This is a genomic window from Enterococcus sp. DIV1726a (assembly GCF_051710985.1).
GTDB lineage: Bacteria > Bacillota > Bacilli > Lactobacillales > Enterococcaceae > Enterococcus_B > Enterococcus_B hirae.
In genome coordinates this window covers 2137813-2195483 of sequence record NZ_JBIOLS010000001.1, presented here as the reverse complement: position 1 = coordinate 2195483, position 57671 = coordinate 2137813, and the positions used below count along the sequence as shown (strand labels likewise).

General features: G+C 37.1%; 55 protein-coding genes and 1 tRNA gene (2 of these 56 only partly in view). 41 read left to right on the top strand and 15 right to left on the bottom strand.

Annotation, left to right across the window (positions count from 1 at the left end; translation table 11 throughout):
• The 15 genes from hflX to IGJ27_RS09890 form a co-directional block, all read left to right on the top strand.
• Positions 1 to 896: the 3' portion of a GTPase HflX gene (gene hflX / locus IGJ27_RS09960; protein WP_178305754.1), read on the top strand. It extends 337 nt beyond the left edge of the window; only the last 896 of its 1233 coding nucleotides appear in the window; its start codon lies beyond the left edge, outside the window; its stop codon occupies positions 894 to 896.
• A 203-nt stretch (positions 897 to 1099) separates the two neighbouring features.
• The gene (locus IGJ27_RS09955; RefSeq protein ID WP_010718712.1) at positions 1100 to 1492 is read left to right on the top strand and encodes a MerR family transcriptional regulator; all 393 of its coding nucleotides are present in this window, start codon (positions 1100 to 1102) and stop codon (positions 1490 to 1492) included.
• A 30-nt stretch (positions 1493 to 1522) separates the two neighbouring features.
• Positions 1523 to 2863, top strand: coding sequence for a type I glutamate--ammonia ligase (gene glnA / locus IGJ27_RS09950; protein ID WP_010718711.1), 1341 nt, complete (start codon positions 1523 to 1525; stop codon positions 2861 to 2863).
• A gap of 811 nt (positions 2864 to 3674) precedes the next feature.
• Entirely contained in the window at positions 3675 to 5192 is a 1518-nt protein-coding gene (locus IGJ27_RS09945) for a hypothetical protein (protein WP_256733915.1), read from the top strand.
• Between the two features lie 327 nt (positions 5193 to 5519).
• The gene (locus IGJ27_RS09940) at positions 5520 to 7130 is read left to right on the top strand and encodes a CTP synthase (protein ID WP_010718709.1); all 1611 of its coding nucleotides are present in this window, start codon (positions 5520 to 5522) and stop codon (positions 7128 to 7130) included.
• A gap of 269 nt (positions 7131 to 7399) precedes the next feature.
• On the top strand, positions 7400 to 8269 hold the full coding sequence (locus tag IGJ27_RS09935) for a class II fructose-bisphosphate aldolase (RefSeq protein ID WP_010718708.1): 870 nt from the start codon (positions 7400 to 7402) through the stop codon (positions 8267 to 8269).
• A gap of 221 nt (positions 8270 to 8490) precedes the next feature.
• Positions 8491 to 9762, top strand: coding sequence for a UDP-N-acetylglucosamine 1-carboxyvinyltransferase (locus IGJ27_RS09930; protein WP_053765738.1), 1272 nt, complete (start codon positions 8491 to 8493; stop codon positions 9760 to 9762).
• Entirely contained in the window at positions 9759 to 11054 is a 1296-nt protein-coding gene (gene rho, locus IGJ27_RS09925) for a transcription termination factor Rho (RefSeq protein WP_010718706.1), read from the top strand. Before IGJ27_RS09930 ends, rho begins: the two co-directional genes overlap by 4 nt.
• A gap of 97 nt (positions 11055 to 11151) precedes the next feature.
• Positions 11152 to 11415, top strand: a complete 264-nt coding sequence (locus tag IGJ27_RS09920) for a type B 50S ribosomal protein L31 (protein ID WP_010718705.1) — start codon at positions 11152 to 11154, stop codon at positions 11413 to 11415.
• A 232-nt stretch (positions 11416 to 11647) separates the two neighbouring features.
• Complete coding sequence (locus tag IGJ27_RS09915) at positions 11648 to 13174, top strand: M60 family metallopeptidase (protein WP_256733916.1); 1527 nt, start codon at positions 11648 to 11650, stop codon at positions 13172 to 13174.
• Between the two features lie 250 nt (positions 13175 to 13424).
• Complete coding sequence (locus tag IGJ27_RS09910) at positions 13425 to 13889, top strand: PTS sugar transporter subunit IIA (RefSeq protein WP_053765737.1); 465 nt, start codon at positions 13425 to 13427, stop codon at positions 13887 to 13889.
• A gap of 71 nt (positions 13890 to 13960) precedes the next feature.
• Positions 13961 to 15388: a PTS fructose transporter subunit IIC gene (locus IGJ27_RS09905; RefSeq protein ID WP_178305755.1), complete on the top strand. Its 1428-nt coding sequence runs from the start codon at positions 13961 to 13963 to the stop codon at positions 15386 to 15388.
• Complete coding sequence (locus tag IGJ27_RS09900) at positions 15388 to 16251, top strand: ketose-bisphosphate aldolase (RefSeq protein WP_034698965.1); 864 nt, start codon at positions 15388 to 15390, stop codon at positions 16249 to 16251. The genes IGJ27_RS09905 and IGJ27_RS09900 overlap by 1 nt, the downstream gene beginning before the upstream one ends.
• A gap of 270 nt (positions 16252 to 16521) precedes the next feature.
• Complete coding sequence (locus IGJ27_RS09895) at positions 16522 to 17292, top strand: DeoR/GlpR family DNA-binding transcription regulator (RefSeq protein ID WP_010718700.1); 771 nt, start codon at positions 16522 to 16524, stop codon at positions 17290 to 17292.
• Between the two features lie 206 nt (positions 17293 to 17498).
• Positions 17499 to 20249 carry an endo-beta-N-acetylglucosaminidase gene (locus IGJ27_RS09890; RefSeq protein WP_178305756.1) on the top strand — a complete coding sequence of 917 codons (2751 nt, stop codon included), beginning with the start codon at positions 17499 to 17501 and terminating at the stop codon, positions 20247 to 20249.
• 177 nt (positions 20250 to 20426) lie between these two features.
• Here IGJ27_RS09890 and IGJ27_RS09885 read toward each other — a convergent pair whose 3' ends face one another.
• Both IGJ27_RS09885 and IGJ27_RS09880 read right to left on the bottom strand, forming a co-directional pair.
• Positions 20427 to 21614 carry an MFS transporter gene (locus tag IGJ27_RS09885; RefSeq protein WP_010738045.1) on the bottom strand — a complete coding sequence of 396 codons (1188 nt, stop codon included), beginning with the start codon at positions 21612 to 21614 and terminating at the stop codon, positions 20427 to 20429.
• A gap of 18 nt (positions 21615 to 21632) precedes the next feature.
• Entirely contained in the window at positions 21633 to 21911 is a 279-nt protein-coding gene (locus IGJ27_RS09880; protein ID WP_010718697.1) for a hypothetical protein, read from the bottom strand.
• Between the two features lie 194 nt (positions 21912 to 22105).
• Between IGJ27_RS09880 and IGJ27_RS09875 the strand changes: the two genes are divergently transcribed.
• Entirely contained in the window at positions 22106 to 22762 is a 657-nt protein-coding gene (locus IGJ27_RS09875; protein ID WP_010738044.1) for a Crp/Fnr family transcriptional regulator, read from the top strand.
• 116 nt (positions 22763 to 22878) lie between these two features.
• On the opposite strand, the gene IGJ27_RS09870 is transcribed toward IGJ27_RS09875, so the two are convergent.
• The 3 genes from IGJ27_RS09870 to IGJ27_RS09860 are packed head-to-tail and all read right to left on the bottom strand — an operon-like array spanning position 22879 to position 26154.
• Entirely contained in the window at positions 22879 to 23676 is a 798-nt protein-coding gene (locus IGJ27_RS09870) for a TPM domain-containing protein (protein WP_010738043.1), read from the bottom strand.
• Positions 23673 to 24884: a TFIIB-type zinc ribbon-containing protein gene (locus tag IGJ27_RS09865; RefSeq protein ID WP_178305757.1), complete on the bottom strand. Its 1212-nt coding sequence runs from the start codon at positions 24882 to 24884 to the stop codon at positions 23673 to 23675. The genes IGJ27_RS09870 and IGJ27_RS09865 overlap by 4 nt, the downstream gene beginning before the upstream one ends.
• Positions 24885 to 24906: 22 nt before the next feature.
• On the bottom strand, positions 24907 to 26154 hold the full coding sequence (locus IGJ27_RS09860; RefSeq protein ID WP_010718693.1) for an SPFH domain-containing protein: 1248 nt from the start codon (positions 26152 to 26154) through the stop codon (positions 24907 to 24909).
• A 297-nt stretch (positions 26155 to 26451) separates the two neighbouring features.
• On the opposite strand from IGJ27_RS09860, the gene dnaX reads away from it, so the two are divergent.
• From dnaX to IGJ27_RS09810, 10 genes are all read left to right on the top strand, one after another.
• Positions 26452 to 28200 carry a DNA polymerase III subunit gamma/tau gene (gene dnaX / locus IGJ27_RS09855; protein WP_034699015.1) on the top strand — a complete coding sequence of 583 codons (1749 nt, stop codon included), beginning with the start codon at positions 26452 to 26454 and terminating at the stop codon, positions 28198 to 28200.
• 24 nt (positions 28201 to 28224) lie between these two features.
• The gene (locus IGJ27_RS09850; RefSeq protein ID WP_010718691.1) at positions 28225 to 28536 is read left to right on the top strand and encodes a YbaB/EbfC family nucleoid-associated protein; all 312 of its coding nucleotides are present in this window, start codon (positions 28225 to 28227) and stop codon (positions 28534 to 28536) included.
• Positions 28537 to 28559: 23 nt separating this feature from the next.
• Entirely contained in the window at positions 28560 to 29156 is a 597-nt protein-coding gene (gene recR / locus IGJ27_RS09845) for a recombination mediator RecR (protein ID WP_010718690.1), read from the top strand.
• 63 nt (positions 29157 to 29219) lie between these two features.
• On the top strand, positions 29220 to 29864 hold the full coding sequence (gene tmk, locus IGJ27_RS09840; protein ID WP_010718689.1) for a dTMP kinase: 645 nt from the start codon (positions 29220 to 29222) through the stop codon (positions 29862 to 29864).
• 14 nt (positions 29865 to 29878) lie between these two features.
• A complete protein-coding gene (locus IGJ27_RS09835; RefSeq protein ID WP_010718688.1) occupies positions 29879 to 30208 on the top strand; it encodes a cyclic-di-AMP receptor in 330 nt (109 codons plus the stop codon).
• Between the two features lie 8 nt (positions 30209 to 30216).
• Positions 30217 to 31158 (top strand): DNA polymerase III subunit delta', encoded by a 942-nt coding sequence (holB, locus tag IGJ27_RS09830; protein WP_010718687.1) that lies wholly within the window; start codon positions 30217 to 30219, stop codon positions 31156 to 31158.
• A gap of 35 nt (positions 31159 to 31193) precedes the next feature.
• Complete coding sequence (locus tag IGJ27_RS09825; protein ID WP_010738041.1) at positions 31194 to 32018, top strand: PSP1 domain-containing protein; 825 nt, start codon at positions 31194 to 31196, stop codon at positions 32016 to 32018.
• A complete protein-coding gene (locus IGJ27_RS09820; protein WP_010718685.1) occupies positions 32011 to 32355 on the top strand; it encodes a DNA replication initiation control protein YabA in 345 nt (114 codons plus the stop codon). Before IGJ27_RS09825 ends, IGJ27_RS09820 begins: the two co-directional genes overlap by 8 nt.
• Before the next feature lie 659 nt (positions 32356 to 33014).
• Positions 33015 to 33881 carry a 16S rRNA (cytidine(1402)-2'-O)-methyltransferase gene (gene rsmI / locus IGJ27_RS09815; RefSeq protein WP_010718684.1) on the top strand — a complete coding sequence of 289 codons (867 nt, stop codon included), beginning with the start codon at positions 33015 to 33017 and terminating at the stop codon, positions 33879 to 33881.
• 144 nt (positions 33882 to 34025) lie between these two features.
• A complete protein-coding gene (locus IGJ27_RS09810) occupies positions 34026 to 34286 on the top strand; it encodes a hypothetical protein (RefSeq protein ID WP_002328071.1) in 261 nt (86 codons plus the stop codon).
• A 301-nt stretch (positions 34287 to 34587) separates the two neighbouring features.
• Here the strand turns inward: IGJ27_RS09810 and IGJ27_RS09805 are convergent, their stop codons facing one another.
• Positions 34588 to 34935 carry a thioredoxin family protein gene (locus IGJ27_RS09805; protein ID WP_002328072.1) on the bottom strand — a complete coding sequence of 116 codons (348 nt, stop codon included), beginning with the start codon at positions 34933 to 34935 and terminating at the stop codon, positions 34588 to 34590.
• 578 nt (positions 34936 to 35513) lie between these two features.
• Here IGJ27_RS09805 and IGJ27_RS09800 point away from each other — a divergent pair.
• Positions 35514 to 36452: a permease gene (locus IGJ27_RS09800; protein WP_178305758.1), complete on the top strand. Its 939-nt coding sequence runs from the start codon at positions 35514 to 35516 to the stop codon at positions 36450 to 36452.
• Positions 36453 to 36462: 10 nt separating this feature from the next.
• The gene (locus tag IGJ27_RS09795) at positions 36463 to 37326 is read left to right on the top strand and encodes a TIGR03943 family putative permease subunit (protein WP_010718682.1); all 864 of its coding nucleotides are present in this window, start codon (positions 36463 to 36465) and stop codon (positions 37324 to 37326) included.
• Positions 37327 to 37468: 142 nt separating this feature from the next.
• Here IGJ27_RS09795 and IGJ27_RS09790 read toward each other — a convergent pair whose 3' ends face one another.
• The gene (locus IGJ27_RS09790) at positions 37469 to 37960 is read right to left on the bottom strand and encodes a threonine/serine exporter family protein (RefSeq protein ID WP_178306401.1); all 492 of its coding nucleotides are present in this window, start codon (positions 37958 to 37960) and stop codon (positions 37469 to 37471) included.
• Between the two features lie 15 nt (positions 37961 to 37975).
• A complete protein-coding gene (locus IGJ27_RS09785) occupies positions 37976 to 38728 on the bottom strand; it encodes a threonine/serine exporter family protein (RefSeq protein ID WP_010718680.1) in 753 nt (250 codons plus the stop codon).
• Between the two features lie 119 nt (positions 38729 to 38847).
• On the opposite strand from IGJ27_RS09785, the gene IGJ27_RS09780 reads away from it, so the two are divergent.
• The 7 genes from IGJ27_RS09780 (at position 38848) to IGJ27_RS09750 (ending at position 43024) form a co-directional block, all read left to right on the top strand.
• A tRNA-Gly gene (locus IGJ27_RS09780) sits at positions 38848 to 38918 on the top strand.
• 285 nt (positions 38919 to 39203) lie between these two features.
• Complete coding sequence (locus IGJ27_RS09775; protein WP_178305759.1) at positions 39204 to 39920, top strand: DNA/RNA non-specific endonuclease; 717 nt, start codon at positions 39204 to 39206, stop codon at positions 39918 to 39920.
• A 268-nt stretch (positions 39921 to 40188) separates the two neighbouring features.
• Complete coding sequence (locus IGJ27_RS09770) at positions 40189 to 40455, top strand: IreB family regulatory phosphoprotein (RefSeq protein WP_010718678.1); 267 nt, start codon at positions 40189 to 40191, stop codon at positions 40453 to 40455.
• Positions 40452 to 40883, top strand: a complete 432-nt coding sequence (gene ruvX / locus IGJ27_RS09765; RefSeq protein WP_010718677.1) for a Holliday junction resolvase RuvX — start codon at positions 40452 to 40454, stop codon at positions 40881 to 40883. The genes IGJ27_RS09770 and ruvX overlap by 4 nt, the downstream gene beginning before the upstream one ends.
• Before the next feature lie 23 nt (positions 40884 to 40906).
• Positions 40907 to 41218 (top strand): DUF1292 domain-containing protein, encoded by a 312-nt coding sequence (locus IGJ27_RS09760; RefSeq protein WP_010718676.1) that lies wholly within the window; start codon positions 40907 to 40909, stop codon positions 41216 to 41218.
• Between the two features lie 412 nt (positions 41219 to 41630).
• On the top strand, positions 41631 to 42098 hold the full coding sequence (locus IGJ27_RS09755; protein ID WP_010738038.1) for an RNA polymerase sigma factor: 468 nt from the start codon (positions 41631 to 41633) through the stop codon (positions 42096 to 42098).
• Positions 42098 to 43024 carry an anti sigma factor C-terminal domain-containing protein gene (locus IGJ27_RS09750; protein ID WP_178305760.1) on the top strand — a complete coding sequence of 309 codons (927 nt, stop codon included), beginning with the start codon at positions 42098 to 42100 and terminating at the stop codon, positions 43022 to 43024. The genes IGJ27_RS09755 and IGJ27_RS09750 overlap by 1 nt, the downstream gene beginning before the upstream one ends.
• A gap of 390 nt (positions 43025 to 43414) precedes the next feature.
• On the opposite strand, the gene IGJ27_RS09745 is transcribed toward IGJ27_RS09750, so the two are convergent.
• The 6 genes from IGJ27_RS09745 to IGJ27_RS09720 form a co-directional block, all read right to left on the bottom strand.
• Positions 43415 to 43717 (bottom strand): hypothetical protein, encoded by a 303-nt coding sequence (locus tag IGJ27_RS09745; protein WP_010718673.1) that lies wholly within the window; start codon positions 43715 to 43717, stop codon positions 43415 to 43417.
• A gap of 122 nt (positions 43718 to 43839) precedes the next feature.
• Positions 43840 to 44859: a phosphotransferase family protein gene (locus tag IGJ27_RS09740; protein ID WP_178305761.1), complete on the bottom strand. Its 1020-nt coding sequence runs from the start codon at positions 44857 to 44859 to the stop codon at positions 43840 to 43842.
• Positions 44860 to 44934: 75 nt separating this feature from the next.
• Positions 44935 to 46740 carry an ABC transporter ATP-binding protein gene (locus IGJ27_RS09735; protein WP_178305762.1) on the bottom strand — a complete coding sequence of 602 codons (1806 nt, stop codon included), beginning with the start codon at positions 46738 to 46740 and terminating at the stop codon, positions 44935 to 44937.
• Complete coding sequence (locus IGJ27_RS09730; protein WP_178305763.1) at positions 46737 to 48464, bottom strand: ABC transporter ATP-binding protein; 1728 nt, start codon at positions 48462 to 48464, stop codon at positions 46737 to 46739. The genes IGJ27_RS09735 and IGJ27_RS09730 overlap by 4 nt, the downstream gene beginning before the upstream one ends.
• On the bottom strand, positions 48461 to 48913 hold the full coding sequence (locus tag IGJ27_RS09725) for a MarR family winged helix-turn-helix transcriptional regulator (protein ID WP_010718669.1): 453 nt from the start codon (positions 48911 to 48913) through the stop codon (positions 48461 to 48463). The genes IGJ27_RS09730 and IGJ27_RS09725 overlap by 4 nt, the downstream gene beginning before the upstream one ends.
• A 458-nt stretch (positions 48914 to 49371) precedes the next feature.
• Positions 49372 to 50205, bottom strand: a complete 834-nt coding sequence (locus tag IGJ27_RS09720; RefSeq protein WP_178305764.1) for a GNAT family N-acetyltransferase — start codon at positions 50203 to 50205, stop codon at positions 49372 to 49374.
• 284 nt (positions 50206 to 50489) lie between these two features.
• Between IGJ27_RS09720 and IGJ27_RS09715 the strand changes: the two genes are divergently transcribed.
• From IGJ27_RS09715 to IGJ27_RS09690, 6 genes are all read left to right on the top strand, one after another.
• Complete coding sequence (locus IGJ27_RS09715; protein WP_178305765.1) at positions 50490 to 52130, top strand: malolactic enzyme; 1641 nt, start codon at positions 50490 to 50492, stop codon at positions 52128 to 52130.
• A gap of 218 nt (positions 52131 to 52348) precedes the next feature.
• Positions 52349 to 53671 (top strand): 2-hydroxycarboxylate transporter family protein, encoded by a 1323-nt coding sequence (locus IGJ27_RS09710; RefSeq protein ID WP_010718665.1) that lies wholly within the window; start codon positions 52349 to 52351, stop codon positions 53669 to 53671.
• Between the two features lie 305 nt (positions 53672 to 53976).
• Complete coding sequence (locus tag IGJ27_RS09705; protein WP_010718664.1) at positions 53977 to 54372, top strand: DUF1310 family protein; 396 nt, start codon at positions 53977 to 53979, stop codon at positions 54370 to 54372.
• Positions 54373 to 54398: 26 nt separating this feature from the next.
• A complete protein-coding gene (locus tag IGJ27_RS09700; RefSeq protein ID WP_256733917.1) occupies positions 54399 to 55589 on the top strand; it encodes an Mbeg1-like protein in 1191 nt (396 codons plus the stop codon).
• Between the two features lie 16 nt (positions 55590 to 55605).
• Entirely contained in the window at positions 55606 to 55923 is a 318-nt protein-coding gene (locus IGJ27_RS09695) for a hypothetical protein (RefSeq protein WP_178305766.1), read from the top strand.
• Positions 55924 to 55946: 23 nt separating this feature from the next.
• The gene (locus tag IGJ27_RS09690; protein ID WP_063627435.1) at positions 55947 to 56195 is read left to right on the top strand and encodes a hypothetical protein; all 249 of its coding nucleotides are present in this window, start codon (positions 55947 to 55949) and stop codon (positions 56193 to 56195) included.
• A gap of 178 nt (positions 56196 to 56373) precedes the next feature.
• On the opposite strand, the gene IGJ27_RS09685 is transcribed toward IGJ27_RS09690, so the two are convergent.
• Positions 56374 to 57671, bottom strand: the 3' portion of a protein-coding gene (locus IGJ27_RS09685; protein ID WP_178305767.1) for a PLP-dependent aminotransferase family protein. The gene runs 97 nt beyond the window's last position; 1298 of the gene's 1395 nt are visible here — the last part of the coding sequence; its start codon lies off the right edge, out of view — the gene reads right to left on this strand; the stop codon is at positions 56374 to 56376.

Below are 57671 nucleotides of genomic sequence, written 5' to 3'. Positions count from 1 at the left end.
GAGCCCGTTCGAAAGAAGGAAAGCTGCAAGTAGAGCTAGCTCAATTAGAATACCTTTTACCACGCTTAGCTGGACAAGGAAAGTCATTGTCTCGATTAGGTGGTGGAATCGGAACGAGAGGACCTGGGGAAACCAAGTTGGAAACGGATCGACGTCATATCCGTAATAAAATATTAGGGGTAAAACGTGAGTTGAAGGCTGTAGAAGCGCATCGAGCGAGAAACCGCCAAAAAAGACAGTCTAGTGAAATCTTTCAAATTGGTTTGATTGGGTATACCAATGCGGGGAAGTCAACCATTCTTAATTTGCTTACGCAAGCGGATACGTATTCTAAAGATCAGTTATTTGCTACTTTGGATCCCTTAACAAAGAAATGGCGATTTGCAGAAGGATTTGAGATTACGGTTACTGATACGGTTGGATTTATTCAAGATCTTCCGACACAATTAATTGATGCGTTCCATTCAACATTGGAAGAAAGTCAATCCATGGATCTATTGTTACATGTAGTTGATGCAAGTTCGCCAGATCGTATTTTGCAGGAGCAGACTGTATTACAGTTGATGGCGGAACTAAAGATGGAAGAGATGCCTGTATTAACAGTCTATAACAAAGCGGATCAAATTGATCCAGCCTTATTTACTCCCTCACTCTTTCCAAATGTATTGATATCGGCGCAAAGTACCGATGGGAAAGAAAAGCTAGTACAAGCGATCAAACAGCAGTTGTTGGAATTGATGACGCCATACACACTCTTTGTGCCAAGCCAGAATGGACAAACATTAAGTGCTTTACGAAGACAAACCCTCGTTTTGAAAGAGCATTTTGTAGAAGAAAAAAATGGATATGAAGTAAAAGGATTTGCAAAGTCAACTTCTAAATGGCTGAATAGTTAAATGGTCGTTGTCTCTTTCTTATCAGAGTGACCTATGTATTTTCTCTTTTTTTAAAAGTTAGAAAACTTGAGCAATGAATCGTTGCTCAAGTTTTTTTGTAAAAAAAACCAACTCTCATGTTAGAAAACCTGACATAAGCGGTTGACAGTAGTTTTTTTGCTTGGTATACTTTACCCAACTTGTTAAACGAAAGGGGACGTCTGATGGGAGAAAAGGAATTGCGCCGTTCAATGTCTGTATTTCCAATTGGTACAGTAATGAAACTGACTGATTTATCCGCACGACAAATTCGTTATTATGAAGAACAAGATTTTGTTCATCCTGAAAGAAGCGAAGGAAATCGTCGAATGTATTCATTAAACGATATTGACTTGTTGTTAGAGATCAAAGATTATCTTTCTGATGGATTAAATATGGCTGGTATCAAACGAGTTTACGAAATGGCTCAAGCCAAAAAACAGGAAGAAAAGAGCAAAAAACCGCTAACTGATCATGACGTTCGACAAATTTTTCGTGATGAGATATTGGCGCAAGGTGGGCTAAGTAAAACTGGGCATTATCAGTCGCAAGGAATGCAACGACAATTCTTTGACTGAATAATATAAAGAAAAAGAAAGAGGGATACCATGGTAAAGAAACAAATAACTGGTGATGAAATTAAACGAATCATTGAAGAAGAGAACGTTCGATTTTTAAGATTAATGTTCACAGATATCTTAGGAACGATCAAAAATGTCGAAGTACCCGTTAGTCAAATCGATAAAGTACTTGAAAACAAAATGATGTTTGATGGTTCTTCGATCGAAGGTTTTGTTCGGATTGAAGAAAGCGATATGTATTTGTATCCTGATCTTTCAACATGGATGATCTTCCCTTGGGAAAGTGATCATGGCAAAGTAGCTCGTTTGATTTGTGATATCTATAACCCAGATGGCACACCTTTTGCAGGTGATCCACGCGGGAATTTGAAACGTGCATTAAAAGATATGCGCAACCTTGGATTTACCTCTTTCAACTTAGGTCCAGAACCAGAATTCTTCTTATTTAAGTTAGATGAAGATGGTGGAATCACGACCACGTTAAACGATAAAGGTGGATATTTTGATTTTGCACCAACAGATTTAGGTGAGAACTGTCGTCGTGATATTGTTTTAGAATTAGAAAGCCTTGGGTTTGAAGTAGAAGCTTCTCACCACGAAGTAGCTCCTGGGCAACATGAGATTGATTTTAAATATGCAGACGTTGTGGATGCTTGTGACAATATTCAAACATTCAAACTAGTCGTTAAAACAATTGCTCGTAAACATGGGTTACACGCAACGTTCATGCCTAAACCATTATTCGGGATCAATGGTTCGGGGATGCACTGTAATATGTCCTTGTTCAATGATGAAGGAAATGTCTTTTATGACAAAGATGGCGATTTAGAACTTAGCCAAACAGCGTATCATTTCCTAGGTGGGCTATTGAAACATGCTCGTGCCTATACAGCGGTTTGCAATCCTACCGTCAACTCATATAAACGTTTAGTTCCTGGCTATGAAGCACCAGTATATGTGGCATGGAGCGGTCGTAATCGTTCACCATTAGTCCGTGTTCCAGAATCACGTGGCTTATCCACACGTTTGGAATTGCGTTCAGTTGATCCATCTGCTAATCCATATCTAGCAATGGCTGTTTTATTACAAGCTGGATTGGATGGCGTTCGTAATGAAATCACGCCACCAGCAGCTGTAGATCGAAATATTTATGTGATGAACGAAGAAGAACGAGAAGAAGCACACATTCAAGATCTTCCTTCAACGATCCATAATGCAATCAAAGAATTAAGAAAAGACAAAGTGATGATAGATGCTTTGGGACAACATATCTTTTCAAACTTTGTCGAAGCAAAACGCTTAGAATGGGCGGCGTTTAGACAAACTGTTTCAGAATGGGAAAGAGAACAATACTTGGAATTGTATTGATTATCGCTACCCCATTAGAATATGAATAACTGGAGTTGGAGAGATCAATCTCACTTCATTCTAAAAACGAGTAAATGGGTTTTTAGCATCAGCTCTTTGAAATAAGCCTGAATTTTTCAAAACATGAAAAGCTGTTTCGAGATTTTCATCCTTAATACTCAGGGCAAACCGCTCTTTTCACAACCTTCTTATGCTTGATAAACAGGACAATAAGCCAAAATTTTACGAAAAATGAGTACGACTGAAAAGAAAGACAGTTTGTTTTAACTGATTTCTTAGTCGCTGAAGACTTATTTTAGGAAATTTTGGCTTATTTTGTTCGCGCATTGTTTGGTGAGTAACTTATGTGGTGGGACAACAAAAAACTCCTGAAGAATACACTTCAGGAGTACGAGAATGAGAAACGGATGATGTTAAGTTATTCTGAATCACAAATAACTGGTTGGATTGTGTAATGAAATCATTCTCTACGAGTAGTATACAGCTATTTCTGATTGAAATTTTTTTTAAAATTTTAATGGAAAGAAAATTATTTGCAAAATATGAATAACACACCTATTCTATAGTATAAAAAAAATTTTTTCATTTTTTTGTGTGTAGAATTTTTCTAAGAATATTCTTGTCTTACAGTGATTATTGCACTCCTGGTTGATACGCACAAGTAAAAAATGAGTTCATTGAAGATTGTATATGATGATAAATAATTGAATTTTTTTAATTTGAGCATACCTATTTCTTCTGGGGGGAAAATTAGGTATGCTCAAATTAAAGTTATTGCCTTATTATTATATTATAAAGGAGGCATAAATTTATGAATAAAGTTGAATTAGATCAAATAATCAAAGATATGAATGAAGGATTAGAGGAAGATGAAGAAGAAATATTTTTATTAAACCTACGTACTTATTCTAAAGATGAAATCAATTACGTAGTAGATCGTCTTAATCTGGATGATCATACTCGTGAACAGGTTAGAACATCACAAATTAATTCAATGAAAAAACATCAAGTGCGAAAAAAAAATTTATTAAGAGACGAAAAACTTAGAGCTGTTCATAAAAATTTAAACAAACAAAGTGAGGAAGTCAATTCATTCTCTGATCGCTCAAAGATGATAGATACAGTTGTTGCATCTATCAATCAATTGATTCATGATCCGGAAATTAATGTTATTCAACCAATAGACGATATTGATATAAGTGAGGCATTAGACGTCTTCTTTGAAAAAACCTATTTTACACCAGATGAAATAAATTCTACTATTGATAAGCTAGAACTAGCAAATAAAGAAAATCTTCGTGAAACAATTAGAAAAAGGGAGATTGAAGAAGAACCTCGACGTAAAATCAAGTTTTTAAAAGAAGAACGAATACAAAAAATTAACGAAATGGTGCAACAGTCGATGACATCAAGGACGTTCACAGAGGTTTCAGAGAGTCTTAAAAAAATGTATTCAGAGTTACCTTACAAAGTTAATGAGGCTGATTTAAGTGAGGATATAGAATTTGTAATAGAAAATTTTAAGATGAAACCTAATGATATTGGTTCTTTCGTGGACTTGTTTGACCTCAGTCCTGATACTCGTAATAAAATTAAAGAATCACAAAAGAAAAGAATTGAGGAGATGAAGGCAATAAGGGATACTGAACTTTCAATAAAAATAAAAAGGTTGAGAATGCGCCGTCCTTTTACCCTGATACAGGATATCACTTCAGTACTTCGTGAGCAAATGAATGACCCAGTTATTCCACTTGCACAACACGAGGTTGTATCTATATTAGAAGAGAATTTAGATATACCACATAGTACAACAATAGAAGGTACTTCAAGACGTGTTTTGCCTCTTAGGCAGAATGAATATAGGGAAATTATACATAATCTTGGTTTGAGCGTGGAAAACGTAAATGAACGTTGGCAGTTTAACCGCCATGCTGTAGAACTGCTGACTAACTATGCTGAATTCAATATGTTACAGTATCCACAAACAGATCTTGTGCATGGCAATCCACAGGAACTTTCAAACCTTGAATTATATAAAAGAGAATTTAGAGAGTTGGTTAATGAAAGTGTAGGCAAGGTGGGAACTAAAGCTGAAGATAAATTAGGTTTTCAAGCTGAATTTTCTAATTTGACCCCCGGACAACAGGAACAGGTAATAAAAAAAGTGGAGGATTTTAAGAAAAGAAGACAAGAAAACTGGAAACAATTAGATGTAGAAAAATTGTCACCGTTAAAAAATAGGACAGAAAAATTCAATGCTGCAAGAACGAGAAGTACAAACATATCTGAAAAAAAAGGACAAAAATCTTCTAGAGATCATCAAAGATAGTCTAGTGAATGAGTAAAGAAGTCGTATGGCTAATCGTTCTTACTAAAAGAATGAGTGTACTATTTTTCGTGCAGTTTTTTATTAGAGAGTGAACTACCTGTTTTCATTTATCAATGACGTTGGATTATTCTTATGACTAACGACATCTGCAACGTTAAATTAGAGGCTTGACTTTCTTCAAATTTGCTTGTAGTATACTCATTGGGCACCCTTTTAAAGGGTCAGAAGTTCACAGAAATTTTGCTCCCTATTCTAACTAGAATAGGGAGCTTTGTTCATTTTCTGGGACTTTTCCTGCAGATAAAAGAAGAAGGAGTTTTTGAACTTATGACAAAATACATTTTTGTAACGGGCGGCGTAGTTTCATCGATTGGTAAAGGAATCGTTGCAGCTTCTTTAGGTCGTTTGTTGAAAAATCGTGGCTTAAAAGTAACCATCCAAAAATTTGATCCCTACATCAACGTAGACCCGGGAACAATGAGTCCGTACCAACACGGAGAAGTTTTTGTAACAGACGACGGAGCAGAAACTGATTTGGATCTAGGCCATTATGAACGTTTTATCGATATCAATTTGAACAAATACTCCAATGTTACTACAGGGAAAATTTATTCAGAAGTACTTCGTAAAGAACGAAAAGGGGAATACTTAGGAGCAACTGTTCAAGTCATCCCTCATATCACAAATGAAATCAAAGAGAAAATCATGCGTGCAGCAAAAATGACTGATTCAGACGTGATCATCACTGAAGTTGGCGGAACAGTCGGCGATATCGAATCTTTACCATTTCTAGAAGCACTACGCCAAATGAAGGCGGATGTTGGTGCTGATAACGTGATGTATATCCACACAACATTGATTCCTTACCTAAAAGCTGCGGGAGAAATGAAAACTAAACCAACTCAACATAGTGTAAAAGAATTACGTGGTTTAGGAATCCAACCTAATATCTTGGTGGTTCGAACAGAGCAACCTGTTTCACAAAATGTGAAAAATAAATTAGCACAATTTTGTGACGTAGAACCCGAAGCGGTCATTGAATCACCAGATGTGGACACTCTTTACTCTATTCCGTTGCTTTTACAAAAACAAGGCATGGATCGCATCGTTTGTGAACATTTGAAACTAGAAACGCCAGAAGCTGATATGGAAGAATGGAAACAATTAGAAGAAAAAGTATTGAATCTGAAGAAAAAAGTCCGAATTGCTTTAGTAGGTAAATATGTAGAATTACCAGATGCTTATATCTCAGTTGTTGAAGCGTTGAAACATTCAGGCTTTGCTTTTGATGCGGATATCGAACTTGACTGGATCAAGGCCCAAGATCTAACCAAAGAAAATGTAGCAGAATATTTGAAAGATGCAGATGGTATCTTAGTACCTGGTGGCTTTGGCGATCGTGGGGTCGAAGGAAAAATTGAAGCGATCCGTTATGCTCGTGAAAATGATGTGCCTTTCTTAGGTATTTGTTTAGGCATGCAAATGGCGTGTGTTGAGTTTGCTCGTAATGTGGTTGGCTTGGAAGATGCTGCTTCAGCAGAAACTACACCAGAAACAACGAACAATATCATTGATTTGATGGCAGACCAAGAAAATATCGAAAACTTAGGTGGAACGTTACGTCTAGGTCTTTACCCATGTAAAATTAAAAAAGGAACGAAAACAGCGGAAGCTTATGACGGAGCCGATGTAGTACAAGAACGTCACCGTCATCGTTATGAATTCAACAATAAATACCGTCAATTATTTGAAGAAAAAGGATTAGTATTCTCAGGTGTTTCTCCTGATAATCGTTTAGTGGAAATCGTGGAATTAACAGAGAAAAAATTCTTTGTTGGTTGTCAATTCCATCCAGAATTGATCTCAAGACCAAATCGCCCACAAAAATTGATCAAAGGATTTGTCGGAGCTGCTTTGTCTGAACGTGAAGGAAAATAAGCGGGACAAATACGCTTTTAATGTTTCAGATGAATTTAGAGAAAACAGTTATAAATAAATTGTTATTGTTTGAACAATAAAAAACGATAAACTAGCCATTTTTGACTAAATCAGCCAACTGAAAACCTTATTTTTTGCAAAAAAGTTCTTGAAAATTTTCATTTTCATTGATTTTAGTAGAAAACTCTGAAAATGTTTGGTAAAATAGGTTCGTTGGTTAAGGATAGTCTTAACAAATTTAGTTTTACAAAACTTAGGAGGAATTTATTATGCCAGTAGTATCAGGAGCTGAATTTTTAAAAGCTGCTCGTAAAGGCGGTTACGCTGTCGGCGGATTCAATACAAATAACTTAGAATGGACTCAAGCAATCCTTGAAGCAGCTGAAGCAAAACAAGCACCAGTACTTATCCAAACTTCAATGGGTGCGGCTAAATACATGGGCGGCTACAAAGTTGCTAAAGATATTATTTGTGACTTAGTTGAATCAATGAACATCACTGTTCCTGTTGCCATCCACTTAGACCATGGTGACTATGATGCAGCTATGGAATGTATCGAAGTAGGCTATACTTCAGTTATGTTTGACGGTTCTCACTTACCATTTGAAGAAAACTTGAAATTAGCGAAAGAAGTTGTAGAAAAAGCTCACGCTAAAGGAATTTCTGTTGAATGTGAAGTTGGTTCAATCGGCGGAGAAGAAGATGGAATCATCGGTAACGGTGAATTAGCAGATATCGAAGAATGCAAACAAATGGTTGCTACAGGAATCGACTACCTAGCATGTGGTATCGGTAACATCCATGGTCAATATCCAGAAAACTGGAATGGTTTAGCATTTGATCATTTACAAGCAATCGCTGATGCTGTAGGTCCAGATATGCCTTTAGTATTACATGGTGGATCAGGTATTCCTCAAGAACAAATCCAAAAAGCAATTTCAATGGGTGTTTCTAAAGTAAACGTAAATACTGAATTCCAATTATCATTTGCTAAAGCTACTCGTGAATATATCGAAGCTGGCAAAGATAAAGAAGGAAAAGGTTTTGACCCTCGTAAATTGTTAGCACCAGGTAAAGCTGCAATCATTAAAGATGCAGAAGAACACATTGATTGGTTCGGTTCAGCTAACAAAGCTTAATTAATCGATTAAGAATGCCGTGAAACAGGTTCAACCTGTTTTGCGGTTTTTTTTTCGCAAATTGATAATCGTTCACTTTGATAAACATTTGTCCATCTTTTTTCAGAATAAACCTTTGATTTTTGAGGAAATAAAAAAGAATGGGAACTCGTTTCTTTATTTCATCTATGATAAAATACAAGCATGTGTAATAAAATTGAACAATAACAAGGTGGAAATCAATGAAAAAAATCATAATTGAAGGAAATCGTCCGTTAACTGGTGAAGTAACGATCAGTGGGGCTAAAAATAGTGCAGTGGCTTTGATTCCTGCAGCGATTTTAGCAGATTCTCCGGTTATTTTAGAAGGCGTACCTGATATTCAGGATGTTCATTCACTAATCGAAATTTTAGAAATCATGGGAGCAAAAATCCATTTTTCACAAAACATTTTAGAAATTGATCCCCGCGGTATCGTCTCTGTGCCCATGCCAAGTGGTAAGATCAATAGTCTACGGGCTTCCTATTATTTTATGGGGGCACTGCTTGGAAAATTTGGTGAGGCAGTGGTTGGTTTGCCAGGTGGTTGCTATCTAGGACCGCGACCAATTGATTTACATGTCAAGGGTTTCGAAGCATTAGGTGCTTCAGTCAACAATGAACATGGTGCGATGTATTTACGGACCGACCAAGAGGGATTACAGGGAAATCGGATTTTCATGGATGTCGTTTCAGTCGGTGCAACGATTAATGTGATGCTGGCGGCTATTAAAGCGAAAGGTCAGACAGTAATCGAAAATGCCGCTCGTGAACCAGAGATCATCGATGTTGCTACTTTGTTAAATAATATGGGTGCCAAAGTGCGAGGAGCAGGGACGGATGTGATCCGGATCGAAGGTGTAGACAAACTCCATGGTTGTCGCCATTTCATGATCCCTGATCGAATCGAAGCAGGGACTTATCTAGCGCTTGCTGCAGCAGCAGGAAATGGTGTTAAGATCAAAAATGTGATTTACGAACATTTAGAAAGTTTTATTGCTAAACTTCAAGAAATGGGCGTAAACATGACAATTAGAGAAGATGAGATTGAAGTGTTTCCGTCTAAAGAGTTAAAAGCGGTGAATGTGATGACTTATCCATATCCTGGGTTTGCAACAGACTTACAACAACCATTGACTCCCCTCTTATTAATGACCAAAGGAACAGCTGAAATCACAGATACGATCTATGCTAAACGTGTGAATCATGTGCCTGAATTAGCACGTATGGGTGCTGATATATCAGTGGAAGGGAATTTGATCATTACAAATGGACCAAATAAACTTCATGGAACAGAGGTAGTCGCTTCTGACCTTCGAGCAGGTGCTTGTTTAGTTATTGCAGGTCTCATGGCTGAAGGAACAACTACTATTTATAACGTAGAATATATTTTACGTGGTTATGATCATATTATTGAAAAATTGACGGCATTAGGTGCTGAAATCCAAATGGTGGAGGAAGTGGAAGCTGAATGAGTGATTATTTAACGATGGCGGAACTGGAAAATAAGACATTAAAAGAGGTCTACAGTTACGCAAAAGAATTTAAGATTCCTTATTATAGCAAAATGAATAAAAAAGAATTATCTTTAGCTGTGATTCGGGCGCAAGCAGAAAAACAAGGGTTTTATTATATGGAAGGAATCTTAGATATCGTTGGACAAGATGGGTATGGATTTTTACGACCAATCAATTATGGGCCAAGTGTAGAAGATATCTATATCTCTGCTTCACAAATAAGACGGTTTAGTTTGCGAAATGGAGATAAAGTAGCAGGAAAGGCTCGCCCACCTAAAGAGTCAGAACGTTATTATGGGTTGATGCACGTGGAAAGTGTAAATGGAAAAGACCCAGAAGAAGCCAAAGAACGTCCGCATTTTCCAGCTTTGACACCTCTGTATCCTCAAGAACAGCTTAGGTTAGAAACAACCTCTCAAAGACTAGCAACAAGAATGATCGATATCTTCTCACCAGTAGGTTTTGGTCAACGTGGCTTGATCGTAGCACCTCCTAAAGCCGGAAAAACTTCTGTGTTAAAGGAAATCGCCAATGGAATCACTGAAAATCATCCAGAAGTAGAACTGATCGTTCTTCTGATCGATGAACGCCCAGAAGAAGTCACGGATTTGGAACGCAGTGTCAAAGGAGATGTCGTTTCATCTACTTTCGATTTACAACCACAAAATCATACAAGGGTATCTGAGTTGGTTCTGGAAAGAGCGATGCGTTTAGTCGAAGATAAACGAGATGTCGTGATCTTGATGGACAGTATTACCCGATTAGCTAGAGCTTACAATTTAGTCGTACCGCCAAGTGGTCGTACATTGAGCGGGGGAATCGATCCAGCCGCACTATATAAACCAAAAAAATTCTTCGGAGCAGCTAGAAATATCGAAGAAGGTGGAAGCTTGACGATCTTAGCAACTGCCTTAGTCGATACGGGTAGCCGAATGGATGATGTGATCTATGAAGAGTTTAAAGGAACAGGGAATTTAGAACTTCAACTGTCTCGTGAACTATCTGAGCGTCGTATCTTCCCTGCCATTGATATCAAGAAATCTGGTACGAGAAAAGAAGAGCTTCTAATGCCAGAAGATCAATTAGAAGAAATTTGGAAGTTACGAAAGAATATGGTCGGCGATTCATTGGAATACACCGAACAATTGATCCGTTTTTTAAGAAAAACCAAAAACAATCAACAATTTTTCAAAGAATTCCAAGATGTCTCGTTCGGTAAAAAAAATCAGACAAGAAATCTAAAAAGATAATTGCAACGTTGTTAGAAACATGTTAAGATGTTACTGTTGTATATCGACAAATCAACTCTGGTTCAGCAAATGGGTCAGGGCAAAGGAGCGAAAACGCATGAAAGAAAACATCCATCCAGATTACCATCCAGTAGTGTTCTTGGATTCAACAACTGGCTTTAAATTCTTGTCAGGTTCAACAAAAACTTCACAAGAAACAGTTGAATGGGAAGACGGTAATACATACCCAGTCATCCGTGTCGAAGTTACTTCTGACTCACATCCATTCTATACTGGACGTCAAAAATTCACACAAGCAGACGGACGTGTGGACCGTTTCAACAAAAAATACGGTCTCAAAGACGCAAACGCTGCAGAATAATCAAAACATTGTTCATACGATGTTTAGCAGACTATCTGATAAAGGTAGTCTGTTTTTTTTGTGTTTTCTGTTTCTGATAATCAAAAAATGGTCACTAAAAATTTATCATACCATATTTTTTAAAGTTCTGATTTTCATTATTTCCTTCTGTTGGAAAAAAACGACAACATTTATAAAATAATGCATGTTAATGTTATATTATAAAGAAAAAATAACATTAAGGGGTGCTAATATGAGTAAGAAGAAAGCAATGATCTTGGGGTCTTTACTGTTCAGTATGGTTATTTTATCAAATGACCTAAATGTTGAGGCAACAGTAAATGAACCGACTATTGGGACGGAAGTCGTTCTTTCAGAGCGAAGTAATGAAAACGTTTCAACGGTTTTGAATGCTTATCAAAGTGAGGATGTTGAGAGTTATCGGGAAGAAATCGGTAATTGGTTTGGTCCTAGTAGCAATCAATCTACAGGGATCTATAAACGTAAAAATGATACGATCGAAATTTATGTAGATGAAACGGCGCAACAACTACCGACGTATACGATTACCAGGGCTAGTCTGAAAGATTATCTCGAAGGGGCAACGAAAGGGAAACGACTAAATAGAGGAAGAAACGTCATTTCCGGTACTCAAGAAGGTGTGATCCATATCCAAAATGAATCCACTCGCATCACGCAACAAAAAACGAGAATTGAAATACGTGGTGGTATTACAATTCCACGTTTTATTTTAGGAAAAATGACCAATAACGATTGGCAGAATGAAGTAAGAAATCATCCAAATGCACCTGCTTATGAATTGGTCAGTGATCGAGTTTTGGTTACAGGATCCGACAAAACAATTAATTATGTGAAGGACCCAACTAAAATTTTAACAACGAAAGAAAAAGTAATTGATCTTCACGATCAAACAGCCGGACTCGATAATAGCGCTACAATCCATCGTCAACCAACTGGCTTAGTTCAACATATGCGTGAAACGAGTGCCAGAGAAGATTATATGTACGCGTATGAACAACATACTGGTTTTAATTATGCAGATGGGATGAGAGTCTTGTTAGATCCAGACGGTTCCTCACAGTGGGGGATTTGGCATGAATTAGGTCATACCTATCAAATTGATGATATGGGTTGGGAGGATATGACCGAAGTGACCGTGAATATCTTTTCGATGCGGGTACAAAAAGCATTAGGGCAGCGTAGTCGTTTAGAAGAAGATCGCGTATATACGGATATTTTCAATTATTTGAATCGAAGTCAATCGAAAAATTTTGATAAACAAGATGAATTTGTTCGACTAGGAATGTTTTGGCAGCTGGAATTAGCATTTGGCAGCGACTTCTATCCTAAACTACATCAGTTATATCGTGAAGAAAGTCCACAGCTATGGACAGAACAAGACAAGCGACAACATTTTATCTTATCTGCTTCAAAGATCAGTAACAAAAATCTAACGCCATTTTTTGAAAAATGGGCTATCGAAGTTACTGCTGATACTAAAAAAGAATTAGCAAGACTACCAAAATTAACGAAGAAAATCTGGGAATATCGTGATGAAATGAAAGGTGATGTAGGAAATATCACCGATGATGATAATAACAATGGCAACACGGAAGATCCTTCAATTGAAACTTGGGATAAAGATAAAGTGTATGTTGCTGGGGATATTGTCATGTATAAAGGTGTAAAATATCGTGCAAAATGGTGGAATACCGATAAAGTTCCTGGAGAAACGATTGACTGGGAAAGAATTGATTGATCATCAATAAACACAACGTATTTTGATTGTAACGGTCAAAATACGTTGTGTTTTATTTATATAAGGAACGCCTGAAACACATGAATCTCTAATTTTGATGAACGATATCGATCATTTTTTTGACTGATTTTTTAAAAATTTGATCCATTTTTCGTTATTCGTTCAAAGCATTGAATGGCTGAATTAGGGATGCTATACTTGCCACAGTTATTAGAAAGCGTTAACAAATAGTGAAAGGAGGCTATATGGAGTGGAGATTAGTCAACTGATTTCAGAAGAATTGATTCTTTTCGATGACTCAATTCGATCAAAAAAATCATTATTTGAATGTATCGGTACTACACTTGAAACCACACATAGAGTAAAAAGTGCAAAAAAAATAATCAAAGCATTATTTAAAAGAGAAGAGGAAGTGCCTACAGGAATCGAAGCTGGATTTGGTATCCCACATGCTAAAAGCAAGGCTGTCATTACACCAACCATTTGTTTTGTTCGTAGCAGCCAGATTACAGAATATCTTGGCTTAGATGGGGAGCCAATTGCATATACTTTTGCAATCGTGGTTCCTGCAAACGCTGCTGACAGTCATCTTGAGATTCTCAGTGCGTTGTCAAGGCGATTAATTGATCCAAACTTTAGAAAACAAATCAAAGAAGCAAATTCAGCTTCAGAAATTATGACCGTTTTAAAAAATGAAGAAAAAGCAATCCGTTAAATGAATCATCGAATAATGTCACACGCATCAACTGAGACCGTTATTGAATAAGCAGATAGGGGAGAATAACGATGAAAATAATTGGTGTAACCGCATGTCCTACGGGAATTGCGCATACGTATATGTCCGCTGAGAAATTAGAAGGGACTGCTAAAAAACTAGGCCATGATGCAAAGTTTGAAACGCAAGGAATCAAAACGGAAAATAGGTTAACTACAAAAGAGATTGCTGAAGCAGATGCGATTATTCTAGCAGTTGATAAAGAAATTGATATGCAACGTTTTACGGGTAAAAGAATCAAAAAAGTTTCAACGAGTCGAGCAATTAAAGAACCAGAATTGGTAATTGATGAAGCATTAAAAGGGATCAATACGTTAGAAATTACCCAATCAGTTGAACAAACAAAAGCCACGAAACAAAAAGCCACACTTTATAACCATTTTATGAGTGGTGTGAACTATATGTTACCGTTTGTTATTGCAGGCGGAATTATTATCGCATTAAGTTTTGCTTTTGGGATCACTGCAGCGGATCCTAAATCAGCTGACTATAATGTCCTAGCTGCCGCATTTTCTAGAATTGGCGGAGACACCGCTTTTGCTATGATGGTGCCAGCTTTAGGGGCAGGGATTGCGTCCTCTATTGCGGGGAAAGCTGGCTTTGCACCTGGGATCGTGGCAGGGCTACTGGCATCTACTGGTGGTTCTGGATTTCTTGGGGGGATGATCGGGGGGCTGTTAGCAGGGTATGTGACAGATTTTCTGGCAAATAAAATTCCTGTAAAAAAAGGTATCTTAGCGATGTATCAATTGATCGTCGTTCCGTTAATATCTATCTTGATCATTGGTTTAGCAATGGTTTTTGTAATAGAACAACCCATTTCGTGGTTATTAGAAGTATTAACCAATTGGTTGAATAGTTTAGGTAATACTTCCGGATTAATGTTTGGCTTGATCATCGGCGTGATGATGGCAGCTGATATGGGAGGGCCGATCAATAAATCGATTTCAACTTTTTCCATTGGTTTGATGTCTGCCGGAGTCAATGCACCGATCGCAGCATGTATGGCAGCTGGAATGACCCCACCGCTGGGGATCGCTTTAGCCACACTGTTGTTCAAGAAAAAATTTACGAAAGAAGAACGGACTTCTGGTCAATCTTGTTGGGTGCTTGGTGCTTCTTATATTACAGAAGGAGCGATTCCCTTCGCAGTTTCAGATCCGATTCGAGTCATTCCGAGCTTGATTCTCGGCTCTGCTACTGCAGCGGGTATCTCAATGGCTGCCGGTGTCACATCCATTGCTCCTCATGGTGGGATCTGGGTCATGCTGATACCTAACGTGATCAATCACCTACCCATGTATTTGCTAGCGATTGGTGCTGGGACAGTAGTTACGGCTCTTTCACTTGGATTATTAAAGAAATCAAGCGAAGAACAAGTCGGAAATGAAGAAAAAATAGTGAAGCAAGAAAAAATAATAAATGAGGTGGAAGTATAATGTTATATACAATGAAAGAGTTATTGAAAGTAGCTAAAGACAATCAATTTGCTGTTCCTGCTTTTAATATTTGTAGTTATGATATGTTAAAGGCAATCATGGAAGAAGTAGAACGGTTAAATGCACCAGTGATTTTAGAGATCCATCCCGATGAGATTGCTTACTTGAATGATGAATTTGTTGCTGCTGTTCGAGCTTATGCGCATAAAAGTAAAGTACCTGTAGTGATCCATCTTGACCATGGCGGTAAAGTAAGTGATGTATTACGGGCTATCCGCAATGGCTATACCTCGGTCATGATTGATGCCTCCTTGCAATCCTTTGACGATAATATAAAGATAACTAAAGAAGTGGTGGCTCTAGCTCACGAGGTAGATGTGTCAGTCGAAGCAGAAATTGGCACGATTGGGAATAATGGGTCAGCAGAAGGTGGGGCAGCTAATATTATTTACACAGATCCTGAACAAGCAAAACAGTTTGTTGAAGAAACGAATATTGATACATTAGCTATCGCTATTGGAACAGCACATGGCTTATATCCTAAAGATAAAACACCAAAACTGAATATCGAGTTATTGAAAGAATTGAATGAGACCATCGATTTGCCGTTTGTTTTGCATGGTGGTTCAGGAAATCCGGATAAAGAAGTAAGCGAAGCAGTTAAATATGGTGTAGCTAAGGTCAACCTTAGTTCGGATCTTAAAAGTGTCTTTTTCGATGCTTTAAGAGAAATCTTAAATGAAAACCCGGAAATGTATGAACCGAATATGATCTATCCTTATGCGAATCAAAAAGTACAGGAAGTAGTGAAACATAAAATGACGATCTTAAACACGATCGATCAAGCCAAGTGTTATAAATAAGACGAATTTCTCACCGTTTATTCGTTTTAGAGATACTAAAAGAGACCGAGACAAGTTTTGACTCAGTCTCCAATGAAATCGGAATCGAGTGGTCATGAAAAAATGCTCAGTATTTCTAGGAATAAGCCAATGAATCGCTAATTTTAGTTGTTTCGGCTGATGTCCTATAGCGAAGCATTTTCATTCTAACCGCTCGATTCTGTTTTTGGATGTAGGTGGAGGCATCTTTGTTTATGGTAAAATAAAGCGAAAGAGAAAGGAGTGGGGAAGATGTTAAGTGACGTAGAAGAGCGACAACAAACGATTGTCAATCATTTGAAAATCAACCAATTTGCCAGGATTACTGAATTGATCGATTTAGTAAATTACAGTGAAGCGACAGTGAAACGAGATCTTGTTGTCTTAGAACAAAGTGGTCTGATCCGAAGAGTCCGTGGTGGGGCTATGTTAGTAGATAATCAGAAAATCGATGTACCATATATGATGAAAATCACCCATTTAGAGGAAGAAAGTGAAAAACGTTATATTGCGGATATTGCAGCTAATTTGATCAAAGATGATATGGTTTTATTTTTAGACTCTAGTACAACTAGTTTGCATTTAGTTCGAAATTTAGGTCGATTTGAAGGGCTGCAAATCATTACGAATGGGGTCATTACTGCTGCGATGCTAAGTGAATTTACTTCAGCAAAAGTATCGATCGTCGGTGGTAAAATCGTTCAAAAACGAGCAACGATCAACGGAGCAAAAGCGTATAATGATATTTTGACTTATGCTGCTGACCTTGCAATCATCAGCTGTCGAGGATTTGATTTTAATCAAGGCGTGACGGAAACGCATGAAGGAGAAGCGTTAGTAAAAAGAGCGTTTCGTAAACAAGCCAATCATTTGATGGTGTTAGCTACACAGGATAAATTAGAACAACGCTTCATTCATCAAGCAATTGCTAGTCATGAAATCGATTATTTAGTGACCAGTCAGAAATTAACGAACGAACAATTGAAAAAAATCCATGAACACCACACAGAGTGTTTTTATTAATCAGAAAGACCAATAAAAGTGTATGTTCTCATAAAATTCATTCATTGATAACACCTATAATTTGTATCAAGAAAGCTATAGTTTGTTCATGTACACCCTTTTTGGTAAGCGCTATCATAAATTGTGGGAGATAATAATTGAGAAAGGAGTAACGAGTGAACAGTTGCAGCAAGCGATTAGATAAGATCAAATCATAGGAGGAAGTAATGAAGAAGTTAGAAGGTACTTTAGCTGGATTGTTGGTAACGGTGATGATGGGAATTGCACTGAAAGAACCGGTCGTTTATGCACAAGTAGATGCCACAAATCCCGAGGTAAGGGTTTCGATGGATAATCAACCGGAGTCCTCTTACTGGTTCCCTGATGAATTGCTTAAATGGACGTTTGATCAGGATGCAGATGCGAAATACAATGTTAGTGTTGAGCCTTTAGCCACACGAGTGGAGAAATCGCACTTATTAAAATCGAATACTACCCAAAACGAAAAGATGAAGGTTGTCGCACTTTCGATCATGAATAATAGCACTAGTGGAAATGCACCAAGAGGGAGCAATCAGTTTGATGCAAATGTTTTTTCGAATTGGCAATATGTTGATCAATTGGTTTATTGGGGAGGCTCAGCTGGCGAAGGTATTATTGTTCCGCCAAGCCCAGATGTTACCGATGCGGCGCATAAAAATGGTGTGCCTGTTTTAGGTACGATCTTTTTTCCACAAGGGGCCCATGGCGGAAAAATCGAATGGTTGAATACCTTTTTAGAAAAAGATGCTCAAGGTCATTTTCCAATCGTGGACAAGATGATCGAAGTCGCACAAAGATATGGGTTTGATGGATGGTTCATCAATCAAGAGACAGAAACCAATCTAACGAAAAAACACGCTGATTTAATGAAAGAACTGATTGGGGAATTTAAACAAAAATCAGCTGGAGCGTTAGAGGTTATGTGGTACGATTCCATGACAAGTGATGGGAAAATGGATTGGCAGAATGCGTTGACTGATCAAAACCAAGATTATTTAGTGGATGCTGATTTGAATCCAGTAGCAGATAGCATGTTTTTGAATTTTTGGTGGAATACCTCTAGCTTAGCAGGCCAAGATCTATTGCGTAAATCAAAAGAAAAAGCAGAAAGTTTAGCCATTGATCCCTATGATTTATTTGCGGGAATCGATGTCCAAGAAAAAGGGTACGATACACCGGTCAGATGGGATTTGTTTACGGATAAGAAGGGAATACCCTATACTTCACTAGGGCTTTACGTCCCAAGTTGGACCTATTCTTCTTCCAATGACCCAATAGACTACCAACAAAAAGAAGAAAAATTCTGGATCAATGAACAAGGGGATCCTACTAAAAGTACACTACCGACCGGCACAAGTTGGCCTGGAATCTCTACTTTTTCGGTTGAACAAACCGCTATTACGCAATGGCCTTTTATCACCAATTTCAATGTTGGAAATGGTTACAGCTATTTTAGCAATGGGCAACAAGTTTCAACAAATGAATGGAATAATCGAAGTCTCCAAGATATCATGCCGACTTACCGCTATATTATCGAAGAAGGAGCTGGCAATAAATTAGCTGGTAGTGTGGACTATACTACTGCTTTTAATGGTGGGAGTTCTTTGGCTTTTAAAGGTAAGATGGCAGAAAAAGTAACAAGTAAGATCAAACTGTATCAAACAAAAGTTAAAGTCGAGAAAAACATGTCATTTACGACGACAGCCAAAGCATCTGATCGAACCACGTTAAAACTAGTGTTAGGTTTTGCTGATGGTACATTTGAAACGTTTAATGGCAATAAAAAAATAGGGAATGACTGGACAACGGTTTCTTATCCTTTGAATAAAGCAACTGGAAAAGAAGTAACGTCGATTGCCTATGAGGTAGCCTCAGCAAAAGCAAATGAGAATTATGAGTTATTCTTAGGTCAAATTTCTGCGACACCTAAAAAGGTGCTGAGTCCAACAGCGGTCAATGATGTTACGTTCGATGATTTGTCATTTGACGAAGAAGCAATGTTTGCCGGGATCAGATTATCTTGGACTAGTCCACAAGCAGATCGCATCAAACACTATGAAATTTACCGAGTTCTAGACGATGGAACACGTGTCTTTATCGGAGCCACACCTGCTGAGAATTATTTTATCAATGGCTTAGAACGTCAAAATGCAACAGCTACAGCTATCGAAGTTGTGCCAGTTGATATCTATGGCAACAAGGGTGAACCTTCCAGACCAATCAGTTTTGACTGGCCACCTGTTCAGTTACCGCGTGCTTCCTTTACTGTCTCAAAAACTTTGGTAGCGCCAGGAGAACCGATCACTTTCACAAACAGCTCTTCACGAAATACCCAAAGCTTAAAGTGGACATTCAAAGGTGCTGATGTAGAGTCAAGTACGGAGCAACAGCCTCGTGTCACTTATTCAAAAGAAGGAAGCTACGATGTAGAATTGACAGCGATCAATGAAGCAGGAGAAACGACAACTGAAATGAAAGGGATCGTTACGGTTACCAAGAATGCCCAAGCTGGTCTGAGTTTATTATCTAAAGGTGCCAAAGCAGAAGCCTCTTCATATGTGAATGAATCAGAGGCACCAAAGTTTGCTGTCGATGGTGATCTTGGAACAAAATGGTGTGCTGTAGGGAGTGCCCCACATACCATCACGATTGACTTAGGAACAGCTAAATTGATCAGTGAAGTGCGCATGGCTCATGCTTCTGCAGGAGGAGAAAGTGTAGGCATGAATACCAAAGCTTATACTATAGGAGTGAGTGCAGACGGAGAAAATTTCCAAGAAGTTTCGCGAACAACTAATAATACGCAAGGTTCAACGCTAAATACCTTTGCAGCAACGACTGCCCGATTTGTGAGAGTCATCATCGATCAACCAACTCAAGGCGCAGATACAGCTGTCCGTCTTTATGAACTAGAAGTTTATGGGTTAGCAGAATAAAAGTTGAGTGATTGTTTCTGAACAAAAAGGAATTCTGACAGAAGTATCTATTCATGAAAATAAGCCGAAGAATCCAAAAATAGTTTCTTCTATCTTTGGATTCTTCGGCCAATGTTTTGCTAGAGGTGAATACTTCAACACCTTTTATTCGTTTCTTGAATCAGTTTCAGATCATCACTAATTCCATTCAAGTTTTGCTGAGTGGCTCTTTTTTTTATTATAAACGATATAGAGAACTGTACAGATCAAAGGAATGATACCAGAAACAATGTATAATCCTCTAAATGACGTATAAGATTTCAATATTCCCATCAAGTAGGGGCCAACACCTAGACCTAGATCTAATCCGATGAAGTAAGTTGAAAGAGCGATACTGATACGGTGTTCTTTGACGATTTTCAAACAAACTGCTTGTCCGTTTGACATGAAAGTCCCGTAACCTAAACCAACGAGTGCGCCTGAAATAAGTAAGGTGATGCTGTTCGTTGTCGCACTTAGTAGAAACAAGCCAGCAGTCAAGAACAAATAGCTAGGATACATGACATACTGTTCGCCTTTAGCATCAAAAATACGTCCCGTCAATGGGCGAGTGAAGGTGATGACTAACGCATAGACCACAAAGAAAAAGGAGCCTGCAGCGACTAAATGAATGACTTTCGTATAAGAAGACAAGAAGGACAAAACACTTGAATAAGAAAGACCCATCAAAAAGGCAATTCCTGTAATGAACAATGCTTTTTTCTCAATGAATCCATGGATACTCCAAGATTGTAGTGATTTTCTTTGAGTATCTGATAAATCAATATTTTTGACTGGGAACATCAGACAGGCAATCGTTACAAGAAAAACTAAAACGATAGAAAACCAAATAATAAAATGAAAATCAGTCAGATTAAGCAAGATCATTCCTAAAAAGGGTCCGATAGCAGCAGCTAAACTAGTACTTAAACCATAATAATTGATCCCTTCTCCTTTTTTTGATTCAGGAATATAGGCAGTGACGATCGCATTGGTTGCTGTCGAAACGGTCCCGTAGCCAAACCCATTTAAAAAACGTACCAGATATAATACGCCGATCGTTGGGGTGAAAAGATAGGCTAAAGTAGAGAGTAAATAAAAAATCGCTCCACCACGCAAAGTAAACTTGCGCCCAAATAATTCAAGTTGTTTACCCATAAATAAACGAGCCAAAAGTGTACCTATGATGTAGATACCAGAAGCAAAACCTGCTTGACTCATACTAGCGTGTAAATCATCTTGAGCAATAACGGCAATAATGACCATCAGTAAATAATAAATTAAATAGACAATGAAATTAATAAGAGTGATTCCGATAAAATGTTTATTGAATAATTTTTTTTCCATTTGCTTTGTGTTTACCCCTTAATCTGAATAAGCTTTTAATTTTTGGATTTGTACTTCAACATCGTGGTAATTTGATGGGTAGCGATCGACCAACTGACGAATGAACAAGTCTCTAGTCGTCATAAATAATTCTAAAAATTCTTCTAATTCGTTCGATGGTTTTTCATCGACTGCTTTGATCAATTCAATCGAATTTTGGTAAGCATCATTTAAGAAAACCAAAGAAGCTTTCATGTCAAATCTTGTTTGATAAGCTGTTTCAAGTCGATTAATAATTGTTTTCATCCAGTAGTTCATATTTTTTTCCTCAATTCTTTCATTTTTTTTTACATTCGAAGTATAACGAAACGAAAAGAAGAAAAAAATCACAGACATAATTTAAAATGGTACTTAACAAATGTTAATATCATTAGTAAAATACCTTTGGGCTTTAAAATACTTAGAAATCTTGTATTATTTTTTTAGATAAATGTTTGGATGGGGGAGCATGATTGGACAGCAGAGTGCTAAAGGAATATTTAGAGAAAAATCAATTTCCAATTGTACGAAAAAGATATCATAAGTATCTAACTTTTGAAGGAGTGGAGGATTGTTACACGTATATTTTAAAAGAAGGCACGGTCAAAGCAAGTGTCATCTCAAATGATGGTCGTGAGTTCAACTTGAGGTATATTAAAGATCTAGAGATTGTTTCACTTTTAAAAGATGAATATTCGCAGTTTATTGATTCGCCGTACAATATTCGGATTGAATCTGAATATGCAGAATTTTATCGAATCAATCGAGTGAAATTTTGGGAACATATCAACGAAGATCCAAAGATGCAACATTATGTAAAAGAATATTATCGTTATCGTTTACTGTATTCCATGAAAAAAATGCAACAAATGCTTTTAAATGGGAAATTAGGTGCCGTATGTACGCAACTTTACGAGTTATATGATTTATTTGGGGTTCGGACAGAGGAAGGCATGATGATCGATTTTGTGATCACTAATGAAGAAATCGCCAAGTTTTGCGGAATCTCTACCGCTAGTAGTGTGAGTAGGATCTTAAAACAACTGAAGGAAAATGGGATAATCACCGTTAAAGATCATCGGATCATTATCACCAATATGGATTTATTAGAAGACAATATTATCTTTTAAATAGGATCAGTGGAAAACATAAGATGCTTCCTTCATGTAGTTGTATCAGCTTTAGCTGACGACAATGCATGAAGGAAGCATCTTAATTTATGGATGATTGTTCCTATTGTGGTGCTTTAAAAGCTTCGACCACCACCACCGAAAGTCCCGCCACCGCTGGAATGAGTCGTACTTCCGCCACCGCCGCTGCCAGGAGGTGGGCTTTTTGGAATCCTGCGTGTAGTGACAAAGGAGTTGGTTAAGCGATCTGTTTTATCCGTTAATTTTACGTTTGATTTTTCTCTAAATGGGTATTTATAAGTTCCTGATTTCAACTGATACCTCGAAACTGTTACAAAGTAGAATACGAGGCTCAATGCCAGGGCTAAGATGATAGAAATCACTATTTCAGTCGTCGTCAACACTTTATACCGCGTGATTTTACCAGTCTCTTCATCAATTTGATAATGTCCTCCAGGAACTCCAGCTTCTACATATTCTGAAGTTTTAGTCAAATAGGCTTGAGCTGCTGCAAAATAAGCCGAATTCGTCATTTGGTCGTAGACATCATCTAATGTGTCATTGATCCGAGCATCATCAAGATAATCGATCATATTACCAGAAGTTGAAATGTAAATCTCACGTTGCCCCATATCTAACAACAGAACAGCCCCATTTTGATCATTACCGATCGCATTTCTTAAGTAATCATCTGCAAACGTTCGAGGTTCTTCTGAGTTGGAAGTCGTCGTTACGATAAAGATTTGTCCTTTGATCTTCTCATTGATAGGCTGGATTTGTTGCTCTAAAGATTGGATCTGCTCTTGCGTGAACAAACCAGCTTCATCGTTCACTGCGGGTGTAGCAGCGTCAACGGAAGAACTCCAAAAGAAACCGAATAGGACTAGAAAGAAAAGTAAAATTCTTTTTTTCATATCAAGTATCCTCCAATCATAAAGAGGATCGCCAATACAGCAAAGATTCCAAAAGCCGTCAAGCCCAGTTTTTTATGACTGATGGGTAAAACACCGCTGACTTTACCTGTTTGACCATTCATGGCGTAATAATAGACTTTCTTATTGGCATCACTACTGCGATAAGTGACTAACCATACCGGTAAAAGAACATATTCATTATTCTCACTAGTGATATCTGTCGAAGTCCGAACATTGGTCAATGTGGTATAACCATTTGCGGTGTCACGTAACAATTTCTCGGAGTAATCTTGCAGTTCATCTTGCACTTGTGATTTGATTGCTTCATATTCGATATCTCGTTTTTCTGCTTGAAACCCTGCCAGATACTGACTTTTGAAGTCAATTGCCTTGTTCAAAGGAAACGGTTGGACTGCTTCCACCATTTTTTGTTGGGTATTCTTGGACAATGCATTTTTTACTAGTTCTTTAAAGGAAAGTGAGCCTTCTCGATGAACAGCAAACTGTTTGGTTTCTGTATACTCGATGTCACCCACTCGCCAAATACGAATCACTGTTCCGGTCGCTTGCATAGAGCCGTCAACGGTTGCATCCGTTGTCCAATAAGGAAAATAAACGCCAGTTAGTTTGTCGATTTGGTCTTTGTTGAAAAATTCTTTGGGTACAAACCATTTTTTCTTTGTCCAAGCTAAGAATTTTTCGACCGCCTCTTCTTTTTCGACTGCAAATGGTAAGACTTTATTTGGCAGTAATTTTCCACTTAACCGTCCGGATAAAACAACTGGATTGTGACAATAGTAGCAGTAAGTAGCAGCAGTTGTTGCATCGGTCACGATCTCTGCCCCACAGCTTGGACAAAGAAATAGTTCCATCGTTGCTTCTGTTTCTTCTTCCACTGATTCAGTTGGTGTTGCTTGATCGCTAGGATCAGAAAAACCACCAGCTTCTTCAAACGCTTTTCGTTCTGCTTCATCCATCTGCTCCAACTGTTCATCTGCAGTAAAAGTAAAATCTTTTTCAGAATCTTGTTGGGAGGGCGATTGATCTTCTGAGTGAATCCCTCGGGCTGCTTTTTGTTCTTGTTCGTACTGACTGACTTCTTCCTCAGTGTAAACATTTAAACAATAGTCACAGTGGAATTTTTGATCTTTTGGATCAAACGTGAGAGGACCCCCACAGTTTGGGCATTTATGTGTAAGAACGTCCATTCTATCCACACCTTTCTAAAACTTAGTCGAGTGGGATTCCTTTGAATGGTTTTCCACAATTTGGACAAAACTTAGGGATACCATTTGAAAGATCGACCACTTCGTTACATTCACTACATTTCATTTGTAACTTTGGTTGGACATTTGCAACTGGCTTGGCTGCCCCACAGTTAGAACAGAATTTTCCCGTATTTTCAGTTCCGCAGACTGGACATGTCCAAGTATCATTGCTCCCTTGAGCGGTTTGTTGGTTTTGTTTTTCAGCTTGTTGTTTGATTTGTTCCTGGTTATTTTGTGCTGCTTGTGAAAGGTAAGAACCATTAGCATTCATTCCCATTCCCATGCCCATAAAGCCAGTCATCGCGCCGGCATCATTTTTACCAGCTGCTTCCATCCCACGAGCAATCGAACCTTGAACATAGCCTTCACGGACACTTGGATCTCCCAACATCGCACCTTCATTACGCATATTGATCAATTTCACTGAATCATCTGTGTAAGAAATACTTGCTACTGCGACAGAAACGATTTCCATACCACGTAATTCATTCCAAGATTCATCTAAAACATTGCCCATGTATTTACTTAATTCTAAGCTTTTTGATGGAACATAAGAAATGCGCTGACCATCAGCAGACATTTGGTTAATCGCAGCTTGAAGAGCTGTTAAAAATTCTGCCAGATACTGCTCATTAATATCTGAGATTTCTACTTGCGTTTTGTTTTTAGGAATAGCGTTGGTATAAAACAAAATTGGATCAGTAATATGGATCGAATAAGTACCATGAGCTCGTAAGAACAATTCAGCATTGTAAAAATTGTCAAAATAGTTCAGTGGCGCACTGGTACCAAACTTGATTCCTTTGATTTCTTGAAGATTGATATAAAAGACTTGTTGCTTTTGAGGTGTCACGCCACCGAATTTAAAACGTTCAAAAGTTTCTGCGATCGCACCTTTCAATGAACCATTGAACATGGAAGGAGCAGAGTCATTTTTGATCGTATAGTAGCCTTCTTCGGCAGTATAATCAATGATTTTACCACCATCTACAAGGAGCATCATCATATTCGGATAGACATGGACAACGGTTCCGTCAGTTAGAACATCCTCTGTTCCTTTACGATTGGAGCCACGTTTATCATCTTTACGTACTTTCACACCTTTTGTCATAACTGTTGTATCGCTCATATCCGCTGGTTCGATTACTTCGATCCATTGATCTGCTAATCCACCGCCGATCATGCTTGTTGCTGCTTTGATAAGACCCATAAAAAATTCCTCCCTTTATGAATGTTGATTGTTAAATGAATGACTCTATTATACCATAGGAGCAATGAAAAACTCTCAGGCGGAAGATGGATATTAGCTGTTTAGCTGATTTTCTTTCAGTTGCAAAAAACAAGGAAGATCGAGAAAGCTGTTTGTGAGTGTTTATTTGAAAGAATCGGGGAATACACAAGTAACTACAAACGACAAATCATGATTCTTCTCATAACTATAGTAGTTTTTTTTAGTAAAATCACGTATAATAAAAGATAGTGAATTTTTCAAAAAAGGGGGATCTTCATGGCATATCAAGCACTCTATCGTGTCTGGCGTTCACAGCGTTTCGAAGACATTGTCGGGCAAAAAGCGGTGACACAGACGTTGAAAAATGCTATCGTTTCCCATAAAACTTCTCATGCTTATCTATTTACAGGACCACGAGGAACTGGTAAAACGAGTGCAGCTAAAATTTTTGCAAAAGCTATCAACTGTCCGAATAGTCAAGATGGAGAACCTTGTAATCATTGTGAAATGTGTCAGTCGATTACAGCGGGAACACAAGAAGACGTGATTGAAATCGACGCAGCAAGTAATAACGGAGTCGAAGAAATACGTTTTATTCGAGATCGAGCGAACTACGCACCGACAAAAGCAACTTATAAAATCTATATCATAGATGAAGTGCATATGCTTTCTACCGGAGCGTTCAATGCATTGTTGAAAACTTTAGAAGAACCTAAAGAAAATGTTATTTTTATTTTAGCAACAACCGAGCCACATAAGATACCAGCAACGATCATTTCCAGAACACAACGCTTTGATTTCAAACGAATCAATGCAGCAGATATCGTTGAGCATTTGGCATACATTTTAAAGCAATCAGACGTACAATATGAAGAACCAGCACTAGGGGTTATTGCTCGAGCAGCAGAAGGCGGGATGCGTGATGCGCTAAGTATCATGGACCAAGCGATTTCTTTTAGTAATGGGATCGTAACTGTGGATGATGCGATGCAAGTTACCGGTAGTCTAACCAACGAGATGATGGATGAATTTTTAGGCGCTTGTGTGAATAATGAAGTGCCCAAAGCGTTAGAATCATTAACAGATATCTTAGCTGCTGGTAAGGAAGCACGGCGCTTTTTAGAAGATCTTTTACAGTATTGTCGTGACTTACTGATGTACCAACAAGCACCAAATCTCGTAGCAGAACGAACAACTTCACTTCGAGAACCATTTGTCGAACTAGCAAAAGAAGTACCTGCACCTCGACTTTTTCAGATGATCCATATTTTGAGTGAAACACAAAATGAGATTCGTTTTACTAATAGTGCTACGATCTATCTGGAAGTAGCAACCGTCAAGCTAGCTCAAGCTTCTGGTTCAGCTGCTCCTTCAAGTAGTAACCAAGCAAGTGAAGTAGACAGTCAGTTGATCAATCAGCTACAAGCAGAGATCAAAGAGCTGAAAAAAGCGATCAACGAGATCAAAACGAATGGGGGAACCCCTTCAACTACTGCCAAGCAAACACAAGCTCCTGTTCAAAAGAAACAAGCAAGTACGTATCGGATACCAACTGAACGAGTGTATCAGGTTCTAAGAGAAGCGACCAGAAAGCATTTAAATGAAGTCAAAGAAGTCTGGGACGATTTGTTGATGAGTTTGTCTGTGACACAACGAGCGATGCTTAAAGCAAGTGAACCAGTTGCGGCTAGTCCTACTGGGTTAGTCATTGCGTTTGATTACGAGATCGTTTGTCAACGAGCTGCTAACGACGAAGAATTACAGTTGGCGATCCATAATAATTTAAGTCGAATGATCAAAGACTATGCACCAGATTCAGTCTATATCACGAGAGAAAGCTGGCCAACGATCCGCAAAGACTATTTAGTCCAAGCAAAAGACGGGAGTAATGATGATTCTTTTGCTCCGGAAGATTCAGATGAAGAGATCGAACTGATCCCTCAACAAGCACCAAGTGAAGAAACGATCGTCACGAAAGCCGAAGAAATCTTTGGCACAGATGTTGTGACAATCATTGATGATTAAATAAAAAAAGGAGAATGATCAATTATGATGCGCGGAATGGGAAACATGCAAGGGATGATGAAACAAGTCCAAAAAATGCAAAAAGAGATGGTTCAAGCACAAGAACAATTGAACGAAACAGAATTTACTGGTGTAGCAACCAATGAGTTAGTAAAAGTTATTTTTACAGGTGATCGTCGGATGAAAGACATCCAAATCAGTGAAGGTGTCGTGGATCCTGAAGATACAGAAATGTTGCAAGACCTGTTGATGATGGCTGTCAATGATGCTTTGACAAAAATCGATGCAGAATCTGAAAAAACAATGGGAAAATACACTAAGGGGTTACCCTTCTAATTTTTCCTAAAGGGGTAATGAAAATGCAATATCCAGAACCAATTGCTAAATTGATCGATAGTTACATGAGACTGCCAGGGATCGGTCAGAAAACAGCCACAAGATTAGCTTTCTACACGATCGATATGAAAGATGAAATCGTGAATGAATTTGCTAAATCGTTGTTAAGTGTCAAGCGAGATCTTCATTTTTGTAGTGTTTGCGGCAACATCACAGAAGAAGACCCATGTGAGATTTGTAAAGATCCTTCAAGAGACCGGGGGGTTATCTTAGTTGTCGAAGAACCAAAAGACGTGATGGCGTTAGAAAAAATGCGGGAATATCGTGGGCTTTATCATGTTCTACATGGGGTTCTTTCTCCAATGGAAGGGACTGGACCTGAAGATATCAACATTTCTTCGTTACTTGAACGCCTACATGATGATCAAGTGAAAGAAGTGATCATTGCAACAAATGCAACCACTGAAGGAGAAGCTACTGCCATGTATCTTTCACGATTGATCAAACCGGCTGGTATCAAAGTCACTCGATTGGCCCACGGCTTATCCGTTGGTTCGGATATCGAATATGCTGATGAAGTGACCCTGTTAAAAGCGGTAGAAGGCAGACGCGAGTTATAAATTTTCTATAAAAAAGAATTTCGGCTACAATAAAGAAGTAACGCAAGAGATGGGGGCAAAAATGTGAACGGACTATTTATTACGATCGAGGGACCAGATGGAGCTGGGAAAACCAGTATTCTAAATGAGTTATTCCCTCTTTTGAAAAAAGTAGCAAAAACAAAGATCATTCAAACAAGAGAACCAGGTGGGATCCCGATTGCCGAAGAGATTCGGGCAGTTATCCTTGATCCTAAAAATGATCGGATGGATGAACGGACAGAAGCTTTGCTATATGCTGCGGCTAGAAGACAGCATTTGGTCGAGAAAGTCCTACCTGCTTTATCAGAAGGAAGCATTGTTTTATGTGATCGATTTGTAGACAGCTCATTGGCTTATCAAGGGGCGGGACGTAGAATTGGTGTTTCTGAGATTGCCCGCTTGAATGAATTTGCTACAGAAGGTACGACACCTGACTTTACCCTTTATCTCGATATTGATTCAGATACTGGATTGCATCGCATTAAAGAGAACCGAAGAGGTCAAATCGATCGATTAGATTCAGAAGGATTGGAATTTCATCAACGAGTACGTCATGCGTATTTAAAAATAGCTGAAGAGAATCCTGAACGTATTTATAAAATTGATGCAAGAAAGAGCTTTGAAGAGGTACTTCAAACAAGTTACAGAGCCATTGTTGAACAATACCCACAATTTTTTGAAAACTAGGAAGGTGACTGTATATGAAAATTATTTTAGCAATTATTCAAGACAAAGACAGTAATCGTTTATCCAATGAATTGATTGATGCCAATATCCGTGCAACAAAATTATCTTCAACTGGTGGCTTTTTGAAAGCTGGCAACAGTACATTTATTGTTGGGATTGAAGACGAACGTGTAGAAGAAGCATTAGAAATCATCAAAAAAACTTGTGAATCAAGAAAACAATTTGTTTCAACACCTGTCACGTTGGATATCTCTATGGACGGTGGAGTTCCTTATCCAGTAGAAGTTGAAGTCGGTGGAGCAACCGTCTTTGTGTTACCAGTTGAAGGATTTCATCAATTTTAGGAGGCGCCATGGATCAAGAATTTACGCTGGATCAAATGCAACCTATCGTGTATCAACAGCTTCAACGAAGTTTTGAGCATGGGCGCCTCGCTCATGCTTATCTTTTTGAAGGCGAAAAAGGAACGGGAAAACACGAAATGGGGATTTGGTTAGCACAACACCTGTTTTGTACGAATCTGCAGGAACAACTTCCTTGTGGAGTATGCAATAATTGTCAACGAATCCAAAACCAAGAACATCCAGACGTTTTAACGATCGTACCAGAAGGGCAAACGATCAAAGTCGATCAAATTAGACGTTTGCAAACCGAATTTAGTCGTAGTGGTTATGAATCTCGGAAGAAAGTTTTCCTTATTCAAGAAGCAGAAAAGATGAATGCAAGTGCAGCAAATAGTTTGCTTAAGTTTTTAGAAGAACCACCAGGCGATTTTCTAGCGATCTTAGAAACGGATTCGATTGGGCGAATCCTACCAACGATTCAATCACGCTGCCAAATCTTGCATTTTCAGGAGCTGGCTAAAGATGCGTTGATTTATAAATTACAACAAGCACAGATTCCTTTAGAAAAAGCGAAACTTTTGACTTTCTTGACGAACAGTTTCACAAAAGCAGTTGAAATATCGCAAAATGAATGGTTTAATGATGCTAAGGATTCGATTCAACAGTGGTTTGTGTATTTGCAAAAAAATGATACACAAGCATTCATTTATGTTCAAAAAAAGTTAATAAAGACTTTTAAAGAAAAATCGCAACAATTTACTGGTTTATCGATCTTAATGTTTTATTATCAAGAAGCTTTACAACAAGCTTTAATAGCAGAAAATCTTAGAAAAGTAACACGTATTAATCAGACGATTGAGCGTATTTTATTAGCGGAACAGAAATTAAGAAGCAATGTCAGCTTCCAAGCAGTAGCGGAACAGTTTGTTTTACAAACAATTACTGGCTGAGACAGCAGGAAAAATGAGGGTCAAGGGGGATGGAAATGGTCGAAGTAGTAGGTGTCCGTTATAAAGAAGCAGGTCCTATCTATTATTTTAAACCTGGTCAATTAACGTATGAATACAACGAGAAAGTAATCGTTGAAACTCAAAAAAACTTACATATTGCAACTGTCGCCATTCCTAAAGCAGAACTTGATCCGGAAGAATTGCCTGAGCAAATCAGTTCAATTTTGCATAAAGCGACACAAGCAGAACTCGAAAAAGAACAAAAAAATAAAGAAGATGCAGAACAAGCCAGGCTGATTGCGAAAGAAAAAGTCAAAAAACATGGGTTAGAAATGAAGATCATTCATGTAGAATATACGTTAGATCGTAGTAAACTCATCTTTTCATTCACAGCAGATGGACGAATTGATTTTCGGGAATTAGTCAAAGACTTAGCTGCCGTGTTTCGTACTAGGATTGAACTTCAACAAATCGGAGTACGAGATGAAGCAAAATTGCTAGGTGGGATTGGTCCATGTGGACGGCCTTTATGCTGTGCTTCTTTTTTAGGAGATTTTGTCCCAGTTTCAATCAAAATGGCAAAAAATCAAAATTTGTCCTTAAACCCGACTAAGATATCTGGGTTGTGTGGACGTTTGATGTGTTGCTTGCAATATGAAAATGAAGAATATGAATTAGCAAAAAAAGCACTTCCAGATTTTGGAACAGTGGTTAACACTCCTGATGGTAAAGGGAAAGTTGTCGGCTTGAACTTACTTAATCGACTAGTAAATGTTCGATTAACAGGTCGGGAAAATCCAATCGAATATGAATGGGATGAATTGAAAAACTTCATCCAGGTAGGTGAGATAAATGGATAAGAGATCATTATATGATGGCTTGAACCAATTAGAATCAGAGCTAAGAAATACATTAACTGAATTGGTGGAAATGAAGCAAGCATTACATGAGATCGTTGAAAAAAATACAACGTTGGAAATGGAAAATCAACGTTTAAGAGAGCATTTACGGGAATTAAATCAAGTACAAACACCAGCAGATAATGTGAAACAAGAACTTTCAAAATCTCGTATGAACTTAGAAAAGATTTATGAAGAAGGCTTTCATGTTTGTTATGATCTCTATGGCTCAAGACGTGAGAATGACGAACCTTGTGCCTTTTGTTTAGAAGTCATCTATCGAGAAAGCGGACGGTAAACAAAGAGATTTGAAACAAGCCTGATATTGCTTATTTTTAGCGATCAATAAACGGCACTCACAGTATCACTTCTACGGAATTAAGTCCGAAAATAAAAAATAAGAAATGCTATTTTTCAATGTTTCGCCCTTAATTCTTAAAGGAGGCCGTGTTGTTCACGACCTCTTATATGGCGTTCAAACATCAGCTCCTTGAAATAAGCCTGAATTTTTCAAAACATTAAAAGCTGTTTCAAAAAATTCCTTCTTATTGTCATCGGAGCTACCCGATGTTTTCACGACCTCTTACACGGCGTTCAAAGCATTGCTTCTGCGGAATTAAGTTCAAAAAATTAAAAATATGAAAAGCTATTTTCAATTTTTCGTTCTTAATTCTTGAAGCAGCCCATGCTTTTCACGACCTTTACACGGCGTTCAAGAAGCAACTCCTCAGCAATAAGCGATGATTTTCTAAAATATGGGAAGCTATTTTAAAAAATCCTCTCTTATTTGCTCGGAGTTAACCGCTTCTTTCACGACCTCTTACACGGCGTTCAAAGAGCTGACCTTTGATAATAGTTCAAAAAACTGCAAAATATGAGAAGCTATTTTTCAGTTTTCTTCACTATTTCTCAGGTCAAACCGCTCTTTTCACGACCTCTTACACAGGAGAATAAATCATGCTTAATCAAAAAAGTTTTAAAGGACATCATGAAACTGGCTCGCTTTATTTAGTACCGACTCCGATTGGCAATTTAGAAGATATGACTTATCGTAGTGTACGGATATTACAAGAAGTAGACTTGATTGCCAGTGAGGATACACGAAATACCCAAAAATTACTGAATCATTTTGAGATTCAGACACCGCAAAAAAGTTTACATGAACACAACTATAAGGAACGAATTCCGCAATTGATCGCTGAGTTGATGTCTGGTCGCTCGATTGCACAGGTAAGTGATGCTGGGATGCCTTCTATTAGCGATCCAGGACATGAGCTAGTACTTGCTTGCATCCAAGCGGGGATTCCAGTAGTCGCTATTCCAGGACCCACTGCTGGGATGACTGCGTTGATTGCTTCAGGCTTGTTACCTCAGCCATTTTTATTTTATGGTTTTTTAGGAAGAAAGAAAAAAGAACAACAAACAACGTTAGAAACATTGAAAGAATACACAGCTACATTGATTTTTTACGAATCTCCTTATCGGATCAGTGCAACTTTAACGAATATGTTGACTGTTTTTGGTAACCGTCAAGTTGTTTTGTGTCGAGAATTAACAAAAATCCATGAAGAATATTTACGTGGAAGTATTGAAGAGTTATTAGACTACATTGAAGAACACCCTGTAAAGGGAGAATGCTGTTTATTGGTTGAAGGAAATACTGGAAGTGAAGAGCCACAAACACAAATTGAAGGATCATTGAAAGAACAAGTCGAACAGTTGATTGCTCTTGGGGAAAAAACAAATGCAGCTATTAAAGCTGTTGCTGTAAAAAACGGACTCAAAAAGCAAGAAGTATATCGACAATTTCACGACTTGGACTAGTTGTATCGAAAAAGATATTTTTTGAAGGAAAGTTATGTCCGAATTGCATAGGAAAGAACGTTTCTTTCTTGGTAATGACCATTTGGTTTCAATGAAAATTTAACTGATTTGAGACTTTTTCTAACGATTATCGAGGTGATCAATGTGAAAACATATGTAGGTTTACTTGATAAGATCAGAGTGATAAAGACGCAACCATTGCTTGTTCGGTTTACATTGGAAACCATTCATCAGCCTCTTAATTGTATTGTTGCAAATGTCGAGATTGCGGATAAGTTGATGATGATGGAAGAAAGAAAATATAACATTGCTGTTACAGGACACTTGAATCGACGTAATCAGCTAGTTGTTGAGAGTTTGCAAGTGAGAAACCCAGATCAATATACACGAAATCTCAAAATCTAGAGCAAGTGCGAGAAGTACTATGAAATTAGTGCGGTGCAATGTTACCCGCAGATTTCAAATATTAAAACACCATGGAGATTGAATGAAGTTCAACCTCTATGGTGTTTTTACGTAATGTCAACTACATAGCTAAATAAACCATAGTGAAAAAAATACTAGAACGAATTTCCAAAATTTCGCCCATAGTAAGATGAAGGGAACTTAAGCAAACCTAAGTAAACCTAAGAGGTATTTTATCCTATCTAAAGGTTAGCGCGCATTAATTGTCTTCATATGGCTATAGTATAAGTTAAGACAACGATTACTGAAACAATTCTTCATAGCTGATCGTTTCATCAGAGTTATTTAACTGATCCAGCAGCGTTTCTAGTTTCGCAAAATTGATAAAGCGTGCTTGTCGTTCGACTTCTTTATTTTTATGGTAGATCAAAATAACAGGAGCAGTCAATATTTGAAAGGCGCTAGCTACTTCAGGTGTTTCCACAGCATCTAAATGAAAACTAGGAAAATCATACTGATCCAATAATTTCTTCAAACGAGGAAGAACAGCATGACATACGCTGCAATTTGGCATAGATAAGTAAAGAACTACCGTTTCATCTTGTGCTAATGACTGATGTACTTCTGATAGATTCGTGGTTTTTTTCATATAAAAAACGTCCTTCCTAATCAAAACAGCGAGACTGGGGACAAGACTTGTCTCAGTCTCTTCTAGTATCTCTAAAAACGGATAAACGGTGTTCAAAGAGCTGACCTTCGGCGATAAGTCAAAAAATCTCAAAACATGGGGAGCTGTTTCGAGATTTCCATCCTTAATGCTCCTGCGATTACTCGTCGCAGTTTTTACTTGGTGAGCGCTCAGGTCAAAACACTCTTTTCACGACCTCTTGTTCACGGTGAGACAAAAGTAGCATCTTCGGAAAATTTGCCGAAATTTACCAAAAATTTGAGAAGCACCAAGTAGGTAACAATCAACATCAAAAACGAGTTTTTGTGTTTCTTGTCAATTTTCGGAAATTCCTTCTTATTTCTTGATGCTAAACACTTTTGTCTCAACCTAATTTCGTGAACCAATTTAATCACAATAAGAAAAAAAGTCAACTAACTTGTCTTATTTTTATCAAATAAAAGATAAGAGTTAGGTAAGAAATAGAAGTAACCTTGTTTTTTTTTAGCGAAAAGCGTATATTATTCTGGCAAATGATGTTTATAGTAAGGAGCGAAAAAATGTTTTCTTTTATACCAAATTCGGTATTGCAGATGAGTACGATTTTTCTATCAATCGTTATTGAAGCTTTACCATTTGTTCTATTAGGCTGTCTCATCTCTGGGGCACTACAAGTCTTTTTAACACCTGAGCGAGTCAAACGCTGGTTACCAGACAATCGCTTTTTATCCATTTTGACTGGTTCTGTTTTAGGATTTTTCTTTCCATCCTGTGAATGTGGGATCGTACCGATCGTTCATCAGTTTGTCAAAAAAGGAGTTCCTGTGCATACCGCTTTTGCATTTATGTTAACAGCACCTATTATCAATCCAATCGTCATTTTTTCTACTTTTATTGCATTTGGGAACTCTTGGGAAATGGCCGGTTGGCGAATGGTTGGAAGCTTTGTGGTAGCGTTGATCATTGGTATCTGGCTCGCTTATTTTCAAAAAGAAAGTGTATTGAAAACGAAGATCCAACAAACAATCGATCATAACCATCATCATGACCACACCCATGGTACCAATGAACACGAGGAGGTCAAAATTGGGAGAATCAAGCAACTTAGTCAGCAAACAGGTCATGTCCTCACACATTCAATCGATGAATTTTTTGATACGGGTCGGTATCTGATTGTCGGTGGTCTGATTGCCGCTAGTATGCAAACTTACTTGCCAACTCGTGTCATGTTGACACTGGGCTCAACCAAACTACTAGCAATTATTATCATGCTTCTTCTAGCTTTTACGATGTCCCTATGCTCGGAAGCAGATGCGTTCATCGGGTCCTCCTTACTCAGCCTTTTTGGTACAGCTCCTGTGGTGGCATTCTTAGTATTTGGACCAATGGTGGATATCAAAAACCTTTTGATGATGAAACGCTATTTTAATGGTCGCTTTATTTTGATGCTCATTGGTTTGATAGCCGTTAGTGTGATTGGTTTTACATTATTTATCTAGGAGGAGCAGTATGATACGATTTTTGATATTATCTGGTTATTTTGAGCTAATGATGTATTTACAAGTATCTGGGAAATTAGATCAGTACATCAATGTTCATTATCGTTATTTGGCTATTTTATCGATGATTTTATCTGCTTTACTTGCATTGGTCCAATTGTATATTTGGGTCAAGAGTGATTCAGTAAAAGGGAAAAAACAGGTAGATGAAGAAGTACACCATCACCACGATCATGATCACGATCACGGGTTAACCAAACCCTCACAACGAGTGATCGCTTATGTTCTGTTGGCTTTACCTGTTATTGTCGGTACTTTATTTCCGACAGTCAGTTTAGATACGACGATTGTGGAAGCAAAAGGATTCAATTTTCCAATAAGTAAGGAGTCGGTTGGAGACCCTGAAATGCAGACACAATATTTAAAGCCTGATACGAGCATTTATTTTAACAAGTCTGACTATTTGGATCAGATGAAAAAATTAAAAGAAAAATATGATGACAAACAGCTTATTAAGATCACTGATGAGAATTACTTGGAAGTCATGGAATTGATTTATAATTACCCAAGTGAATTTATTGGGAAAAAAATCTCTTATGAAGGCTTTGTGTATAAAACGCCAGATGGGGAGAAAGAAGATAATTTCTTATTCCGTTTTGGAATCATCCATTGCGTTGCTGACTCAGGTGTATTCGGTCTATTGACACATATGCCGGAAGGAACGAATGTCAAAAATGATGAGTGGTATAAAGTAGAAGGCACCATCCAATCTGACTACTATGAACCCTTCAAACGGGACATTCCAGTTGTAGAGGTCAATACTCTAACCAAAATCGAGGCACCTAAAAATCAATATGTGTATCGGTCATTTTAAAGCAAAGACTAAAATGATTAGTGACAAAAACAACTGATGTGACAATAAAAAACCAAAGTGCTTGAAAATAGCTTGTAGCTTGCCTATTTTGTAGATACTTTGGTTTTTTATTCATGGCACGATTATTTTCGCCGTTACTTTTTCATTTATGAATGTTTTTAGTTGTTCTTTTTTTTCGTTTCAAAAAAATGGCTTCTCGTTTTAATTTGAAGTTTCGGATATTGTGGTTGAAGACCTCTGATAAAACGAGTCCTAAAGCAATAGCACCAGCAATCATGATCGCTTGAACTGTATAACTTGCAGCTGCCTGATACGAGCCAGTTACTAGATTTCTCACTGCTTGATAAGCCAGACCTCCAGGAACTAGTGGTACCATGCCAGGGATATTAAAGATGGTTACAGGCATTTTTAATCGTTTAGAAAAAAGATCACTGATAAATGCAACACCTAAAGAACCCAGTAACGAACCAAAAGCCGGCGTACTACCTAAGTCCACACATACCCAATAGATCATCCAGCCAAAGGCACCAGAGAGCCCGCAACAAATCAAGGCACGTCTAGGAACGTTGGTGATGATCGCAAAAGCCGCTGTGGCTAAAAAGCTAAAAGAAAATTGAATAAATAGATTCCACATCATCATGTTCCTTTCTCAATAAAAAAGTTGGAAGATAAAGGCAATCGCAAATCCGATCATTGTGGCAGTCATCATGGCCTCTGTACCACGAGAAACTCCAGAAACATAGTGTCCAGCTAGTAAATCCCGAATAGCATTTGTAATCTGTACTCCAGGAACAAGGGGCATGACACAACCGATGATGATCAAATCCTGATTGGCACCTAATCCGACACGAACGCTGAGAATAGCTGTAAGACCAATTAACAAGGAGGATAAGAACTCTGACAAAAATTTGATCCGAAAAAATTTTAAACTATATAAGTAAATTGCATAGCCGATACCGCCGATCATCAAAGTGATTGGTAGATCACTCATTTCTCCACCAAATAATACCATGATCGTTCCGCTAATCACCGCAGCACTTAAAATTTGAAGCCATACTGGGAAAAATGACCGATCTTTTTCAATGGCTTGTAAGGCAATGTAGAGATCATTCAAAGTTAACTCACCAGCAACATATTTTCTAGAAAGATTATTGACATTGACAACTTTTTCCAGATTAATGGAGCGATTGGTGATTTGTTCCATTCTAATGGTTGACGTACGGTCAAGACCAATAAACAAACCCGTTTGAGTAACATAGCTGACCAGGCGATAATTGCCAGAAGCAAGAGCGATTCGGCTCATTGTGTCTTCTACTCGGTACATCTCAGCATTGCTTTCCATCATGATTTTGCCAGCTAATAAACAAGTATCAAGTAATAAATCCAACTCTTTTTCTGTCATAATATTTTCTCCAATAGTTCATTTGTTGCTTTTATTTTACTACAAATGACTAAATAAAAGAGAAATAAATAAATACTTGAGTATGAAAAGAAAGAGGCGTATACTGATTTTTGTAAGATGCGGGTGTAGTTTAGTGGTAAAATCCCAGCTTCCCAAGCTGATGTCGCGGGTTCGATTCCCGTCACCCGCTTAAACGAACGATAAGAATGAAGAGAAACAGTATTGATCACATGTTGTTTGATCAATACTGTTTTTTGTTTTTGAGTCACAAGGCATTTTTTGCTTGATTAAGTGAAAACATACTGTTTTAAGATCAATGATTTTTTATGACGTATTCTTTTTAAGAAGAGATCAATTTTTAATTAGTATAGAGAATTAAAGGTAGAAATAAATGGAATAAAATAAGTTTAAATATTTTAAAAAAGGGGAACGTATGTTAAAGTTTAGAATAGTTGTTTAGAAAAGGAGTAAAGAAATGCAGAAAAAATCAACAAAAGCCATTCTGGGTGTGGTTGTTGCTGTTTTAGCAGGGGCACTAGGACTATCAACACAAAAAAATTCAGATATCGTTCAACAAATTACTGGGTTATTTGACTCAACCCCACAAGCGTCAAAAGTAGCAGACGTACCAGAATATGATGGGAAGCATCAAGAAATTGAGATCAATCAGAATCGTCCGGATTTCACTGAAGAAGATTTGAGCTTAGCTAAAGGAACATGGCAAAGCTATTCAAATATTGATCGATTGAACCGTGTAGGTGCGGCCAATGCGTTATTGGGAAAAGACCTTTTTCCCAAAGAAAAACGCGAGCCGTTGTATATTGATCCAACTGGTTGGAAACAAAAAAAATTAAGCGATGGCCAATGGCTTTATAATCGTAGCCATTTGATTGGTTATCAATTGACTGGACAAAACAACAACATCAAAAATTTGATGACAGGTACTCGTTCATTAAATGCGCCGTATATGCTAGTCCATGAAAATGATATTGCCGCTTATATCAAAGAAACCAATCATCACGTTCGTTATCGTGTCACTCCACATTTTAAGGGGAATGAATTAGTTGCCAGAGGAGTGCAATTAGAAGCAGAAAGTATTGAAGATAAAAAAATAAAATTTAATGTGTTTATTTATAACGTTCAAGAGGGTTATGAAATCAACTATGATACTGGACAGGCGAGAAAAAAATAGCTAATGACATTCGATAGTATACGAAAAAAGTATGAACTTTTTGAAGAATTATCGAAAAAGCTTATATTTATTTAAATATAGCGTATACTTTGGTTAAGATACGATCAAGTAACTGAACATTTGATCACAAATATGTTAAAGTAATGAGAAGTCTGTTTATTAATTTAACCGGAAGTTTTTTAAGATTTATTTGTAGTTTTAAGGTAATTCGAGTAAAATAAAAGTGTAGAAGGTAAATGAATACCTTGCGGGAAAGAGGTGTAGAATCATGGGTTTTACAGATGAAACCGTACGTTTTGGTTTTGACGATAGTCGTAAAAAAGAAGTAAGTGAGACATTAGCGATCGTTTATCGGGCTTTAGAAGAAAAAGGCTACAATCCAATTAATCAGATTGTTGGCTACTTGCTTTCTGGAGACCCGGCCTACATTCCTCGTTATCGTGATGCAAGAAACTTGATACGCCGTCACGAACGCGATGAAATCATGGAAGTAATTGTTAAAGATTATCTAACAAACCATGGGGTAAGTATATGAGAGTAATGGGCTTAGATGTGGGCTCAAAAACAGTTGGTATTGCTGTTAGCGATCCATTTGGTTGGACCGCTCAAGGAGTAGAGATCATTCGTATTGATGAAGAGGCGGAAGAGTTTGGCTTTGACCGTTTGAAAGAACTAGTCGATCAATATGAAGTAGACCGATTTGTCGTAGGCTTACCTAAAAATATGAATAATACAATTGGACCAAGAGCAGAAAGCTCAATGGCTTATGGAGAAAAAATTAAAGAATTGTTCTCGTTACCAGTTGAATATCAAGATGAACGACTAACCACAGTTCAAGCTGAACGAATGTTAGTTGAGCAAGCCAATACATCAAGAGCTAAAAGAAAAAAAGTGATTGATAAATTAGCTGCTGTCATGATTTTACAAAATTATTTAGACGGTTCAGGAAAAAAATTATTTTAATTTCAATGAAAAGAGGGAGACTTATGACAGAACATAACCACACACATGACCACGATCACGAAGGGCACGAGCATATCACCTTAGTAGATGATCAAGGAAACGAAACGTTATATGAAATTTTATTAACAGTTGATGGACAAGAAGAATTTGGCCGTAACTACGTATTGCTTTATCCAGCTGGTGTACCAGAAGATGAAGATGTTGAGTTGCAAGCCTATGCTTATGTCGAAAATGAAGATGGCACAGAAGGCGAACTAGAACAAATCGAAACTGATGCAGAATGGGACATGATTGAAGAAGTATTCAACACGTTCATGGCTGAAGAAGAAGAATAGTCTTCAAATGACGGCTGAACCCTTGATGGATAAGGGTTCAGCTTTTTTGTGTTTTGCTTTGACCATGGTTATTAAAAATCGGCTCTTTGTCAAGAAGGACTGATGAGTGGAGTAAAATCAAATCTGAGTCTGAACAATCAACTCGGTTTCATCAGCCACATAAATAATAGAGTCAAAATAGTTAAGTGTATTTTGTTTTAAGGAATGATCAAGAATAAAGTATGCAGAAAATATCTGATTTCTAGATAGGAATATAAAACCCTTCGTAGGGTACGATATAATAATAAGAGGTTCTTTGTGATGAAGTATGTGACTTGTCATTGTTTCTAAGAATGAAATGACAGATAAAGTGAATATTCTTGTCCACTTTTTCAGATGTTCAAGCGTTGTATAGATGAAAGGAGAAAATGAAATGAAACAGGAGGGAACATTTGAAGAAGTATTACTTTTATTAGGGCAAGAAGTAATCAGAGTGCTAATAGAAAAGGGGAGTACGTTGGAAGACGCAGAAGATGCTGTTTCTAAAACCTATGATACTATATTTTCTTCTCTTATCTATATGACACAGGATAATTTACGTCCTTGGTTTTTTAGAGTTTCTTTCAATAACTATATTGATCTATTCAGGAAAAAGAAGCGTGAAAAAGAGCTTATTTTTCGCTATGTTGACTCGCAGTCGAATGGAACTAATGAATCAGAAAATTTATGGATGATTATCGACTCGCTAAAAAGGCAAGAACAAGAATTACTGATTTTTAAGTATTATTATCGACTATCGTATGAGGACATCGCGAGTATGTTAAATCAAAAAGTAGAAACCGTGAAAAAACAATTATACAGAGCACGAAAAAAATTAAAGGCAAACTGGGAGGATGAGTGATGGATTTGAATAGGAGTATCAAAAAAGCCAAAAGAAAGCAGATAATAATGGTCAGTTGTGTTTCAATCATAATTTTTCTTACGATGTCGGGTATCTTGGTTTTTATATTAGATAAAGTCGCTACGAAAAATTATCATGAGCTAGATCAGTCGTTATTTGCTTACCAAACAATTGCGTCACCAAATACACAAATTGACTCACAAGTGATTGCTAACAGCTCAATTTTGGGCGGGGAGGTCGTAACTAACCAATCGAAAAACATTGATGGCTACATTGTACCCTGGAGTAGTTTACATAGTAAGTACAATGTTTTTGGCAACGAAGTGGACAATAATGAACGGATGACATCTTGGTATCATTCCCTTAAAAATTCATATGAATATAATCGTCAAACCAAACAAAAAGTCGCCACATTCTACAATCCGACGATTGAAAACTATTATGGTGGGGTGAAAAATGAATTAGCGGATTTAAAAAGCACGGATGATTTACTTGCAGAAGTAGCGATTTCCTTTGATCGGCCCTATCGCTATAGTGAAGTGAAAAAAATGTTTCCGGAAAATGTCAATGTTGTCTGGTTGTATTTGTTTTCTGAAGAGAGAGACGAAAGCAAAGGACGTTCCGGTATGCCAACGTATGGTTTTCAGTTAAGTTTTGATGAAAAGAATCAGCTGATTGATGCAGAAGCAGATAAAGATTATTTTTTCAGCTCATTTGAATCACACGTTTCTTCTGTGAATAATAAAGCAATGGTAAATTTTCTAAAGGAAAACGAAAATAAGAAAGTAGATGACCTAGAAGTCTTAGGAGTAATGATTACAGGACAAGCAAAGAATTTAGCAGAACTAAAAGACAAACCCTTTGTTAGAGGCAGTTCTGTTGGTGTAACAGTACCGATTGTTCCATACATTGAACCAGAAAAATAGTAAGCTATCCTAAACAAGGAAATTGATTTAGTTCGTTTTATTTTATAAAGGTAAACAGAGGGTGTTCAGAAGACAACGGATTTCTGGACACTTTTGTTGTAATCGAATATGAAGTGTATCCTATTCTTTTTGTGTCTATAAACACTCAAACAAAGTTCATTAAATGTTTAGATGTGCTGCAAGTTTTTTAATTGCTTTATTTTTAGTCGCTTGGCTAAGGTTAACCATCGGTGTCTATTTTCTTGTTAACAGCCAACTGATGAACCTATGTTATCTAATACAATAGAAGAATTGAGGTATAACAGGTAATTAGATATCGTGTTTCTTCTGAAAAATAAAATACTCCAAGCAAAAGAGAAATTCTCAATTGCTTAGAGTATTCGCAAGCCCTTATTTCGATGAACTTTTCCAATTCTCGTATTGTTCTTTCAACTTCTTGATATACCAAGGGATTCGTTCAGGATTGTTGCTCAGAAAAGTCAAAGCATTTTCTTCAGATTCAACAATTTTTTTATCAATCACATAGGCAAATTTTTGTATGTCCATTTCTAACTTATCAATATCACTTATGAAAAATAGTTGTCCGTTAGTTTTTGCGGTCTTATTTAATGAACTCCATTTTATTTGTTTATTTTCATATGAACTATCATTAGACTGATTGTTTTCAAAACGAAATTTTATTTTTTTATTCATAAGCTTCCTCACCCTTTATATTCATCCTAATTTTTTGGTTTCAAGAAATATTTCATTAAGATAGATTGGCTAGACTTATCTTTTTAAGTTATTTTAATTCTTTTTGTTAGTTGGAATTCTCTTTATTTGATAACATATTCATTTTTGCTCAATTTTTTTAAAAAGGTTTTAATTTTTGAATTTAGATAGTATCTGTATATTTCCGCTACAATTTTCGGATAGCGATAGGTGCATGCTATTTCTACCAAATGAGTATAGATGTCATAGAGTACAAGCCTAATCTTATCTTCTTGACTAAACGTAAAATGATCATTTATCACTTTACTGTAACCTGAGATGAAATTTGGATCTTTTTCTAATCTATCTAACATGAATGAAGGGAATGTGGCTAATGGATCTCCGAAAAAGAATCGTTCAAAATCAATAATACCAGAGATAGTCAACTTTTCTTTTTTGGGTGCCAAATATATGTTTCCAGTCCACATATCATAATTAACAAGCTTAGGTGTTTGAATTTCATCCAGCAGTTCTTTTCTTTGTTCTATAGCAGATAAGATTTCAGTATACGGAATTTTGTACCCGTGCTTTCGCGCATCCTCTAACAAATCGCTAACCATAGCTGTAAATGCTTCACTCCAAGATGTGTAACGATAATGACGTTCTTCTTTGATATAGCCAAACCATTTGCCTTCAATCCCATGTAATTTAGCATTGATTTTCCCGAGTTTTTTCATCAACTCAGGTCTTGATTTATTTAAAAGCAAGTAATTAGAAAAATAGTTGGACCAAGTTTTTCCTTTAACACACTCTAATAGAATGTAATTATAAGGAATCACCTTTCTTGAAAAATCATATGCATACATTTTGGGTACAGGGACATGATGATCTTGGAGCAACTGATAAACATAAACTTCTGTGTAAAGTCCGCCTTTTTCTAACAAAGGTAAACCAGCACTTTCGTCAGGTGCAGTCTTTAATACTACTCCGTTGCGTAATTCTTGGGTGCCTTTTATTAGGTAGACTGTATTCAGCGTTCCTTCCTTAAATTGCTTGATACTCGTAACTTCAGAATGTTTAAATTGTTTGTATATAACTGTTTTGATTTGTTCATTTGTTAGCGCATTTTTTGTTGAAATCTTCATACCTTCCTCCATACGTTACTTGCAATAATTTAGTTTCTTCATTCGTCGAAAGAGCATTGATACCAAGCACTTAGATTAGGCTGCAAATTGGCTATTATATAAATCAGCATAGAACCCATTTTGATGAATCAATTCTTCGTGATTTCCTTGTTCAATAATCGTTCCTTTGTCCATGACCAGAATATGATCAGCATCTTGAATTGTTGAAAGACGATGTGCGATGATAAAACTTGTACGGTTTTTCATCAGGGCATCCATTGCTTTTTGAATTTCAGCTTCCGTACGTGTATCTACGCTAGAAGTTGCTTCATCTAAAATTAGAATTGCTGGATCTGCAAGAATAGCTCTAGCTATAGTTAGTAATTGCTTTTGTCCAACAGAAATATTTGATGTTTCATCATCCAAAATAGTTTGATAACCATCAGGAAGGGTACGTATAAAATGATCGATTCGTGCAGCTTTAGCGGCTTTGATAATCTCAGTTTCTGGAGCATCTCTTTTTCCATAAGCAATATTTTCAGCAATAGTACCCGAGGATAGCCAAGTATCTTGGAGAACCATCCCAATGATCGAACGCAATTCTTGACGAGTCATTTCCGTTATATTGACATTATCGATAGAAATCTTACCTCCATTTAATTCATAAAACCTCATGATTAAGTTAACTAATGTTGTTTTGCCAGCACCTGTAGGACCAACGATGGCCACTTTACTTCCCGCTTTAACATCAATATTGATGTTATCCATCAACATCATGTCTTCTTTGTAGCCGAAACGAACATTTTCAAAACGCATTTGTCCTTTGACTTTAGGTAAGCTAATGCGTTTGTTCGTTTCAGGAATTTCTTCTATTTCATCTTCTATTTGATAGATCCGCTCAGCAGCGGCAATAGCTCCTTGAAGTGAATTAGAGATATAGGCAAATGTAGACACTGATTCAGATACTTTTTCAATATATTGTAAAAACGCTTGAATATACCCAATTGAAATACTTCCATTTAAAACAAGAATTGCCCCGCCAATTGCGATTACAACATAGCCTAAATGGTTCATAAATTGGATGATTGGATTGATGACGTAAGTAATGAACTTTGCTTTTTTTTCTTTCTGACACAGATCTTCATTTAAAGACGCAGTATTCTGAATCATTTCATCTTGGATATTAAACGCCTTAATAATTATATTTCCTGTGAATGCTTCTTCGATCTGAGCATTCATGTTTCCCAAAGCTTTCTGGTTCTCAGCATGAGCAACCTGTGTTTTTTTCGTGAACATTGAAGCAATTACCAGACTCAAGAACACAGTGCCTAGTACAATCAAAGACAGCAAAGGACTAATCATAAACATGATGAACAAGGCACCAATCATTGCTACAAATGAAGAAAGCAGTTGAGAAATTCCATCTTGTAAGGTTGTCGAAACTTTTTCAAGGTCGCTAGTGATACGACTGGATATATCTCCTTTTTTATGTGTATCATAAAATCGAAGTGGCACTCTATTCAGTTTTTCACTAATTCGTTTTCTCATTGAAAGCGTGACATTTTCTGCAACACTTGCCAAGACATATTGTTGCAGATAACTAAACAAAGCTCTGGCGGAAAAAATACCAACTAGCAATAGCAGCAACGTATTCATTGAGTGTATGCCTATTGTAAATGCGTTACTTGTTTGTACAGGTAATTGAACTTCTTGGGCAATAAGATTGATAGCCTGAGCTAATAACAAAGGATAAATTATACTCAGTAACGAACTAATCCCTACACCTATAAGAGTTAATAGTAGTTTCCATTTTTGTCCCATGAGATCAGTGTACAGACGAGAAGTTGTTTTTTTCACACTCTTTATTTTTGATGGATTTCCATTTACGGTCGTGTTACTCATGCGATATCCTCCTTGCTAAACTGAGAATCAACGATTTGTTTATAAGGTAAGCAAGTCTCTAATAAAGTCTGATGGGTGCCAATACCTGCTACTTTACCTTCGTCCAAAACAATGATTTGGTCGGCATCGATAATTGTATTGATTCTCTGAGCTACAATGATCATAGCGGCTTCTCTTGTTTCCTTTTTCAAGAGTGATCGAAGTTTCGCATCCGTCTTATAATCTAGGGCTGAAAAGCTATCATCAAATACATATAACTCAGGCTTTTTAATTAATGCACGTGCAATGGCTAGTCTTTGTTTTTGTCCACCAGAAAAATTATTTCCTCCTTGTGCTACTGATGTTTCAAATCTATCATTTAAGCTGTTAATGTAATCATTGACCTGAGCAATTTTACAAGCATGAGTGATTTCCTCATCTGTTGCATCTTTCTTACCATGTTTAAGATTATCTAAAATCGTGCCACTGAATAAAAAAGCTTTTTGAGGCACATAGCCAATTTCCTCTCGGAGGGCTGCACTAGATAAATTTTTGATATTTTTCCCTTTATAGGAAATAGTTCCTGTATAAGAGTGATAAAACCCCATAAGTAAACTTGCGATTGTTGATTTTCCAGAACCTGTACTTCCAACGATAGCTGTAGTTTGACCTTTCTTTACACTAAAACTAATGTCTTCCAACACTGGTTCTTCAGCATTTGCATAACCGAAAGACACTTTATCAAATTTGATTACTTCCGTTACTTCAGCAGTTTCATTGATAGAAGTCTCTGAGGAATCATCTTCCTCAACATTTAAAACAGCTAGTATCCTATCTGCACTTATTTTTGCTTTCGGAAGGCTAGTGATTCCTGCAAGTCCCATGATCAATGACATAAGAATGATAGAAGAGTATCCGATGACGGCAATGATATCTCCTAATTGCATTGATCCATTGGTTACTCTGATATTTCCTAGATAGACAATCAACAATGTAGAAAAATTCATGATAAGCGTAATGATCGGCATGAGGATGGCAAATAGTTTATTTATACTAACTGCTGTTTTATTGTAGTCAAAAAAGGATTTATCCATACGGCTCTTTTCATAATCCATACGATTAAAGGCACGAATGACTCTGACACCAGTAATTTTTTCCCTAATATTCTTATTCATCTTGTCAAAAAGCGTTTGCTGTTTTGCTAGAAGAGGAATCGCTTTTTTGCTAATTAAAAAAGCTAAGAAAAGAATGACCACCATGATTCCCATGATGCTGATTGCTAAACCAGTATCTTTTGAAAAAGTGAGAACTAATCCAGCAATTGCCATGAAAGGAGCGGGTAAGAGCATTTCAACTGATGAAGAAAAAGCTTCTTGGATTTTTGTTACATCGCTGGTATTTCTACTGATCATTGAAGCTGGCCCGAAATCATTGAATTTATCTATTGATAGATTTTGTGCTTTTTGAAATAACGCATTTCGAAGGTCACGGCCTAGATAGGCAGAAATTTTTGAAGAAAGATAAGTACCAAAGATGGAAAAACTCATGATAGTAAGTGCTACCAAAATCATCAGCGTACCAATTTTCCAGATATAATCTAAATCCCCTTGAAGAATACCATTATCCACAATATCTGCAGTGAGGGTAGGGATATATAATGTTCCAAATCCTTGTATGAAAACACATAAGATCATTACTATAGTTTCTTTATAATATGACTTTAAGAAGGAAAATAATTTTTTCATGATTCATTTCTCCTTTTTAAGTAATCTTCTAAAGAGAAAAAGAGTTCATTGGAAAATCTCTCAAAATCATCAATAAAAGTTGGTGCAATTTTCATAGTTTCTTGAAGGGCTTTATTTTCAATCTCATATACCGGTTTTAATACTTCTTGGGCATAGAGGAGACCTTTTTCAGTTAAACAGATTTGTAATTCACGTTTTTTCCCAGGAATATTTTTAAGAGTAATGTATCCATCTGATTCACATTCTTTGATCAGCGTATTGATTGTTGTTTTGGGAAATGACCAATCCTCGCAGATTTGTTTCTGTGAATGGAATTCTCCATCGTCTAAAACATATAAGAGCCAAAATAAATTTTCTTTGACACCAGATAATTTTGAAATTTTCCAATAAACACCATCAAGTGTAGAAGTTATTTTTCCAATTCGTTGATTCGTGTGTTTTTCAGCCATTTATGAACCTCTCCTTTATAATCCTAATTCGTACTTATGATAATAATACGAATTCGTACTAATGTCAATGATGGGATTTAGTTTTTTGATAGGGTTCTTTGTTTTTATTATTAGAGAATAATAGTTGGTCGAAAAAAATAAGAAGTGACTAGTATAACGACTGGATTCATAAGAATGGAGGACACATTTCTAGTAGGGGAAATTTGAATGCTAAAACAATTTCTTAAAACGACTGAATTAGGACTTACTAGATGTGAGGAATGGAATAGGATATTTATTGAGGACACATTTGATTGTTTTTCTTTACTGGAGGGATCAAATGAGGGAAATGAAGGGGGAAAAATGAAAAGATGTTGGTGAACTTCACCAACATCAAAACGTATAAAGCCATTCTATATAGAGCATTTCTTAACTGAAAAACTGTTTTATTTCTAGCGATTCTTTCAGAGTGACAGCTTTCAATATTTAGTCAGTTGGCAAACATAGTAATCAAATGTACTTTTCTTTTCAAAGCCCATGTTTACATATAAATCATATGCAATTTGATTGGTTGCGTCGACTTCTAAATAAATTTCTTTTTCTTCTTTGATTAATAATTCTTGGATCAAACGATTCAAGCAAAGTTTACCTAACCCTTGACCACGAAAAGCCGGTGCTACGACTAATCCGTAGATACCATAGGAAGATAGATCCTCTTCGATTCGGGCACAAGCAATCAGTTGATTTTCTTTATGAAAAACAACTGTTTTCTCTAAATCTTCAGATGACAATGGAGGAACCGTTGCCCCAATTTCTCCTAATTGGAGTTGGGCAATTAGGGAAGATTCCTTTAGAGTAGCTTTTTGTGGTCGATAAGGAGAATCTAGCTGTTTAAATTTGTTTGGCTGAAGAATCAACCGATACTCAGTAAACTGTTTGTTCAATTCTTTTTTCGACTCAAAGTAATGTTTCAAAAAAAGGTCACGTGGATCAGTGATGTAAAGAATCGTTGTTCGACCGATGGTTTGAGCAAATCGCATTATTTCATCAAGTAGTTGTTGTAAACAAGCCAAATTTTCATGCACGATCATTGTTACTTCTAGTTCGCTCTCATCATAAAAACTTAAAAAAGCATAGGCAATAAGTGTCTCTTCTTTAAAACAAAGGACATGGCGGATCTGGTCGTTCGTTTGTTCAGCAAAATCAGGAGCTAGTTTAAACTGGCAGTGACGCTGCTGTTCGATCTGTTCTTTCAATTCACGGATCGTTTGCTTGGTATCAGGTTGTAGCTGTCTTGTGATAAATACTTTCATTTGTTTTCCCCAATCAAAAGATTTTTCTCATCTTATCTTATTTTTTTAACCAACACAATAAGAAAGTGAATCGCGGTAGTTGGTCGTTCCTTCATTTGGTCATGAAGCCAGAAAGCGAGTCATTGCCATTCAACGAGAGTGTCATACAAATGCAATGCTCATAAAAATATAGTTTATAAGGAAAAGTGACATATAAATAAAATTTATGGTAGGTATTAGTTTTGACTATATTCTTTTCTCACGCCTATACTTCCCTTGTTACTAAAACCTAGGAGGAATTAGCTATGTTGACAGGATTAAACTTATTAAATAATCCATTTTTAAATAAAGGAACAGCTTTTACGAAAGAAGAACGTGCGAAATATGGGATTACAGGTATGTTGCCAAGCACAGTCCAAACGTTAGAGGAACAATCGATTCAAGCATACGGACAATATTTGAGTAAACAAAGTGATCTTGAAAAACGAATCTTCTTAATGAATTTATTCAATACAAACCGGACACTTTTCTATAAATTAATGGGACAACATTTAGTTGAGTTTATGCCAGTTGTTTATGATCCAGTCGTTGCGGATTCAATCGAACAATACAATGAAATTTTCTTAAAACCGCAAGATGCTGCGTTTCTTTCAATTGATGAACCAGAAAATATCAAAGCAAGTTTACAAAATGCTGCGGACGGTCGAGACATTCGCTTGATCGTGGTGACTGATGCAGAAGGAATCTTAGGTATGGGTGACTGGGGAGTCAACGGTGTAGATATTGCGATCGGTAAATTGATGGTTTATACAGCAGCTGCTGGAATCAACCCTGCCCAAGTATTACCTGTATCGATTGATGCAGGAACAAATAATGAAGAATTACTAAATAATCCATTGTATTTAGGAAATCGCCATCGTCGTGTGACAGGACAAAAATATTATGAATTTATCGATCAATTCGTTGATGCAGCAACGGATCTTTTCCCAGAACTATTACTACATTGGGAAGATTTTGGACGAGGAAATGCTGCAACGATCTTAGAAAAATATGAAGATAAAATCACTACTTTCAATGATGATATCCAAGGAACAGGGATTGTTGTTCTTGCTGGTGTACTAGGTGGACTGAATATTTCTGGAGAATCATTGAAAGACCAAATTATTTTGACTTTTGGAGCCGGTACTGCGGGCGTAGGTATTGCCAATATTCTATTAGACGAAATGATTCGTCAAGGTGTATCAGAAGAAGAAGCTCGAAAACACTTTTATCAAGTAGACAAACAAGGGTTATTATTTGAAGATACAGAAGGTTTGACTCCAGGACAAATTCCTTTTGCTCGAAAACGATCTGAATTTACTAATTCTGCTGAATTAACAACTTTAGAAGCGGTCGTAAAAGAAATTCATCCAACAATCATGATTGGGACATCGACTCAACCAGGTGCGTTTACGGAAGAAATCGTTAAGGAAATGGCAAGCCATACACCACGTCCAATCATCATGCCATTGTCTAATCCAACGAAATTAGCGGAAGCGAAAGCCAAAGATTTAATTGAATGGACTGATGGGAAAGCATTAGTAGGAACTGGGATTCCGGCAGCAGACGTGGAATATCAAGGAGTAACTTATCAAATCGGACAAGCAAACAATGCGTTGATGTATCCAGGGTTAGGACTTGGTTTGATTGCTTCAACGGCTACACGTGTGAATGCTGAGATCATTTCTCAAGCAAGTCGTGCATTAGGTGGAATCGTTGATGTTACACAACCAGGCGCAGCAATTTTACCTCCAGTTGCGAAGATCACTGAATTTTCTCAAACAATTGCAGAAACAGTAGCGAAATCTGTTGTTTCTCAAAAATTGAATCGTGAAGAAATCACTGATATCAAAGCAGCAGTGGAATCTGCTAAATGGGTACCAGAATACCAAGAGTTAGACAAATAAGCTTGACCAAATTTCTAAAACAAAGTGAATGAAGGATTAGTTGAGCACAATCATACACAGAGTACGTTAATCGGTGAAAGGAAAGCAGCTGATTAGATGCAACGAGGTGAAAAATGGGAATCACCTGATGGAGAAGCTATAAAAATCAGATATTGAACTATTTTTCAACGTACCTCAGCCTTTCACCGTGCTTTTTTATTCAGAAAGGATCTGTATGAATGACACAAAGAGAAGAATCAACTACAAAAGTTGAAGAAAAAACAAAAGAAGGATTTTGGACAACTAAGATTACTGGAGTAAGTCTTCCTATCTATTTTGTTATGGTATTAGTCCTGATCGTTGCAATGGCACTTGGAAAATTACCAACGAATATGATTGGTCCGATCGCTGTTCTAGTGATATTCGGGAATTTATTTCATTTTATTGGTACAAAAATCCCAATCGTTAGAAGTTATCTAGGTGGAGGTTCCGTATTTGCGATCTTTGCCTCAGCTGCAATTGCGACTTTTGGTATATTACCAGAATACGTGGTGAAAGCTACTGAAAATTTTGTAAGTAACATGGGTTTCTTAGATTTTTATATCGCAGCTTTAATCACTGGGAGTATTTTAGGGATGAATCGTAATTTACTAATGAAAGCATCGGTACGTTTCATTCCAGTAGCACTTATTTCAATGATTGTCTCGTTTTTTGCTGTTGGTCTAGTTGGAATGTTAATTGGTAATGGGTTTGGACGTTCCGTACTGTATATCTCTTTACCAGCAATGGCTGGAGGAGTTGGAGCTGGCGCAGTTCCATTATCTACGATTTATGCGAACGTCTTAGGAACGAATGCTTCCTCTATTATTTCTCAATTACTCCCAGCTACAGCAATGACTAATGTCTTAGCCATCATTGGAGCAGCTTTGGTTGCTCGTGCAGGAAAATCAATGCCTAAATTGAATGGTGAAGGCAAACTTATGGCAAAAGGCGATCTTGGTGACGGTAAACCACGGAATGTGAAACCATCGATCCCCCAATTAGGTGTAGGTCTAATGGTGTCATTAACATTCTTTATTTTAGGACAAATCGGCAACTACTTTGTGCCAAAAATCCATGCGTATGCGTTCATGATTATCATTGTCGTGATTTGTAAAATTACAAATCTCTTACCTGATTATTATGAGGATGCAGCAATTATGTTCAATAATCTGATCGTTAAGAATTTAACAGCAGCTGTCCTTGCAGGAATAGGGATTGCGCTATTGAATCTAAATGTCTTAGCTTCAGCGTTAACTTGGCAATTCGTTGTTTTATGTTTGACAAGTGTTGTAGCAATCTCGCTCACTTCAGGATTCGTGGGACGTTTGTTCGGTTTGTACCCAGTTGAATCAACCATTACAGCTGGATTGTGTAACAACTCAATGGGTGGTACAGGGAACGTAGCAGTATTATCTGCGGCTAATCGAATGGAACTAATTGCTTTTGCGCAAATGGGAAATCGTTTAGGCGGTGCAATCGTCTTGATCATTTCAGGATTTTTGATGCAACTATTTTCTTAAGGAACGAAGACAATAATTTTTTCCTTACTTTAATCGATAAGAAAAACATAGATCTGGAACAACGTTTGTTCCAGATCTATGTTTTTTTGTTTACATTCTTCTAATTGAGCAGGAACTACCCATGATGAAAGTCACGAGTGTACTCGGCTAATTCATCAAACCAAAAGCATGAATCGTAAAAGAAACCAGATCAACAAAAAAATTGGGTTTATCTGACAAAAATCTTCAAGTACTTGCGTATCTCTATTATGAAAAGAGAATGATGAACGTGTTGGTCAAATAGATAGAAAACAGGAAGAGGATTTATGAAAAAACAAAAAATGTTGTATCGTTTAATGAAAATTTTAGGGATAGCAGTAATCATAATCGGAGGGATTGTGTACATGAAACAAAAGCAGCTTAATGAAGAAATGGTCAATATGATTAAGAGTGACCGAGTAGCGCAACTGATCGAATCTGAGTTAAAACGGTTAGATCCCAAAGCATTAGCAGCTGAAGGAATCGTCCATTCGTATGAAATTGATTACGAAAGTATTGAACCTAATCGTTTAGGAGGAATCAACGTTGAATTGATCATTAATCAAGATAAAGAGTTAACATTAGGATTGGTAGTCAATGAGCGCAGGAACCAATTAGTGAATGATGGATTAGTTCTCTCAGAAAAACTAGATAGGCTGATTGAGAGAGCGGATCAGTCATGAGGATGACTGATGAAGAGAGAATAAAAATGATAAGCCAAAGCTATATGAATCTCGAAGTGAACAAAAAAATTTCAGTGAATCGTCAAACATATGGTTATGTATCAAAGATAATAGATAACAAAAAAAGTGGAGAAAAAAGTTTTATCATTACCGACGGAAATCCAAAAGTGCAAAAGCCAAAAGAAGTGAAACAGATAACTATCCTTTATCAAGGCTCGATAGGGATCAATAAAATACTGGTAAATCCTGGAGATGTATGGCGAGATTGGGGAGTAAACAATCTTCCTACGGCTGTCCAAGTGATCAATGCAGGAGGAGCAACTGCGATGCCGCAATTAAAGTCTGCTGCCCATACATTACAAGAAACCATGCAAATGTATCCCAATGCCAAAGTTTCAGTATATGGCCATTCTTTAGGTTCAATGAATGGACAATATGCTATTTCAGATTTGCCGACTGCTTTTCATGATCGGCTAGAGGAGGTATATCTCTACCAAGGCCCCAACATTTACAGTATTTTAAATCCCAGACAACAAGCAACAGCAGATAAATTAACGAATGAAGGAAAGATTTTCAATTTTATTGACACAAGAGATTTAGTACCGATCGGGTATTCACTGACAAAAAAACAAGTGGGCACAGTAATTGAAGTAACATCTAAAAAAGTGAAGTTGGGCAAACAGCATATGTTGGGCGGTTATTTATTTGATCAAGATGGGAATCTAGTGACACAGTCTAAAGGGATTATCCAATTAGCAAAACATCAGACAAGCAAAGAGTTGGATCGGCTCGCTGAGATTCATCATCAATTTAGTCACAGCGGTAAAGGAATTTCTTCTTCACAAGAGATTTTTTTAGATGCGATGCAAGCGAAAACGATTACCTTGGGATACAAACAAGCGATTCAATCTGAGATAGACACAGTGGTCAAGTGGCTAAAAAAGGAGATTGAACAGGCTAATCTTCTTTGGAGCCAAACGAAACGGGATACGAACCGCTGGGGTGAACATTTGAATGATACCGAAAAAATGGCTATTCTGGCAGAAAATCAGGTGACAGAGTACACACTAGTCCGTCAGCCAGTGGCTACCTATGAACAACAACTAACCCTATTGCAAAAGGTCCAATATGAATTAGATACGCTGCTGAAACAGATAGTTACCACCATTGAAGAACAGGTGAGGACAGATAAAACATTGTCCCAATATCTTTCATAAAATGGAGGGGTTATGGATGAAAAAAGGTGAAGGACAGTCTCAACCTATGGAAAAACAGTTATATTCAGAAAAAAAACAATTAGAAAATCAACTCGACCAACTAAAGAACGAGAAAAGTAAATTTGATCATTACTTAAATCACTTAGCAAACCAGTTCTATGATTTTTCATTTTTTGATGTTTCCCCTCACAGAAAACAGTTCTATCGTTTGTTAAATGATAGCAAAGAAGAGGCGGAAGGGATTTTTCGCAGAGAGAAAAGACTGATCGAATGTCGCATCGAATATCCCTTAATAGATAAGTACTCTGCATTAGAGAAAGAATCTAACAACTAATAAAAACGAAACGGGAGAAAAACATGTTTGAAGAATTACAAAAAACATTGGAAAAACAACTCATTCGGCTTATTGTTGCAACACCAAGTCATGCCACATCGCAAAATAGAAAAAACTTGACCAAACAAACACTTCAACAGAAGAAACAAACGTTGAAACAGCTGACTACAAGTTATGCAAGTCATTTAAGTCACGTTTCTAAAGGAACATGGGTCAAGACAGCTATCCAAGTGATCGAAAGAACGGCGAATCAATTCGAATGGCTTACTTAAGGAAGTAAAAAAGTTGAGCATGAAGTTGTGCTAAACTTTTTTACTACGAGTAAATGATCGATTCAATGATGAACCGCAATAACAAGAGAAGACGTTCTAAATCAAAGGAGTGATGGATCTTCTCTTTTGCAGTGATTGAATGATTTTTTGAGTATACCTAAAAATAGAAACTAAAAAATCATAAATAAGCATCGATTTCTTCTTTAATGATTCGTAATCCTTTCTTTAAAATCTCCAAATGATTGGATGATAAGGCGATTCGGATAAAAGGATCAGCTTGTTGTTGACTAGTGAAGCGATTCGAGTGATAAATTCTTATCCCTTTGTTCAAAAAATGTTGTTCTACATCTAAGGGAGAAATATCGGCTCGGATCGGAATATTTCGATAATAAGGATAAGGATTCGAAGGACGAGGTAAATCAAAATACGCATCAAAGCAGTCATTTGCTTCGGCTGTTCGTTTTAATTTTGTTGTTAAGATTTTCTGGATTGTTTCTGGTGAGCGCAAGATTTGAGTGATGATTTCTGCATCTAGACCAGATGTTTTGACGTTTATATTAAAGATTGCTCGTTCAATTCGTTCTCTTAAACGTTCTGGGAATACAAGATAGGCTACACGAAGACCTGAACAGATAAATTTGGTCATTCCTGACAAGTAAATGGTTTGGTCAGGTAGCAGCTGTTGAAACGGTGGCAAAACTTGTTGTTGAAAATGGGTCGTTAAAAAAGAATGAATATCGTCTTCAATAACTAATAACTTTTCTTTGGAAATAATAGCTTTCAATTCATTACGCCGTTGGAGAGACAGTTGAAAACCGATGGGGTTATTACAAGAAGGCATCAGATAAATCCCTTTTATTTTCTTTTTATGACACTCTTGTAGCAATAATTCAGGTTTCATTCCTTCTTGGTCGAAATCGATCGGAACTACTTCTAAGTGATACAAATGCGCTAACTCAATAAAATTGGAATAGGTATATCGATCAATAGCGATTCGATCTCCAGGAGAAAAAAAGGCGGCAAGTGTCACAGCAAGCCCATTTTGAACACCAGAAACGATTGCGGTATGATGAATCGTTGTTTGAACCCCTTGAGTCTGTAACCACTCGACTGCCGTCTTTAATTGAAAATTGGTTCCCATAGGGTCACGATAATTCAATAAACCCACGATATTGGGGTTGAGACTGACTGAATGGATAAAAGGCAGGACAAGATGGTTGCAGTCTTCAAAAGAACTAACTAATCCAAAATCAATCACATGCTCAGCTACTTGATTAGTTGAAATCGTGATTGAAGTAAAAGCATTAGGGGAAACGAACGTACCACTTCCAATATTGGTGTACAAGAGACCTTTCTCAATACCATATTTATAGGCCTGACCGACAGTTGTAAAATTGATATCTAAATAGTCGGCTAATTCTCTCTGAGAAGGAAGTTGGGTATTTTTTTGTAACTTACTTGTAAGAATATCTTCTT

Coding starts and splice junctions, on each gene's coding strand:
- IGJ27_RS09955 (WP_010718712.1), top strand. CDS start 1,100: ATGGGAGAAAAGGAATTGCGCCGTTCAATGTCTGTATTTCCAATTGGT.
- glnA (WP_010718711.1), top strand. CDS start 1,523: ATGGTAAAGAAACAAATAACTGGTGATGAAATTAAACGAATCATTGAA.
- IGJ27_RS09945 (WP_256733915.1), top strand. CDS start 3,675: ATGAATAAAGTTGAATTAGATCAAATAATCAAAGATATGAATGAAGGA.
- IGJ27_RS09940 (WP_010718709.1), top strand. CDS start 5,520: ATGACAAAATACATTTTTGTAACGGGCGGCGTAGTTTCATCGATTGGT.
- IGJ27_RS09935 (WP_010718708.1), top strand. CDS start 7,400: ATGCCAGTAGTATCAGGAGCTGAATTTTTAAAAGCTGCTCGTAAAGGC.
- IGJ27_RS09930 (WP_053765738.1), top strand. CDS start 8,491: ATGAAAAAAATCATAATTGAAGGAAATCGTCCGTTAACTGGTGAAGTA.
- rho (WP_010718706.1), top strand. CDS start 9,759: ATGAGTGATTATTTAACGATGGCGGAACTGGAAAATAAGACATTAAAA.
- IGJ27_RS09920 (WP_010718705.1), top strand. CDS start 11,152: ATGAAAGAAAACATCCATCCAGATTACCATCCAGTAGTGTTCTTGGAT.
- IGJ27_RS09915 (WP_256733916.1), top strand. CDS start 11,648: ATGAGTAAGAAGAAAGCAATGATCTTGGGGTCTTTACTGTTCAGTATG.
- IGJ27_RS09905 (WP_178305755.1), top strand. CDS start 13,961: ATGAAAATAATTGGTGTAACCGCATGTCCTACGGGAATTGCGCATACG.
- IGJ27_RS09900 (WP_034698965.1), top strand. CDS start 15,388: ATGTTATATACAATGAAAGAGTTATTGAAAGTAGCTAAAGACAATCAA.
- IGJ27_RS09895 (WP_010718700.1), top strand. CDS start 16,522: ATGTTAAGTGACGTAGAAGAGCGACAACAAACGATTGTCAATCATTTG.
- IGJ27_RS09890 (WP_178305756.1), top strand. CDS start 17,499: ATGAAGAAGTTAGAAGGTACTTTAGCTGGATTGTTGGTAACGGTGATG.
- IGJ27_RS09885 (WP_010738045.1), bottom strand. CDS start 21,614: ATGGAAAAAAAATTATTCAATAAACATTTTATCGGAATCACTCTTATT.
- IGJ27_RS09880 (WP_010718697.1), bottom strand. CDS start 21,911: ATGAACTACTGGATGAAAACAATTATTAATCGACTTGAAACAGCTTAT.
- IGJ27_RS09870 (WP_010738043.1), bottom strand. CDS start 23,676: ATGAAAAAAAGAATTTTACTTTTCTTTCTAGTCCTATTCGGTTTCTTT.
- IGJ27_RS09865 (WP_178305757.1), bottom strand. CDS start 24,884: ATGGACGTTCTTACACATAAATGCCCAAACTGTGGGGGTCCTCTCACG.
- IGJ27_RS09860 (WP_010718693.1), bottom strand. CDS start 26,154: ATGGGTCTTATCAAAGCAGCAACAAGCATGATCGGCGGTGGATTAGCA.
- dnaX (WP_034699015.1), top strand. CDS start 26,452: ATGGCATATCAAGCACTCTATCGTGTCTGGCGTTCACAGCGTTTCGAA.
- IGJ27_RS09850 (WP_010718691.1), top strand. CDS start 28,225: ATGATGCGCGGAATGGGAAACATGCAAGGGATGATGAAACAAGTCCAA.
- recR (WP_010718690.1), top strand. CDS start 28,560: ATGCAATATCCAGAACCAATTGCTAAATTGATCGATAGTTACATGAGA.
- IGJ27_RS09835 (WP_010718688.1), top strand. CDS start 29,879: ATGAAAATTATTTTAGCAATTATTCAAGACAAAGACAGTAATCGTTTA.
- holB (WP_010718687.1), top strand. CDS start 30,217: ATGGATCAAGAATTTACGCTGGATCAAATGCAACCTATCGTGTATCAA.
- IGJ27_RS09825 (WP_010738041.1), top strand. CDS start 31,194: ATGGTCGAAGTAGTAGGTGTCCGTTATAAAGAAGCAGGTCCTATCTAT.
- IGJ27_RS09820 (WP_010718685.1), top strand. CDS start 32,011: ATGGATAAGAGATCATTATATGATGGCTTGAACCAATTAGAATCAGAG.
- rsmI (WP_010718684.1), top strand. CDS start 33,015: ATGCTTAATCAAAAAAGTTTTAAAGGACATCATGAAACTGGCTCGCTT.
- IGJ27_RS09805 (WP_002328072.1), bottom strand. CDS start 34,935: ATGAAAAAAACCACGAATCTATCAGAAGTACATCAGTCATTAGCACAA.
- IGJ27_RS09800 (WP_178305758.1), top strand. CDS start 35,514: ATGTTTTCTTTTATACCAAATTCGGTATTGCAGATGAGTACGATTTTT.
- IGJ27_RS09795 (WP_010718682.1), top strand. CDS start 36,463: ATGATACGATTTTTGATATTATCTGGTTATTTTGAGCTAATGATGTAT.
- IGJ27_RS09790 (WP_178306401.1), bottom strand. CDS start 37,960: ATGTGGAATCTATTTATTCAATTTTCTTTTAGCTTTTTAGCCACAGCG.
- IGJ27_RS09785 (WP_010718680.1), bottom strand. CDS start 38,728: ATGACAGAAAAAGAGTTGGATTTATTACTTGATACTTGTTTATTAGCT.
- IGJ27_RS09775 (WP_178305759.1), top strand. CDS start 39,204: ATGCAGAAAAAATCAACAAAAGCCATTCTGGGTGTGGTTGTTGCTGTT.
- IGJ27_RS09770 (WP_010718678.1), top strand. CDS start 40,189: ATGGGTTTTACAGATGAAACCGTACGTTTTGGTTTTGACGATAGTCGT.
- ruvX (WP_010718677.1), top strand. CDS start 40,452: ATGAGAGTAATGGGCTTAGATGTGGGCTCAAAAACAGTTGGTATTGCT.
- IGJ27_RS09760 (WP_010718676.1), top strand. CDS start 40,907: ATGACAGAACATAACCACACACATGACCACGATCACGAAGGGCACGAG.
- IGJ27_RS09755 (WP_010738038.1), top strand. CDS start 41,631: ATGAAACAGGAGGGAACATTTGAAGAAGTATTACTTTTATTAGGGCAA.
- IGJ27_RS09750 (WP_178305760.1), top strand. CDS start 42,098: ATGGATTTGAATAGGAGTATCAAAAAAGCCAAAAGAAAGCAGATAATA.
- IGJ27_RS09745 (WP_010718673.1), bottom strand. CDS start 43,717: ATGAATAAAAAAATAAAATTTCGTTTTGAAAACAATCAGTCTAATGAT.
- IGJ27_RS09740 (WP_178305761.1), bottom strand. CDS start 44,859: ATGAAGATTTCAACAAAAAATGCGCTAACAAATGAACAAATCAAAACA.
- IGJ27_RS09735 (WP_178305762.1), bottom strand. CDS start 46,740: ATGAGTAACACGACCGTAAATGGAAATCCATCAAAAATAAAGAGTGTG.
- IGJ27_RS09730 (WP_178305763.1), bottom strand. CDS start 48,464: ATGAAAAAATTATTTTCCTTCTTAAAGTCATATTATAAAGAAACTATA.
- IGJ27_RS09725 (WP_010718669.1), bottom strand. CDS start 48,913: ATGGCTGAAAAACACACGAATCAACGAATTGGAAAAATAACTTCTACA.
- IGJ27_RS09720 (WP_178305764.1), bottom strand. CDS start 50,205: ATGAAAGTATTTATCACAAGACAGCTACAACCTGATACCAAGCAAACG.
- IGJ27_RS09715 (WP_178305765.1), top strand. CDS start 50,490: ATGTTGACAGGATTAAACTTATTAAATAATCCATTTTTAAATAAAGGA.
- IGJ27_RS09710 (WP_010718665.1), top strand. CDS start 52,349: ATGACACAAAGAGAAGAATCAACTACAAAAGTTGAAGAAAAAACAAAA.
- IGJ27_RS09705 (WP_010718664.1), top strand. CDS start 53,977: ATGAAAAAACAAAAAATGTTGTATCGTTTAATGAAAATTTTAGGGATA.
- IGJ27_RS09700 (WP_256733917.1), top strand. CDS start 54,399: ATGATAAGCCAAAGCTATATGAATCTCGAAGTGAACAAAAAAATTTCA.
- IGJ27_RS09695 (WP_178305766.1), top strand. CDS start 55,606: ATGAAAAAAGGTGAAGGACAGTCTCAACCTATGGAAAAACAGTTATAT.
- IGJ27_RS09690 (WP_063627435.1), top strand. CDS start 55,947: ATGTTTGAAGAATTACAAAAAACATTGGAAAAACAACTCATTCGGCTT.